This window comes from Escherichia sp. MR, assembly GCF_005280595.1.
In the GTDB taxonomy this organism is placed as follows: Bacteria; Pseudomonadota; Gammaproteobacteria; order Enterobacterales; family Enterobacteriaceae; genus Escherichia; species Escherichia ruysiae.
Genome location: NZ_SZVK01000017.1, coordinates 1 through 57671, shown reverse-complemented (window position 1 = coordinate 57671; position 57671 = coordinate 1). Strand labels below are relative to the sequence as shown.

The window sequence follows — 57671 nt, the reverse complement described above, 5'->3', positions numbered from 1 at the left end:
CATTCTTACACGCCGTGCGCGATGAACTGGTTTGCAGTCAGGAAAACGGCACCGTACAAATTAAAGGTGAAACGGTTTACAAGGTAACCGACGTTATCGACGTCACCATCGCAGAAGTACGCATGGAAACCCGTAGTATTATTGCGCGCCCGGTCGCGTAATCCCCTTTCACGGCCCGTTCATTACGGATGGGCCGTTTGCTTTTCCCCCTCCCTTCGCCTTCGTTTTATCTCAGCAGATTTTTTTTAATGACTTCCGTTTGAAAACTGGCGTTTTCCCAAAACTGGATTACAAATAAATATATAAATAAAACAATACGTTTAGCCGACATTAATTTCATGTAAGTCATGTTGAACCTTTCATTTAATGGTGAGCTTCGCCGTTAACCGTAGGGTATGCATCATGAAAACCGTTAGGGAGTCCACAACGTTGTACAACTTTCTCGGCTCGCACAACCCATACTGGCGGTTGTCGGAAAACAGTGATGTTTTGCGCTTTTCCACCACTGAAACAACAGAACCTGAACGTACTCTACAGTTATCTGCTGAACAGGCTGCTCGTATCCGGGAAATGACGGTCATCACCTCCAGCCTGATGATGAGCCTGACAGTCGATGAGAGCGACCTTTCTGTCCATCTGGTGGGACGAAAAATCAATAAGCGCGAATGGGGTGGCAACGCGTCGGCATGGCATGACACACCAGCGGTTGCTCGTGATTTATCACACGGACTTTCCTTTGCTGAACAGGTGGTTTCTGAAGCACATTCCGCAATAGTGATTCTGGATAGCCGAGGGAATATCCAGCGTTTTAATCGGTTATGCGAAGAATACACAGGGCTGAAAGAACACGATGTCATTGGGCAAAGTGTGTTTAAATTATTTATGAGTCGCCGTGAAGCCGCGATCTCCCGGCGTAACAACAGCAGTTTTTTTCGTAGTGGCAACGCCTATGAAGTCGAGCGTTGGGTACAGACGCGCAAAGGTCAGCGACTGTTTCTGTTTCGCAACAAATTTGTCCACAGCGGTAGCGGCAAAAATGAGATCTATTTAATTTGTTCCGGCACCGATATCACCGAAGAACGTCACGCCCAGGAACGATTGCGAATCCTGGCTAACACTGACAGCATCACCGGGCTACCGAATCGTAACGCAATGCAGGAATTAATCGACTACGCCATTAATGAGGCCGACGAGGGTAAAGTCGGAGTGGTTTATCTCGATTTAGACAATTTTAAAAAAGTGAACGATGCCTACGGGCATTTGTTTGGCGACCAGCTGTTACGCGAGGTTTCACTGGCTATTTTAAGCTGTCTTGAGCAGGATCAGGTGTTAGCACGTCTTGGCGGCGATGAATTTCTGGTACTCGCACCAAACACCTCGCAAAGTGCCCTGGAAGCAATGGCATCGCGGATTTTGACCCGCCTGCGCCAACCCTTTCGCATCGGTTTAATCGAAGTTTATACCGGCTGTTCAATTGGTATTTCACTTTCACCGCAACATGGCTCAGACAGCGCGGCGATTATTCGCCATGCCGATACGGCAATGTACAGTGCCAAAGAAGGCGGACGAGGACAATTTTGCGTCTTTTCGCCGGAAATGAATCAACGGGTATTCGAATATCTGTGGTTGGATACCAACCTGCGTAAAGCTCTGGAAAACGATCAGTTAGTTATTCACTACCAGCCGAAAATCACCTGGCGGGGTGAAGTACGCAGTCTGGAAGCCCTGGTACGCTGGCAGTCTCCCGAACGTGGCTTAATTCCCCCTCTGGACTTTATTTCCTATGCCGAAGAGTCCGGTCTGATTGTGCCTCTAGGCCGTTGGGTTATTCTCGACGTCGTGCGCCAGGTAGCAAAATGGAGAGATAAAGGCATTAATCTTCGGGTTGCGGTGAATGTCTCAGCACGCCAACTTGCCGATCAAACCATTTTCACTGACCTGAAACAGGTACTCCAGGAACTTAAATTTGAGTATTGCCCTATTGATGTCGAGCTGACTGAAAGCTGTCTGATTGAAAACGATCAGTTGGCGCTTTCCGTTATTCAGCAATTCAGTCAATTAGGCGCACAGGTTCATCTGGATGATTTCGGCACGGGTTACTCTTCTCTTTCCCAACTGGCACGATTCCCCATCGATGCTATAAAACTCGACCAGGTTTTTGTCCGTGATATTCACAAACAGCCAGTCTCGCAGTCGCTGGTACGTGCGATCGTCGCCGTGGCTCAGGCGCTCAATCTTCAAGTGATTGCCGAAGGTGTAGAGAGTGCAAAAGAAGATGCCTTTTTGACCAAAAATGGCATCAATGAGAGACAAGGATTTTTGTTTGCTAAACCGATGCCTGCCGTGGCTTTTGAACGCTGGTATAAACGTTATCTAAAGCGCGCATAAAGAGACGAATATATAAATGTAACAGTATATAATTCCATTACATATCGTATTAATGAATGATAATTAGCCTTTGCCGTTAAACACTTCTCTTTTAGCGGCAATTTTTGCATTATTCATTTTCACTTTTTTGCCTTGAGGATACCCTGATGTCTGAATTTGATGCCCAACGCGTTGCCGAACGTATTGATATTGTGTTAGATATCCTTGTGGCGGGCGATTACCACTCTGCGATCCATAATCTCGAGATACTTAAAGCAGAACTGTTGCGCCAGGTTGCTGCATCTACGCCAGACATCCCGAAGGCACCGTGGGAGATTTAACAATCGTGCTTTCAGGTTTCCCTATTTAAGGATGCCCGGCGCGTCAGCATTTTTTATTTAGTATTATAACGTTATAAGAATTACAGCGATGAATTCCCGACAACAAACTATTCTACAGATGGTCATTGAGCAGGGTCAGGTTAGTGTAACCGATCTGGCAAAAGCCACTGGAGTTTCCGAAGTTACCATTCGCCAGGATCTCAACACCCTCGAAAAACTTAGCTATCTACGCCGTGCACATGGCTTTGCTGTTTCGCTTGATAGTGATGACGTCGAAACCCGTATGATGAGTAATTATACGCTGAAGCGTGAACTCGCCGAGTTTGCCGCCTCACTGGTTCAACCGGGTGAAACCATCTTTATCGAGAATGGTAGCAGTAATGCCCTTCTGGCTCGCACATTAGGTGAGCAGAAGAAAAATGTCACCATCATTACGGTCAGCAGCTATATAGCGCATTTACTGAAAGACGCGCCTTGTGAAGTCATTTTACTTGGCGGCGTGTACCAGAAAAAAAGCGAAAGTATGGTTGGCCCACTGACACGTCAGTGCATCCAACAGGTGCATTTCAGTAAGGCATTTATTGGTATCGATGGCTGGCAACCTGAAACTGGATTTACAGGTCGCGACATGATGCGTACCGATGTGGTCAATGCCGTGTTGGAAAAAGAATGCGAAGTCATAGTCCTGACTGACAGTTCTAAGTTTGGTGCCATACACTCTTACTCCATCGGTCCTGTGGAGAGAATCAAGCGTGTTATAACCGATTCGAAGATTCGCGCCAGCGATACGATGCATTTAGAACACAGTAAATTAATCGTTCACGTCGTTGACATGTAATCATTTTCCTTCCCTACGGATGATTTACCCTGACGCAAATCATCCGCTCTAAGATGATTCCTGGTTGATAATTAAGACTATTTACCTGTTATTAACATCCTAAAGTTATAAACTTATTATCAGCGATATAACAGGAAGTCACTATCACCTGCGTGATATAACCCTGCGCGCGAGAGGATTTCACGGAATTATTTTAACGGATGTATTCTGAACTATTATAGTTATAGAGAGCTTACTTCCGTGAATCATAAATTCAGGAGAGAGTATTATGTTTGTAACGAGCAAAAAAATGACCGCTGCTGTTCTGGCAATTACACTGGCAATGTCTCTAAGCGCCTGTTCTAATTGGTCTAAACGAGATCGCAACACCGCAATCGGTGCGGGCGCAGGGGCTTTAGGTGGTGCAGTACTGACTGATGGCAGCACGTTGGGTACATTAGGTGGTGCAGCAGTTGGTGGTATTATCGGTCACCAGGTCGGTAAATAATCGTAAATAAATGTCGATAAGCGACTCGCAATTATAATACGCTTGACTCTGTTCATTACGAAATAACTGAATAGTACACACAGTAAAATAAACGAAAGCCACGGAATATTTCCGTGGCTTTTTTTGTTACCCGCCCGCGAGTTTTACTTTCATTCCTTTCGCTTCAAGGAGTGATTTTAATAAATCACGCTTATCTCCCTGGATTTCGATAATTCCGTCTTTTACTGCTCCGCCGCAGCCACATTTTTTCTTCAGCTCCGCCGCCAGTTTTGTCAGTTCTGCATCATCGAGATCGACTCCAGTGATCAGGCAAACGCCCTTTCCTTTACGTCCACTGGTTTGACGTTGAATGCGCACCACGCCGTCGCCTTTAGGGCGTACAGGGGCCGCTTTTGGCTCATCAATACGTCCGGTTTCCGTTGAGTAAACCAGACGGCTGTTGGAATCACTCATCATGCACTCCGTTGTAATGAGGCGTTGATCGCTTTCAGCGTTTGCGCTGGATCTGCCGATTGCGTTACCGGGCGACCAATCACCATATAATCAACTCCAGCCGCCAACGCCTGTTCTGGCGTCATAATGCGGCGCTGGTCACCAGCGTCACTCCCCTGCGGACGAATGCCCGGCGTAACCAGTTTGAACTCCTGACCGAATACCTGTTTAAAACGCACAGCTTCCTGAGCAGAACACACCACACCATCAAGGCCACATTTTTGCGTCAATGCCGCCAGACGTTCTGCATAATCCGCTGGTGACAGTGTCACGCCAAGATCGGCCAGGTCGCTGGCTTCCATGCTGGTCAATACAGTCACAGCAATTAATAGCGGTGCATCTTTACCAAACGGAACCAGCGCCTCACGTGCTGCGGTCATCATACGTGCCCCACCTGAGGCATGAACGTTCACCATCCACACGCCTAAGTCAGCCGCTGCTGCCACAGCGTGCGCTACGGTGTTGGGAATGTCGTGAAATTTCAGATCGAGGAAAATATCAAAACCGCGATGTTGCAATTCATGCACAAACTGCGGCCCAAACAGCGTAAACATCTCTTTGCCGACTTTCAGACGACAATCACGTGGGTCGATCTTGTCGACAAATGCCAGCGCGGCGTCACGATTATGGTAATCAAGGGCAACAACGACAGGAGAATTCGTAACAGCGCGGGAAGAAGATGAAGCAGTTAACGTCATGACCAGACCTTCTTGATGATGGGCACCGGAAGTGGCGCGAAACAGGTAAACGGCGAGCATTCTACCCGTGGAAATAAAAAATTAACAGTTGCGATTTCTCCCCTGTCAGGCTTTTCTACGCTGGAGTTGCCGAAGCAAAATGTGAGAGCAACAATAAGGATGTTGTAACTAAATCTGGATTTTTTTTAGAAGTTACAGTCCATCAAGGCCGCGAATGGGTTTAATGGTTGACCAGGCCCGACATGACGGACAATGCCAGTAGAGCGTATATGCGGTAAAACCACACTTCTGACAACGATAACGCGGCTTACTACGCACCTTCTCACCAACCATGTCACGCAGCACCATCAGGCTCTCTTTAGCGCGCCCTTCTTCTGCTTCATTCAGGTGGTAATCCATTAACTTGTGGAACACGCGCATGGTCGGGTGACGTTGTAGTTGGCGCGTAATATAGACCTGAGCGGCATCACTGCCCTCGCGCGCTTCGATGATGTCTGCAAGCATCAACTCAGCATCGGCACCGGTATTCTCTTCCACCGCGCGCTGCAGGAACTCTGCCCATTCGGCAGTTTTACCCAGTTGCTGATAGCAGGTTTGCAGCATTTCCAGCGTTTCGCTGACCAGTTCTCTGTCCTGGGAAATGACGCGTTGCAGGCTTTCGACCGCTTTGGCGTATTCTCCTTTCGCCATAAACACACGTCCCATCATGATGGATACGCGGGCGCTGTTTTTATCTGCCGCCGCCCCTTTTCTCAACAAGGTCATAGCGCGATCAAGATCGTCGCTGGCCATATGCTGGAGCGCCAGTTCACAGTAGAAATGGGCAATCTCGACGCGTTGCTTATCTTTGCCCAGCTTCACTAGGCGTTCTGCGACATCAATTGCTTTCTGCCATTCACTGGTAGACTGATAGATTTGTAACAGCTGTTGCAATGCGCCAACACGGAAGTCAGTTTCATCGGTCAGTTGATTAAACATATCTTCCGCGCGATCGTATAAACCCGCCGCCATGTAATCACGCCCCAGTTGTTGAATTGCCAGCAAGCGTTGCTCATAAGTCAACGAGGCACTTTCCATTAAGGTTTGATGAATACGAATCGCGCGATCGACTTCGCCACGCGAACGGAACAGATTTCCGAGCGTAAGATGGGCTTCAACGGTGCCGGTGTCCTCTTTGAGCATATCGAGGAACAGATCAACCGCTTTATCCTGTTGATTACTAAGCAGGAAGTTAACCCCTGCTACGTAATCGCGTGACAGGCGGTTGGCTTCATCTTGCTTGTTTTGTTGCGCACTTCTGCGGCCCATATACCAGCCATAGGCAGCGGCTACAGGCAAGAGCAGAAACAACAACTCCAGCATAGAAAGTTATTCCTTCGCCACTGACGAATCAGGCGCTACCGTCACGCCAGTCGCAGGTGAAAGCTGGTTTTCCAGTCGCTTTATTTTACGTTCAGCGCGCGCCAGAGAAACACGAACTCGCAGCCAGAACAGGCCACAAATCAACCAACCGATAGCAAAACCCGCAGCAAACAATACCGCCAGCAAAGTAGAGATACGATACTCCCCTTGCGCTAACAGATAATTAAATGTTACCTGTTGATCATTCTGCGCACCTAATGTGACGGAAATCACAAAAATCGCTAACACCAGTAAGAAAATGAGTAAATATTTCACATTACTTCCCGTTATGTGGTTAGAGCGAATAAATTATGGTCAACTTACCGCAATAGCCCTTTAAATTACCATTTTCACGACGTCTGCGAAATGGTAGCCACAATCATTGTTGATGATTTGAGGGTTAAATTCAGAAATTCAACCAGTATTAACTTTCTTGTTCTCGTTGCGCTATCTCACGATTTTCTTCCGGTGGTGGTGTTAATGGCCCACAAATACGTTGTGCAAGCCAGGTTGCTACCGCGACCAGCGCCCACGAAATCAACGTAGCCACCACCAGGTCGCGCGGCCAATGCATCCCAAGCAACAGGCGACTTCCCATGACTCCCGTTGCCCAAACCAGCAAGAGTGCAATGGTTACGGTTCGCCGACGCGGCCATAACAGCCCAATGGCCAGCAGAGCCCAACTGGCAGCAAACATTGTGTGACCAGAAGGAAAGGCAAAACCGGTCTCTTTCTGCCAATGAGTTCGCAAATATTGCGGGATATTTTTCTCTTCAGCCAACTGTTCTTTCACTAAATTTCCGCGCTCTGCACGCTTTAAAGTGTAGAACTCATCAACCGGAATATGATGTGTTTTTTCCAGCCAGATAACAAACGGGCGCGGTTCCTGAACTTTGTCTTTAATCCAGGATTTTACCGCTTGTCCGACCAGGATCGCCGTAGCCAGTATGGCAAACAACATAATTGCCGCTTTGATCCGAAAACGCAGGCACCAAAGGAACCAGCCGAATAAAATCAGATGCGTAATAACGCCCCAGGGCTGAGTGACAGTTTCAGTGACCCAAAAAGCCGCCTTTAACACCCCATTCTGCTCTCCTGGTTGCCAACGCCAGCCAGAAATCCATACCGCTACAGGCATGATAAGTAATAGTGCAGCTCCAACTGCGGTACGTCTGGCAATCGAACGCATGGTCTCTCCTTTCTTATAAGTCTCACAATCATAACTGAAAATGCCCTGACCTGGAAAAATTGACAGATTTGTGCCATTCAGTGAACGATCGACGCGTCGTGATTAGGTGAACGCCTTCGCGTTATGGCAAAATAAGCCAATACAGAACCAGCATTATCTGGAGAATTTCATGCAGCTTAAACGTGTGGCAGAAGCCAAACTGCCAACCCCATGGGGCGATTTCCTGATGGTGGGATTTGAAGAACTGGCAACCGGACACGATCATGTCGCGCTAGTCTATGGCGATATTTCCGGGCATACCCCGGTACTTGCGCGCGTCCATTCCGAATGTCTGACCGGTGACGCCCTGTTCAGCTTGCGCTGCGATTGTGGCTTCCAGCTGGAAGCGGCGCTGACGCAAATCGCCGAAGAAGGCCGTGGTATTTTGCTGTATCACCGCCAGGAAGGTCGTAACATTGGTCTGCTGAATAAAATTCGCGCTTACGCATTGCAGGATCAAGGTTACGACACCGTAGAGGCTAACCACCAGTTAGGCTTCGCTGCAGATGAGCGCGACTTCACTCTTTGCGCTGATATGTTCAAACTCCTTGGTGTCAATGAAGTCCGTTTGTTAACCAACAACCCGAAAAAAGTCGAAATTCTGACCGAAGCCGGGATTAATATTGTTGAACGCGTGCCGTTGATTGTTGGTCGTAACCCCAATAACGAACATTATCTCGATACCAAAGCCGAGAAAATGGGGCATTTGCTGAACAAATAACCCACTTACGTTGTAAAGTTAATTTGCTTGCCGGTTATCTGACTTCCGGCAAGCAAATACTCGTTACTTCAACATATTACGAATAACGTAATGCAAAATACCGTCGTTCTGGTAATAGGTTAATTCCGTCGCGGTGTCGATACGACAACGGCACGGCACAACTTCCTGGCTACCATCAGCACGCGTCAGCGTCACCGGAACCGTCGCGCCCGGTTGTAGATTTTGCAGATCGACAATATCAATCTTCTCTTCCCCGGTCAGCCCTAATGTTTTACGCGTCACGCCTTGCGGAAATTCCAGCGGCAGAATGCCCATGCCAATTAAATTCGAGCGGTGAATTCGTTCAAACGATTCGGCAATCACGACACGAATACCAAGCAGACGCGGACCTTTTGCCGCCCAGTCACGGCTGGAGCCAGAACCATATTCTTTACCGGCAATCACCGCCAGGGGCGTTTTCTCCTGCTTATAGCGCATCGCTGCATCATAAATAGAAACGACATCGCTGGCAGGTAAATGCCGCGTCATTCCACCTTCAACACCGGGCACCATTTCGTTACGAATGCGAATATTGGCAAATGTGCCGCGCATCATCACCTCATGGTTACCGCGCCGCGAACCGTAGGAGTTAAAGTCTTTCCGCTCAACACCTCGACCTTGTAGATATCGACCCGCCGGACTGTCGGGCTTAATACTGCCCGCCGGAGAGATATGGTCAGTGGTGACTGAATCCCCCAGCATTGCGAGGATCCGCGCACCGTGAATATCTTCCACAGGTGCTGGTGTTGCCTGCATTTCATCAAAGAACGGCGATAAGCGAATATAGGTCGAATCATCCTGCCAACCGTAGGTATCGGATCGCGCAACGTTAATTTCTTTCCACTCAGCTGTCCCTTCGAAAACTTCTGCGTACTCTTTACGGAACATCTCTGTAGAGACCTGTTCTACTGCGCGGGCAATTTCTTGTGCCGATGGCCAGATATCTTTCAGATATACCGGGTCGCCTTTACGATCGTGGCCGATAGGCTCTGAAGCCAGGTTGATATTCATATTTCCCGCTAGCGCATAGGCAACCACCAACGGCGGCGACGCCAGCCAGTTCGTTTTAACCAGCGGATGAATACGACCTTCAAAGTTACGGTTGCCGGACAGCACCGCACCGACGGTTAAATCGCCTTTTTTGATTGCAGTTTCGATAGGATCGGGCAACGGACCAGAGTTACCAATACAGGTGGTACAGCCATATCCCACAAGGTTGAAGCCAAGTTCATCGAGATACGGAGTCAGTTTGGCTTTTGCCAGATAATCAGAAACTACTTTCGAACCCGGTGCCAGCGACGCTTTGACCCACGGTTGCCGCTTCAGGCCCAGAGTTACGGCTTTTTTAGCCAGCAAGCCTGCGGCCATCAGTACACTTGGATTAGAGGTGTTGGTACATGACGTGATGGCAGCAATAACCACTGCGCCATCAGGCAACTGATACTGATGTCCGTTCATAACATAATCGACCGGTTGGCGATCTTTATGCGTGGCATTCACTTCCAGCTCGTTACTGGCGGCAAAAGCTTTTGGTACATCGGGCAGTGCAACGCGATCCTGTGGGCGTTTTGGCCCCGCCAGACTCGCTTCAACGTCATTCATATCCAGTTCTAACGTACTGGTAAAAATCGGTTCATCGCCCGGGTTACGCCACATGCCCTGCGCTTTAGCATATTTTTCGACCAGCTCGACCTGATCTTCACTGCGCCCGCTTAAACGCATGTAATCGAGGGTGACCGCATCGATTGGGAAGAAGCCGCAGGTCGCGCCATATTCTGGCGACATATTGGCAATGGTGGCGCGATCTGCCAGCGGCAGCGAATCCAGCCCATCGCCGTAAAATTCGACGAATTTCCCCACCACGCCATGTTTACGCAGCATCTGAGTGACGGTAAGAACCAGGTCTGTGGCGGTGATACCTTCACGTAATTTTCCGCTGAGTTTAAAGCCCACTACATCCGGGATAAGCATGGAAACCGGCTGACCTAACATTGCGGCTTCCGCTTCGATCCCGCCAACGCCCCACCCCAGCACGCCAAGACCGTTGATCATCGTAGTGTGTGAGTCGGTGCCGACGAGCGTATCCGGATAAGCAATCCATTCACTATCCTGCAATTCGCTCCACACTGCTTTGCCGAGATATTCGAGGTTAACCTGATGGCAAATCCCTGTACCTGGCGGCACAACGCTAAAACGGCTGAAGGCCTGCTGTCCCCATTTCAGGAATACATAACGTTCGTGGTTTCGCTCCATTTCCAGACGCACGTTTTCCTCGAATGCCTCATCATCGCCAAAACGATCGACGGTCACCGAATGGTCAATGACCAGATCAACCGGTGAGAGTGGATTCACTTTCGCGGTATCGCCGCCGAGACGTTTTACCGCTTCTCGCATCGCCGCAAGATCCACGACAGCGGGCACGCCGGTAAAGTCCTGCATTAACACTCTTGCCGGGCGGTAGGCAATTTCACGGTCAGCATGGGCATTTTTCAACCAGCCCGCCAGCGCGTGGATATCCTCTTCGATAACCGAGTTACCATCCTGCCAGCGGAGCAGGTTTTCGAGCAGAACTTTGAGTGACTTAGGCAGACGGGTGATATCGCCCAGTGATTTAGCAGCAAGTGGCAGGCTGTAGTAATGGTAAGTTTTATCTTTGGCCTGCAACGTGTCCTTACTGGCTTCTCGTAGGGTTGACGACATAGCTCCTCCTTAATAACAGGGTTGCGATGCCCTGATTCTCTTCAGGGTGAATATTAAAGATAACACAAACATTGCGTAACGATTTGATAACAACCCAAATTGATAAAAGAGGAGAAATCTTGCGGATAAGAAAAGAAAAACCTCGCCACAGCGAGGTCAGAGATTAGTGAGCAACTATCCAGATGAGTTCAACCCAGAAGAGCATCGACAGAGAAAATGCGCCCATCCAGGACCAATATTTCATATTTGTGGTGATCATAGGCTACACCCCTCACTTGTTATTACTTTCTGTTGAAATTATTCAACCTTTTATTGCTGTGGTGTATTAAAAACGGTTTAATTCACGAATATATCGGATAATAAGAATGATGATAATTATTGTTTCTGCTGCTCATCTTCAGCAAACATCTCTATAAACGCTTGCTGTTGCGACGTCAGTTTCCAGCCATCCGGAATAACGACTGAACATTCCCGTTTCGTTTCCGTTTCATTGTCACTATGCTGAGACAGTGGCAAAGCAATCTGATGCTGCTCCTGAACGACCATGCTTTACCCCCACACTTTCCAAATTAGCAGTGCGACAAGCACCCAGAAGAGCGCAGAACCAAGAAATACCGCAAGCCAGGCTTTGCGTTTCAATTCAGGGTTCCTGCGGGGTTCCTGATTTCCAGAAGGCATTGCTAACCTCATATAATCGCCATCACTTATCAGTAATACGCTAAACGATTGGTATAATTAATCAACTAATGAGACAAATCCTAATGAAACTTTAGTCAAAAATCCAGCTAATTTACGAATCGTCTCCAGTGAATAATTCAATCTTTTGACCTGAAATAGATATTTGAAGGCTGGAGTTTGCGAGGCAGGTAATTAAACACTACTTTACGTCCGATTTACCATAAAGATTTGAGGGATAATTATATTGTGAGCGGTGTACAAATAAGAAAGAACAAAGGATATATTCCGGCACCCCGAAAACATAAAAGGTGCCGGAAATAATGCAGGTAATTATTTTTCCGGCAATTTGATATCTTTAAACATGATCTCAATTTCTTCATTGGAACGCAATGCTACGGCGGCATCAACGACATCGCGGGTTAAATGCGGCGCAAAACGCTGAATGAAATCATACATATAACTGCGCAAAAACGTACTGCGACGAAAACCAATTTTGGTTGTGCTATGGCTGAAAATGTCATGCGCATCAACACGAACCAGGTCAGGGTCAGAAACCGGGTCCACCGCCATGCTGGCAATTACCCCAACACCCAGCCCTAAGCGAACGTAAGTTTTAATCACGTCAGCATCGGTAGCCGTGAAAACAATACGCGGCGTCAACCCTGCGCGGTTAAAGGCGGTATCCAGCTCGGAGCGTCCGGTAAAACCGAAGGTATACGTCACCAACGGATACTGCGCCAGTTCTTCAATGGTAATTGCTTTTTTGCCCGCCAGCGGATGGTCAGGTGTCACCACAATAGCCCGATTCCAGTGATAGCATGGCAGCATCACCAAATCTTCATACAAATGAAGTGCTTCCGTGGCGATAGCGAAATCGGCATTACCTTTAGAGACGGCATCGGCGATTTGTGTCGGCGATCCCTGATGCATATGCAAAGAAACGCGAGGATAACGCTCAATGAAACCTTTGATGACATTCGGTAATGCATAGCGCGCCTGAGTATGCGTGGTGGCGATATACAGCGAGCCTTTATCAGGCCAGGTATGCTCTCCGGCGACCGATTTAATAGCATCAACTTTCGACAGAACTTCACGAGCGATACGAATTATTTCCTGCCCGGCTGGAGTAACCTGCGTCAAATGCTTACCGCTACGGGAAAAAATTTGAATACCCAGCTCATCTTCCAGCATTCTGACTTGCTTACTGATCCCAGGTTGTGATGTGTAAAGTCCTTCAGCCGTTGATGAGACGTTCAGGTTATGATTGACGACCTCAACAATATAGCGAAGTTGTTGTAATTTCATGTTAAACCATCCAATTAGACGCCATCAGAACATCGTTTTTTCGTCACTCCTGACGGGTGACTAATACGATTTAATAATAAAAAAGGTGCTAACTATAACCACTATATCATTTATAGCTTTAGTGTATAGGTGTGGAGATAAAATAATATGCAATAAAAAAGGGTCGCTTTTGCGACCCTTTGTTTTAAAAACCAGAAAGAATTAAAGGTTATTTTTTCCCTTCAACCCATTTGCCATCAACATAAAATGCTGACCAGCCAGTTGTCTTTCCGTCTTTTTCCGAAGAGACATATTGCTGCCTGGTTTTCCGGCTAAAACGAACCATTGTCTTATTACCTTCTGGATCTTGCTGTGGCGCATCAGCCAGATAACGCAATTTTTCTGGTAAACGGTCGCGGAAGCGATAAAGCTCTTCCACCAGCGGCGCACGCGTTTCACGTGATTTCGGGAAAGTATTGGCCGCCAGGAACACGCCGGCAGCGCCGTCACGCAACACGAAATAAGCATCCGATTTTTCGCACGGTAATTCTGGCAGCGGAACCGGATCTTCTTTCGGCGGCGCGACTTCACCGTTACGTAAAATCTTACGTGTGTTTTTACACTCTTCATTGGTGCAAGCCATGTACTTACCGAAACGCCCCATTTTCAGGTGCATTTCAGAACCACATTTTTCACACTCAACGATCGGGCCGTCATAACCTTTAATACGGAATTCGCCCTCTTCGATCTCGTAACCGTCGCAGGTTGGATTATTACCACAGACATGCAACTTACGTTTTGGATCGATGAGATAGCTGTCCATCGCTGTACCGCATTTCGGGCAACGACGTTTGGCGCGCAGCGCGTTGGTTTCAGCGTCTTCGCCTTCCAGCACGTTAAGCACTTCGTTTTCCGGCACCAGGTTGATGGTGGTTTTGCAACGCTCTTTCGGCGACAGCGCATAACCGGAACAGCCCAGGAATACCCCGGTGCTGGCGGTGCGAATCCCCATTTTTCGACCACAGGTCGGACAGTCAATGCTGGTCAGAACCATCTGGTTCGGGCGCATACCGCCCTCTTCCGGATCTTTTTCCGCTTTATCTAACTGCTGGGTGAAATCAGAGAAGAAGTGATCCAGTACAGCTTTCCACTCTGCTTCGTGATTTGCCACCTGGTCGAGGCTGTTTTCCATCTGCGCGGTAAAGTCGTAATTCATTAACTCGCGGAAATTTTCTTCCAGGCGATCGGTAACGATCTCACCCATTTTTTCCGCATAGAAGCGACGGTTTTCCACACGCACATAGCCGCGATCCTGAATGGTCGAAATGATCGACGCATAGGTAGACGGACGACCGATCCCGCGTTTTTCCAGTTCTTTAACCAGTGAAGCTTCGCTAAAACGGGCTGGCGGCTTGGTAAAGTGCTGCGCAGGCGTCAGTTCAACAAGCGACAGGGAGTCACCTTTATCGACAGCCGGTAAAATACGATCTTCATCGCCTTTACGCAGCGCAGGCATTACTTTCGTCCAGCCGTCGAAACGCAGAATACGACCGCGCGCTTTCAGGCGGAAGTCACCCGCGCCAACGGTCAGCGTGGTGGAGTCATATTTCGCTGGGGTCATTTGACAGGCAACAAACTGACGCCAGATTAACTGGTACAGTTTCTGCGCATCTGCTTCCATATCTTTCAGCGATTCCGCCATCACATTGACATCTGAAGGACGAATCGCTTCGTGCGCTTCCTGTGAGTTTTCTTTGCTGGCGTATTGGTTCGGGCTTTCCGGCAGATATTTATTACCAAAATTATCGCTGATATAACCGCGAACCATGTTTACCGCGTCCTGACTCAGGTTAGTGGAGTCGGTACGCATGTAAGTGATATAGCCAGCTTCATACAGACGCTGCGCCATCATCATGGTTTTTTTCACACCAAAACCAAGACGGGTGCTGGCAGCTTGTTGCAGCGTAGAGGTAATAAAAGGAGCGCCTGGTTTACTGGTTGTCGGTTTGTCTTCACGTTCCAGCACGCTGTAGCGCGCTTTTTCAAGCAGACTTACCGCAGCCTGAGTTTGTTCTTTGTTGACCGGGCGGAACGGTTTATCGTTCTGATGAGTCACCTGCAAAGCCAACGCTTCACCAGACGGCGTAGTCGTACTGGCATCGACTTCCCAGAATTCTTCCGGCACGAACGCTTTAATTTCACGCTCACGCTCAACCACCAGGCGAACCGCTACGGATTGCACACGCCCGGCGGAAAGACCGCGAGCGATCTTTTTCCACAACAGCGGAGAAACCATATAACCCACGACGCGATCCATAAAGCGACGCGCCTGCTGGGCATTAACACGATCAATATTCAGTTCGCCGGGTTTGTTGAACGCCTGGCGGATCGCGTTTTTAGTAATTTCGTTAAACACCACTCGGCTATAGCGAGCTTCATCACCCCCAATCACTTCCCGCAGGTGCCATGCAATGGCTTCCCCTTCGCGGTCAAGGTCGGTTGCGAGATAGATGTGGTCGGCTTTTTCAGCCAGTTGTTTCAGTTCAGAGACGACCTTCTCTTTACCAGGCAACACCTCATAGTGCGCCTCCCAATTGTGCCACGGGTCAACCCCCATACGGTTGACGAGAGCGCCACGTTCATCCTTTTTAGGCTTTTTAGCCGTTTTGGTGGAGGTAGAGTCGGCACTCTTTTTAGCAGCTGAGCCACTGGTCGGCAAATCGCGGATGTGACCGACACTGGATTTCACCACGTAGTCACTACCCAGATACTTGTTGATCGTTTTGGCTTTTGCCGGGGACTCAACGATGACAAGAGCTTTACCCATATTCACCTTACCTAATTTGATTCTTCCAGGAATGCGTCGCACATTGATAAACCTTCCACTGGCAACGAGTTACCGATATGGACTCGCTCTCTGCGGATATCAACCCCTTGTCGTGACTCTGTTCACGAAAATGCCGGTGACTGAGTTAACAGGTCTTGGCCTACAGGCGCTATAGCACGACGGAATTTTGGTCGAATGTCAAGCAAATCTATTGCCAGATTGACGAAAGCGTCACACTGTACCTGATAAAATCCGTTACGCAACTTTATTAGCATGCAAAATCCAAAGTTGCCAGTAAGGCGCTCCTGACGCCAGCGTGGTATATTTGTCTGCATGCCATGCCTGGCGTAGACTAATGTCCTTGTTTAAGGAGTAAATAATGAACAAAGAGACACAACCCATCGACCGCGAAACGCTGTTGAAAGAGGCCAACAAAATCATTCGTGAGCATGAGGACACACTCGCAGGAATTGAAGCCACCGGCGTCACGCAGCGTAATGGCGTGCTGGTGTTTACTGGCGATTACTTTTTAGATGAGCAAGGGCTGCCGACAGCGAAAAGCACTGCGGTGTTTAATATGTTCAAACACCTGGCACACGTGCTCTCGGAAAAATATCATCTGGTAGATTAAAGCAAAACGCGAGGCCTGAACCTCGCGTTTGTCTTTTACATCAAAGGCTTTTGCCCACGCTGCCACCAGCGTAGCAACAATCGGTCGACGCTCTCTACCGCACTGCCGGTAAACCGATCGATTAACCGTTTACGCTGCATATAACGCACATTGACCACTTCTCGACCGTCCATCAGATTAAGAATCACTTCATCACTGGTGTTGATTTCGTCAACCAGGCCTTTCTCTACCGCCTGTTGCCCGTACCAGTGTTCACCGGTAGCCACCTCTTCAATATCCAGAGATGGACGCATACGTTTTACAAAATCTTTAAATAGCTGATGTGTTTCGTTCAGTTCTTCGCGGAATTTTTCGCGCCCTTCTTCAGTATTTTCACCCAGCAATGTCAGCGTGCGCTTATATTGCCCGGCAGTATGCAGTTCAATATCAATATCTTTACTTTTCAGGAAGCGGTTAAAGTTGGGCATTTGCGCTACCACACCGATGGAACCAACAATGGCAAACGGCGCAGAAACAATTTTGTCCGCCACACAGGCCATCATGTACCCGCCGCTGGCAGCCACTTTGTCTACCGTAACGGTTAAAGGAATGTTTTTATCGCGCAGACGCCGCAATTGTGAGGCTGCCAGGCCATAACCATGAACCATACCGCCGGGGCTTTCCAGACGCAAAACAACCTGATCCCGTGGCTTAAATGCCGCGAGTACTGCGGTTATCTCTTCACGTAATGAGTTAACTTCATGCGCGTCCATGCTGCCTTTGAAATCCAGTACCCAGACGCGGGGTTTACTGTCAGTCACCACCTCACCCAGTTTGGCTTTTGCTTTCGCTGCTTTCGCTTCTTGCTTGTGCTTTTTCTTCTGCGCTTTGTGCCACTGCTTTTGCTGATGCGGGTCCATCAGCGCTGCTGCCAGTTCTTCTTTCATCTCCTTATATTGTTCGCTGAGATTGTTAACCCGTAACTCGCCACGCTGGCGTTTATTACGTTGAGCAACATTGACAATAATGGCGGCAACAGCCGCAATCGCCACGACAACAGTGACAATTTTCGCCAAAAACAAACCATATTCAGACAACAATTCCACGAGTCCCACCTTGGTTAAACAACGCTTTGCCTCACAGTTTACAACAGGCATCTTAAGCCGTCTCGCAGAGATATTCTTGACGAGAAAGTATGACAAAGTATTCATTTTGCGGCGTTATCGCCCCAGGCCGATTGAAATGCGCCTCTGTTTAAGGCATAACCCCTCAAAGTCATAAAGTACACTGGCAGCGCGACTGATGATGTCGTTGGGGAGTAGCCATGCATTACCAACCAAAACAAGATTTACTCAATGATCGTATTATCCTGGTAACCGGCGCCAGCGACGGCATTGGTCGTGAAGCCGCTCAGACTTATGCGCGTTATGGCGCGACAGTGATTTTACTGGGTCGTAATGAAGAAAAATTACGTCAGGTCGCCCAGCGTATGTTCGAAGAGACCGGACGTCATCCACAGTGGTTTATTCTCGATTTACTGACCTGCACATCCGAAGATTGCCATCAACTGGCACAGCGCATTGCCGTTAATTATCCGCGTCTGGACGGCGTTCTGCATAATGCCGGATTGCTTGGAGAAGTTTGCCCGATGAGTGAACAAAATCCGCAGGTCTGGCAGGATGTCATGCAGGTCAACGTTAATGCCACCTTTATGCTGACCCAGGCACTGCTTCCTTTATTACTCAAATCGGACGCCGGTTCGCTGGTCTTTACCTCATCAAGCGTCGGGCGTCAGGGTCGGGCTAATTGGGGTGCATACGCTGCCTCAAAATTTGCCACCGAAGGAATGATGCAGGTACTGGCCGATGAATATCAACAGCGCCTGCGCGTGAACTGCATTAACCCAGGCGGTACGCGCACCGCCATGCGTGCCAGCGCCTTCCCGACGGAAGATCCGCAGAAACTCAAAACCCCCGCTGATATCATGCCACTTTACCTCTGGCTGATGGGCGATGATAGCCGCCGTAAAACCGGCATGACCTTTGACGCCCAACCGGGCCGTAAACCAGGAATTTCCCAATGAGTGATGAACGCTACCAACAGCGTCAGCAGCGAGTTAAAGAAAAAGTGGATGCCCGTGTGGCGCAGGCCCAGGATGAACGCGGCATTATTATCGTTTTTACTGGCAATGGAAAAGGCAAAACCACAGCGGCATTTGGTACGGCAACACGCGCAGTAGGTCACGGAAAAAAAGTGGGCGTCGTGCAATTTATTAAGGGCACCTGGCCTAATGGCGAACGAAATCTGCTGGAGCCGCACGGCGTTGAGTTTCAGGTAATGGCAACTGGCTTCACCTGGGATACGCAAAACCGTGAGTCTGATACCGCTGCCTGCCGCGAAGTCTGGCAACATGCAAAACGAATGCTGGCGGATTCCTCACTGGATATGGTTTTGCTCGATGAGCTGACGTATATGGTGGCGTATGACTATTTGCCACTGGAAGAAGTGGTGCAGGCGTTAAATAAACGTCCACATCAACAGACGGTGATTATCACGGGTCGTGGTTGTCATCGGGATATTCTTGAATTGGCGGATACGGTAAGTGAATTACGCCCCATCAAACATGCGTTTGATGCCGGTGTAAAAGCGCAGATAGGGATTGATTACTAATCTGTAAAAATGCCGGATATGACGTCCGGCATACTTTGATTAACCGTTATTATTACGTCCGCCAGAACGACGACCGCCGCTCACCTGACTGTGACGTTTCACCGCACGACGAATCTGATTCGCCTTCATGCGACGACGGTCTTTTTCTACAGCGACTTTAGAGCTGGTTTCTGGCGGTAGCTCCACCAGTTCGCGCAGATAGTTAGTCTGGGCGAGGTCCAGCTCCGTCCAGCCACCGCGTGGCAGACCTTTTGGCAGTGGGATATCACCGTAACGAACACGGATCAGGCGGCTTACCTGCACACCAACCGCTTCCCACAAACGACGAACTTCACGGTTACGGCCTTCGGTCAGAGTAACGTTGTACCACTGGTTGATCCCTTCGCCGCCGCTGAACTTAATGGTTTTAAAGGCTGCCGGACCATCTTCCAACTGCACGCCACGACTCAAATCACGCAGTTTCGCGTCGTCAACCTGACCAAATACACGCACGGCATATTCACGTTCAACTTCACGGCTTGGGTGCATTAAACGGTTTGCCAGTTCACCGTCGGTGGTGAACAGCAACAGACCACAGGTATTAACGTCGAGACGACCTACGGCAATCCAGCGTGCGCCACGCAGCTTCGGCAGACGGTCAAACACTGTTGGACGCCCTTCCGGGTCGTTACGAGTACATAACTCACCTTCCGGCTTGTAATAGGCCAGCACGCGACAAATTTGCTCAGCGGACTCACGCACCGAAATCAGGTGACCATCGATACGAATTTTCAGTCCAGGAGTAACTTCAACGCGATCGCCGAGTTTAGCAATTTTGCCATCAACACTCACACGACCGGCTTCAATAATAGATTCGATTTCACGGCGAGAACCGTGGCCGGCACGCGCCAGCACTTTCTGTAGCTTTTCGCTCATAGAGCTTCCTTTTGGTGTCGCCTTCCCAGGCGTCTGATATGCTTTGTGCAACAGTGAGTCAGAACTTACATCTGACTCACTGATAGTAAAGTCTGTTCGAACTCTTCCGGCCTTAAGTCAACGACATGACGTTTTAACTGGCCTGGCTTTGAGGCGCAACATACTACACTATCTTTAGGGTTAAAGCTTGTTTCGATTAACATCAGCTTGATTACCAGCCACCACCGCCTGCGCCACCGCCACTACTACCGGAATAACTTCGCCCCAACAAACTGGTATTAGCTCCCAGACTCAGGTGCATCTGTAATGAGAATAAAACGCCGCTACGGGCAATTTCCGGAGCGCGAACAGCCGCTGTAAGTGACGGAGTGATACGTGCTGCCCATTCTCTGCCAAGGTTTGCCGAGACCGCCCAACCTAACAAAGTGTAATCCAGTTTCCGTGTTTCCCCTTTCCGCCGCCGCCCACTGTGCGTTGCCGCCTCTTTACGCGCAAGATAGTTGACGATAGCCTCGCCGTGGGCATAACGTTGCTGCCCAGTTTGTGTAAACTGTGGCAGAAAAATATACCCCAGGGCGGTGAGATACCCCGTCAGGAAAACGGCACTAAAATAACCGGCTGGCATATACCAGTAAAAGAACACATCTCCGACATTGATGTAGAGAGAATAGAAAGCCACGCCTGAACAAATCAGTGGTAAAAACAAAGTGATGATTACACGATTAACGCAAGGCTTGTCATCATCGCGGGCAAACAAAAGCGCAAGGGAAGAAAACAAAAAAGGAAGAAGCCAGCAGGTCATGATAAACATATCAGCCACCAGACTCATACCTGCCCAGCCAACGGGACTCAGGTTTCCATAAAAAATGACTGCTAATATCGCCAGTCCGCCCCATTGCAAAAACGCATCCGGTCGGTAAAACGAAGACTTTTTACGCGGCAGATAAAATTTCTGCATCCGTAAAAATGCCCTGCGTAAGACTCTGTTGCGTCTCCCCGTAAGAACGACCTTATCGCCTTTACGAAATAACGCTTCCAGTAATAACTGCTCTGCGGGCAGTAGTACCTCATTATTTCTGGTCGCGCCTTCATTAACACGAATCAGGATTTGCTGGTTCTTGTCATACAGGTCTTCCAGATGAATTTTTCCTTTCACAATCAGATTTACGATATCGGCACAAAAACCTTTATCGTCGTAAACCAGCTTCGCATCGAGACGCAACATGCCAGGCGTGTAATCTGGGGGAATGATTTCAGTTTCACTCACATCTACCGGCGTAAATTGTGGCCTGCGCTTCCAGAGATATAACCATCCACACACCAGTAACAGACACGGTAACCAAATGATAAGAGACGATGTTGAGGGCAAAAAAAGATGGCTAAAAATATTCGTCGTGTGTTGTGCCGGGGAATTATCCAGCAAGGCATGAGGCCAACGGTAGAGTGCAGTGAAATCTTCACGGTAAAACGGATCGCGGGATTCAATTCTTCCGTCCTCAAGGATGCGGCCATTTCGATATGTGTCGCCCTCTTCTCCAGTAAAGAGATCGATTTCGCTAAATGGATTACCCGCAATATCAGGCAACTTGAGTGAAAATCGGGTCTTATAGATTTCAAACGGCCAGTTATTACCAGTTACGTTCCAGATAAGCAGGTCAGAATCACCCTCACGCAGTACAGCATTTTCAACCTGGTAATGAATTTGATAATGATAATCGCCTTGTGGCAAGAAACGCTGCTTATCGCCCACGACAATACTCATCAACCCGATATGCCAGTCAAGTTGCCAGGGTTCAGGAATACCATCACGAGTGACGCCAATAATGCGATAGTTTAGCAGCGCCGCATCACCATTAGGCTGCATCCATAATCGAGGCAAATCACGATAAAATCCATGCTTAATCTGCTGATTTCTCGCCTGAAAATGAATGTTCTCTTTAATGTCGAGCACCCCATCAGGTTGCATGGTGGCCTCAACATCAAAGAGCGAGATCCCTTCTTCATGATAAGGAATCTCCATGTTTTTCGCGTAACCCAGCGATGAGTAAAGCAGCCCAGCTATCAACAGCAAAATGCAGCGAAATGTCCCTGCCATAATCTTCCATCCGTGGAACGCAATTTTTTATAAGAAAGGCTTCACATCACCTACGCCTTCACGCACCACGACTGGCGTATCATCGGTGAGGTCGATGACCGTTGTCGGTTTCTGGCCGAGATAACCGCCGTGAATGATCAAATCCACCTGTTTTTCCAGACGGTCTTTAATTTCTTCCGGATCGGATTCGGTAAATTCGCTGCCCGGCAGCATCAACGAAGTGGAAAGCATCGGTTCACCCAGCACCTCAAGTAACGCCTGGGCGATGGGGTTTGACGGCACGCGCATCCCGATGGTTTTGCGTTTTTCCTGCAACAAACGGCGTGGCACTTCCTTCGTCCCCTTAAGGATGAAGGTATAGTTACCTGGCGTGTTGTTTTTCATCAGACGAAACGCGACGTTATCCACAAAGGAATAGGTCGAAAGTTCAGAAAGATCGCGACACATCAGGGTAAAGTTGTGACCGTCCGGCAGCTGGCGAATACGACAAATACGCTCCATGGCGTTTTTATCTTCAATTTTACAGCCGAGCGCATAGCCGGAATCGGTTGGATAGACAATCACCCCGCCTTTACGCACGATCTCCACCGCCTGATTGATCAGACGTTGCTGCGGGTTATCAGGATGAATATAAAAAAACTGACTCATAATTCCCTCTCTGTGGTGTTCTGCGGCTGTTCCCATAGCTGCCAGACGCCTTCAACGCCTGCGGGCAGCCAGAGTTTACGACCCAGTTCGATCCACGGGCATGGCTGATGAAAATCAGATCCTTGTGATGCCCATAAATGGTGCTGACGCGCAAGTGTCGCCAGTTGGGTGCGTTCATTGGGCGATTGCTGGCACTGCGCGACTTCCATCGCGTCGCCGTGGTGTTCGGCAAAATGCGCAACCAATCTTTTCAGCCATTTAGCACTAAGATTGTACCGCCCAGGATGAGCTAGTACCGCCTTACCGCCAGAATGATGAATGACATCAATAGCTTGTTCTATTGTACACCACTGTGGCGGAACGTATCCGGTTTTCCCGCGCGCCAGATACTTTTTAAAGACATCCGCCATTGAACTGGCTTTGCCGCACTCCACAAGGAAACGAGCAAAATGACCGCGCGTCACCGCGCCGCCCTGCGCCAGCCGTTGCGCGCCTTCCAGCGCACCAGGTATTTGCGCTTTTTCAAGTCTTTCGGCAATTAGCTGCGCCCGCTGATTGCGCCGTTCTGTCTGCTGCGCGAGGAACTCACACATTAGCGGATGAGTAATATCAATATTCAGCCCGACAATATGAATTTCATGATTTTCCCAGACCGTGGAAATTTCCACGCCGGGAATAAGATTCAGCGCCAGCCCCGAACGTGAAATTTCCTCTCTTGCTGGCGCGATTGCGGCTGTGGTGTCATGGTCGGTGATCGCCAGGGTGCCGACGCGCATCTCGACTGCACGGTGCACCAATGCTTCTGGCGTCAGGCAGCCATCGGAAGCTGTCGTATGGCTGTGCAGGTCGTAAATCACTGCGTAATTCGTGTCGCTCAAGGCGCACTCCCGTTCTGGATAATGTTTTTTGCGCCGACATCATAACGGTTCTGGCAAATATTCTGAAATGAGCTGTTGACAATTAATCATTGAACTAGTTAACTAGTACGCAAGTTCACGCAAAAAGGGTATCGACAATGAAAGCAATTTTCGTACTGAAAGGTTGGTGGCGCACTTCCTGAAACGGGCAGTGTATTCACCATGCGTAAAGCAATCAGATACCCAGCCCGCCTAATCAGCGGGCTTTTTTTTGAACAAAATTAGAGAATAACAATGCAAACACAAAAACCGAATCTCGAATTGCTAACCTGCGAAGGCGCTTATCGCGACAATCCCACCGCGCTTTTTCACCAGTTGTGTGGGGATCGTCCGGCAACGCTGCTGCTGGAATCCGCAGATATCGACAGCAAAGATGATTTAAAAAGCCTGCTGCTGGTAGACAGTGCGCTGCGCATTACAGCATTAGGTGACACTGTCACAATCCAGGCGCTTTCCGGCAATGGCGAAACCCTGCTGACACTACTGGATAACGCCCTGCCTGCGGGGGTGGAAAATGAACAATCACCAAACTGCCGTGTGCTGCGCTTCCCCGCTGTCAGTCCACTGCTGGATGAAGACGCCCGCTTATGCTCCCTTTCGGTTTTTGACGCTTTCCGCTTATTGCAGAATCTGTTGAATGTACCGAAGGAAGAACGGGAAGCGATGTTCTTTGGCGGCCTGTTCTCTTATGACCTGGTCGCGGGGTTTGAAGATTTACCGCAATTGTCAGCGGAAAATAACTGCCCTGATTTCTGTTTTTATCTCGCTGAAACGCTGATGGTGATTGACCATCAGAAAAAAAGCACCCGCATTCAGGCCAGCCTGTTTGCGCCGAATGAAGAAGAAAAACAGCGTCTCACTGCACGCCTGAACGAACTACGTCAGCAACTGACCGAAGCCGCGCCGCCGCTGCCAGTGGTTTCCGTACCGCATATGCGTTGTGAATGTAATCAGAGCGATGAAGAGTTCGGTGGCGTAGTGCGTTCGTTGCAAAAAGCGATTCGCGCCGGAGAAATTTTCCAGGTCGTCCCCTCTCGCCGTTTCTCACTGCCCTGCCCGTCACCGCTGGCAGCCTATTACGTGCTGAAAAAGAGTAACCCCAGCCCGTATATGTTTTTTATGCAGGATGATGATTTCACTCTGTTCGGTGCGTCGCCGGAAAGTTCGCTCAAGTATGACGCCACCAGCCGCCAGATTGAAATCTACCCGATTGCAGGAACACGCCCACGAGGTCGTCGCGCCGATGGTTCACTAGACAGAGACCTCGACAGCCGCATAGAACTGGAGATGCGTACCGACCATAAAGAGCTTTCGGAACATCTGATGCTGGTGGATCTCGCCCGTAATGATCTGGCACGCATTTGCACCCCCGGCAGCCGCTACGTTGCCGACCTCACCAAAGTTGACCGTTACTCTTACGTGATGCATCTCGTCTCCCGCGTTGTCGGTGAATTGCGCCACGATCTTGACGCCCTGCACGCTTATCGCGCCTGTATGAATATGGGCACATTAAGCGGTGCGCCGAAAGTGCGCGCCATGCAGTTAATTGCCGAAGCGGAAGGTCGTCGACGCGGCAGTTACGGCGGCGCGGTAGGTTATTTCACCGCACACGGCGATCTCGACACCTGCATTGTGATCCGCTCGGCACTGGTGGAAAACGGCATCGCCACCGTGCAGGCCGGTGCTGGCGTGGTTCTTGATTCTGTTCCGCAGTCGGAAGCCGACGAAACCCGTAATAAAGCCCGCGCTGTACTGCGCGCTATCGCCACCGCGCATCATGCACAGGAGACTTTCTGATGGCTGACATTCTGCTGCTCGATAATATCGACTCTTTTACTTACAACCTGGCAGATCAGTTGCGCAGCAATGGTCATAACGTGGTGATTTACCGCAACCATATTCCGGCGCAGACCTTAATTGAACGCCTGGCGACGATGAGCAATCCGGTGCTGATGCTTTCTCCTGGCCCCGGTGTGCCGAGCGAAGCGGGTTGCATGCCGGAACTGCTTACTCGTCTGCGCGGCAAGCTGCCGATTATTGGCATTTGCCTCGGTCATCAGGCGATTGTCGAAGCCTATGGGGGTTATGTCGGCCAGGCGGGCGAAATTCTGCACGGTAAAGCGTCGAGCATTGAACATGACGGTCAGGCGATGTTTGCCGGGTTAACAAACCCTCTGCCAGTGGCGCGTTATCACTCGCTGGTGGGCAGTAACATTCCGGCCGGTTTAACCATCAACGCCCATTTTAATGGCATGGTGATGGCGGTTCGTCATGATGCGGATCGCGTCTGTGGATTCCAGTTCCATCCGGAATCCATTCTCACCACCCAGGGCGCTCGCTTGCTGGAACAAACGCTGGCCTGGGCGCAGCAAAAGCTGGAACCCACCAACACGCTGCAACCGATTCTGGAAAAACTGTATCAGGCGCAGACCCTTAGCCAGCAGGAAAGCCACCAGCTATTTTCAGCAGTGGTACGTGGTGAACTGAAGCCGGAACAACTGGCGGCGGCGCTGGTGAGCATGAAAATTCGTGGCGAACACCCGAACGAAATCGCCGGAGCAGCAACTGCGCTTCTGGAAAACGCTGCGCCGTTCCCGCGCCCGGATTATCTGTTTGCCGATATTGTCGGCACCGGCGGTGACGGCAGCAACAGTATCAACATTTCTACCGCCAGTGCTTTTGTTGCAGCAGCCTGTGGGCTGAAAGTGGCGAAACACGGCAACCGCAGCGTCTCCAGTAAATCGGGTTCTTCGGATCTGCTGGCGGCGTTCGGTATTAATCTTGATATGAACGCCGATAAATCGCGCCAGGCGCTGGATGAGTTAGGCGTCTGTTTCCTCTTTGCACCGAAATATCACACCGGATTCCGCCACGCGATGCCGGTTCGTCAGCAACTGAAAACCCGCACTCTGTTCAACGTGCTGGGGCCATTGATTAACCCGGCGCATCCGCCGCTGGCGTTAATTGGTGTTTATAGTCCGGAGCTGGTACTGCCGATTGCCGAAACCTTGCGCGTGTTGGGGTATCAACGCGCAGCGGTTGTGCACAGCGGCGGAATGGATGAAGTTTCGTTACACGCACCAACGATTGTTGCCGAGTTGCACGATGGCGAAATTAAAAGCTATCAGTTGACCGCAGAAGATTTTGGCCTGACGCCCTACCACCAGGAACAACTGGCTGGCGGAACGCCGGAAGAAAACCGTGACATTTTAACACGTTTGTTACAAGGTAAAGGCGACGCCGCCCATGAGGCAGCCGTCGCGGCGAATGTCGCCATGTTAATGCGCCTGCATGGCCAGGAAGATCTGCAAGCCAATGCGCAAACCGTTCTTGAGGTACTGCGTAGTGGTTCCGCTTACGACAGAGTCACCGCACTGGCGGCACGAGGGTAAATGATGCAAACCGTTTTAGCGAAAATCGTCGCGGACAAGGCGATTTGGGTAGAAGCCCGTAAACAGCAGCAACCACTTGCCAGTTTTCAGAATGAAATTCAGCCGAGCACGCGACATTTTTATGATGCGCTACAGGGTGCACGTACCGCATTTATTCTGGAATGCAAGAAAGCGTCGCCATCAAAAGGCGTGATCCGTGATGATTTCGATCCGGCACGCATTGCCTCGATTTATAAGCATTACGCTTCGGCAATTTCGGTGCTGACTGATGAGAAATATTTCCAGGGAAGCTTTGATTTCCTCCCCATCGTCAGCCAAATCGCGCCACAGCCGATTTTATGTAAAGACTTTATTATCGACCCTTACCAGATCTATCTGGCGCGCTATTACCAGGCTGATGCCTGCTTATTAATGCTTTCAGTGCTGGACGACGAATCGTATCGCCAGCTTGCAGCCGTCGCCCATAGTTTGAAGATGGGTGTGCTGACCGAAGTCAGTAATGAAGAGGAACTGGAGCGCGCCATTGCATTGGGGGCAAAGGTCGTTGGCATCAACAACCGCGATCTGCGTGATTTGTCGATTGATCTCAACCGCACGCGCGAGCTTGCGCCAAAACTGGGGCACAACGTGACGGTGATCAGCGAATCCGGCATCAATACTTACGCTCAGGTGCGCGAATTAGGCCACTTCGCTAACGGCTTTTTGATTGGCTCGGCGCTGATGGCGCACGACGATCTAAACGCCGCCGTGCGCCGGATGTTGTTGGGTGAGAATAAAGTGTGTGGCCTGACGCGTGGGCAAGATGCTAAAGCAGCTTATGACGCAGGCGCGATTTACGGTGGGTTGATTTTTGTTGCGACATCACCGCGTTGCGTCAGCGTTGAACAGGCGCAGGAAGTGATGGCTGCGGCACCGTTGCAGTATGTTGGCGTGTTCCGCAATCACGATATTGCCGATGTGGCAGGCAAAGCTAAGGTGTTATCGCTGGTGGCAGTGCAACTGCATGGCAGTGAAGATCAGCAATATATCGACGCACTGCGTGATGCTCTGCCAGCAAACGTTGCCATCTGGAAAGCATTGAGCGTTGGAGAAACCCTGCCAGCGCGCGATTTTCAGCACGTTGATAAATATGTTTTCGATAACGGCCAGGGCGGAAGCGGGCAACGTTTCGACTGGTCACTGTTAAACGGTCAATCGCTTGGCAACGTTCTGCTGGCGGGTGGCTTAGGCGCAGATAACTGCGAGGAAGCGGCACAAACCGGCTGCGCCGGGCTTGATTTTAATTCTGCTGTAGAGTCGCAACCGGGCATCAAAGACGCACGTCTTTTGGCCTCGGTTTTCCAGACACTGCGCGCATATTAAGGAAAGGAACAATGACAACATTACTTAACCCGTATTTTGGTGAGTTTGGCGGCATGTACGTGCCACAAATCCTGATGCCTGCCCTGCGCCAGCTGGAAGAAGCCTTCGTCAGCGCACAAAAAGATCCAGAATTTCAGGCGCAGTTTAATGATCTGCTAAAAAACTATGCCGGACGCCCGACCGCGCTGACTAAATGCCAGAATATTACGGCCGGCACTAACACCACGTTGTACCTGAAGCGTGAAGATTTACTGCACGGCGGCGCACATAAAACAAACCAGGTGCTGGGTCAGGCCTTACTGGCGAAGCGGATGGGTAAAACCGAAATCATCGCCGAAACCGGTGCCGGTCAGCATGGTGTGGCGTCTGCCCTTGCCAGCGCCCTGCTTGGCCTGAAATGTCGAATTTATATGGGTGCCAAAGACGTCGAACGTCAGTCGCCCAACGTTTTTCGTATGCGCTTAATGGGCGCGGAAGTGATTCCGGTACATAGCGGTTCCGCGACGCTGAAAGATGCCTGTAACGAGGCGCTGCGCGACTGGTCAGGCAGTTATGAAACCGCGCACTATATGCTGGGCACCGCAGCTGGCCCGCATCCTTACCCGACCATTGTGCGTGAGTTTCAACGGATGATTGGCGAAGAAACCAAAGCACAGATTCTGGAAAGAGAAGGTCGCCTACCGGACGCCGTTATCGCCTGTGTTGGCGGCGGTTCGAATGCCATCGGGATGTTTGCTGATTTCATCAACGAAACCGACGTTGGCCTGATTGGCGTGGAGCCAGGCGGTCACGGTATCGAAACCGGCGAGCACGGTGCACCATTGAAACATGGTCGTGTGGGCATCTATTTCGGTATGAAAGCGCCGATGATGCAGACAGAAGACGGGCAGATTGAAGAATCTTACTCCATCTCAGCCGGGCTGGATTTCCCGTCTGTCGGCCCGCAACACGCGTATCTCAACAGCACTGGACGCGCTGATTATGTCTCAATTACCGATGATGAAGCACTGGACGCCTTTAAAACGCTGTGCCTGCATGAAGGGATTATTCCGGCGCTGGAATCCTCCCATGCCCTGGCTCATGCGCTGAAAATGATGCGCGAAAACCCGGAAAAAGAGCAGCTGCTGGTGGTTAACCTTTCCGGTCGCGGCGACAAAGACATCTTCACCGTTCACGATATTTTGAAAGCACGAGGGGAAATCTGATGGAACGCTACGAATCTCTGTTTGCCCGTTTGAAGGAGCGCAAAGAAGGCGCATTCGTTCCTTTCGTCACGCTCGGTGATCCGGGCATTGAGCAGTCGCTGAAAATTATCGATACGCTAATTGAAGCCGGTGCTGACGCGCTGGAGTTAGGCATCCCCTTCTCTGACCCGCTGGCAGATGGCCCGACGATTCAAAACGCCACACTGCGTGCTTTTGCGGCGGGTGTGACCCCGGCACAATGTTTTGAAATGCTGGCACTGATTCGCCAGAAACACCCGAATATTCCCATTGGCCTTCTGATGTATGCCAACCTGGTGTTTAACAAAGGTATTGATGAGTTTTATGCCCAGTGCGAGAAAGTCGGCGTCGATTCGGTGCTGGTTGCCGATGTGCCCGTGGAAGAGTCTGCGCCCTTCCGCCAGGCTGCGTTGCGCCATAACGTCGCACCTATATTTATCTGCCCGCCGAATGCCGACGATGATTTGCTGCGTCAGATAGCCTCTTATGGTCGTGGTTACACCTATTTATTGTCGCGTGCGGGCGTGACCGGCGCAGAAAACCGCGCCGCGTTACCCCTCAATCATCTGGTTGCGAAGCTGAAAGAGTACAACGCTGCACCTCCATTGCAGGGATTTGGTATTTCCGCCCCGGATCAGGTAAAAGCAGCGATTGATGCAGGAGCTGCGGGCGCGATTTCTGGTTCGGCCATTGTTAAAATCATCGAGCAACATATTAATGAGCCAGAGAAAATGTTGGTGGCATTGAAAGCTTTTATACAACCGATGAAAGCGGCAACACGCAGTTAATCCCACAGCCGTCAGTTCTGCTGGCGGCATTTTGTATTCCTTTAACGAAGCCAGAAAAATCTTAATTTTATTTATTATTTGCCTTTTTACCGTTTCGCTTAACCCTAACATACGTCAACTTACGTCATTTTTCCGCCCAACAGTAATATAATCAAACAAATTAATCCCGCAACATAACACCAGTAAAATCAATAATTTTTCCTAAGTCACTTATTCCTCAGGCAATTATTAATATATCCAGAACCTTCCTCAAAATATATTTTCCACCCTCCCTCCTTGCCACGCTTAATTTGACTAATTCTTATTAGCGACTAATTTTAATGAGTGTCGGCACACAACACTCATATTAATCAAACAATGCAACGTAACGGGAGAAATAACATGGCCGAACATCGTGGTGGTTCAGGAAATTTCGCCGAAGATCGTGAGAAGGCATCCGACGCAGGTCGTAAAGGTGGTCAGCACAGCGGCGGTAATTTTAAAAACGATCCGCAACGCGCATCCGAAGCGGGTAAAAAAGGCGGTCAACAAAGCGGTGGTAATAAATCAGGAAAATCCTGATCCACCGTTAATTATTAATATCAGCTGATAAAGATAATTGTATCTGCGGGCCGTATGGCTCGCAGTGATTTCACTGGAGAAAAATATGAATATGAAGACCATTGAAGATGTATTTATTCACCTGCTTTCAGACACCTACAGCGCAGAAAAACAATTAACCCGGGCACTGGCAAAACTCGCCAGAGCAACATCAAACGAAAAACTAAGTCAGGCTTTTCATGCGCACCTTGAGGAAACTCATGGACAGATAGAACGTATTGATCAAGTCGTAGAATCCGAATCAAATCTTAAAATTAAACGCATGAAGTGCGTAGCAATGGAAGGACTCATTGAAGAAGCTAATGAGGTCATTGAGAGCACAGAAAAAAACGAAGTGCGTGACGCCGCGCTCATTGCTGCTGCACAGAAAGTCGAGCACTATGAAATTGCCAGTTACGGGACCTTAGCGACACTGGCTGAACAATTAGGTTACCGTAAAGCAGCGAAGCTTCTGAAAGAAACTCTGGAAGAAGAAAAGGCCACAGACATCAAACTGACTGATCTGGCTCTTAATAACGTAAATAAGAAAGCCGAAAATAAAGCCTGAAATATGAACTTCAACTTTCAGTAATTTTATAAAGAGGACATTTTCATGAATCGTATTGAACATTATCATGACTGGTTACGTGACGCCCACGCAATGGAAAAGCAAGCCGAATCTATGCTTGAATCCATGGCCAGCCGCATAGATAATTATCCTGAACTACGCGCTCGTATTGAACAACATCTTAGTGAAACCAAAAACCAGATTGTTCAACTGGAAACTATTCTTGATCGTAATGACATTTCACGTTCAGTCATTAAAGATTCCATGAGTAAAATGGCTGCGCTTGGGCAGTCTATCGGTGGTATTTTTCCTTCTGATGAAATTGTCAAAGGTTCCATTAGCGGCTATGTCTTCGAGCAATTTTAAATCGCCTGCTATACCTCACTATTAGCTGCGGCAAAAAATGCCGGTGATACAGCCTCTATTCCGGTCATCGAAGCGATTTTAAATGAGGAAAAGCAAATGGCCGACTGGCTAATTCAGCATATTCCGCAAACAACTGAGAAATTTTTAATTCGTGCTGAAACTGATGGCGTAGAAGCGAAGAAATAATACCCTTTATACCATGTCCTTATTGACCCCGTAATTACGGGGTCATTTTTGCGGGGAATTAAAAACGATAGCCTGCGGAGAACATAAACACCCACGGATCGAGGCGTACACTGTCGTGTTGCTGTGCACCGCCCAGTTTATAATTTGCGGTAGTATCGATATCCATGTACCAGACTGACATGTTAACCAACCAGTCACGGTTAATCAGATAATCCACCCCAACCTGCCCGGCAGCGCCCCAGGAATCTTTCAGACTGAGATCGGAAAGCCCGGCCTCTTTGCCATGATCGTTAAATCCATTATCAAAGAACGTGGTGTAGTTAATACCGGCACCAACGTAAGGACGGAATTTGCTGCTGGCATCACCAAAATACCACTGCGCCATCAGTGTTGGCGGCAGATGATGGACTGTTGCAATATCACCGGTCGCGCGAGTACCGATTTTATGGCGGAAAGGCGTCGCTGCCAGTAATTCAACACCGATATTGTCAGTCGCCATATACGTAAACGTCAGGCCCAACTGAGTGTTATTAGTCACGCTAAATCCCCCCAGACTTCCTAACGTACCACCAGCGCCTTCTGTCGGACGCACAGTCGCAGAACCTGCACGCATAAAAAACTCGCCTGCTTCATGCGCAAAGGCTGTGCCAGAGAGAAGTGTTGTTACTGCCAAAGCCGCCACTGTTAATTTTTTCATATCCGCTCCGTCGTTATGGTTATAAAAACGTGACAAATATACCTACATTGGGGTAACAAATGATCCTACACAGATCACACTACATCCTCTAAATCACCCTTTATTGATCTGGATTAATTTAGAAGTTGCATCACAAATCCTGGTTAATGTGATTTAAATCAATTTTCGAATATTTGCGCTGCGCAAATATTAACGCGCTCGCCACTTGCTCCCGTCTGCACACATAAATGCCAACAATTACCTCCGCTTTACAAAGATATGCTTTTCCATACATGACCTGATGCTGCCACTGAGAGGCTAACCAGGGTACAATTGCCCGCTAATTAACACCTGCATAAAACTCAAGGAGAGTGCATGTCTATCACGGCGCAGTCCGTATACCGTGACACCGGAAATTTCTTCCGTAATCAATTTATGACCATTCTGTTGGTATCGTTGCTTTGTGCATTTATCACAGTGGTGTTAGGACATGTTTTCTCACCCAGTGACGCTCAACTTGCGCAGCTCAATGACGGTGTACCCGTTAGTGGCGGCGGTGGGTTGTTCGACCTGGTACAAAATATGTCCCCGGAACAACAGCAGATTTTGCTGCGTGCGTCCGCTGCTTCTACCTTTTCAGGATTAATCGGTAACGCCATTCTTGCGGGCGGCGTATTATTAATGCTCCAGCTAGTGTCCGCCGGTCAGCGGGTCAGCGCATTACGGGCAATTGGCGCGAGCGCTCCGGTATTACCGAAGCTATTCTTGCTAATCCTCCTGACAACATTGATTGTGCAAATAGGCATCATGCTGGTGGTCGTTCCTGGTATCATCATGGCCATCCTGCTGGCGTTGGCTCCCGTGATGCTGGTCCAGGATAAAATGGGCGTTTTCGCCTCCATGCGCAGCAGTATGCGGCTGACATGGGCGAATATGCGTCTGGTGGCACCTGCGGTATTGAGCTGGTTACTGGCAAAAACTCTGTTGTTGCTGTTTGCCTCTTCGTTTGCCGCATTAACCCCAGAAATTGGCGCTGTACTGGCGAACACCTTGAGCAACCTGATTTCAGCCGTATTGCTCATCTATCTGTTCCGTCTGTACATGTTGATTCGCCAATAACCCTAAGCATTTGATTACGGAATCGTAAAATGAAGCAGTTTCTTGATTTTCTACCGCTGGTTGTCTTCTTCGCGTTCTATAAGATTTATGACATCTATGCGGCAACTGCGGCGCTGATCGTCGCCACAGCGATTGTGCTTATTTATAGCTGGGTTCGCTTTCGTAAGGTTGAGAAGATGGCTCTGATCACCTTTGTTCTGGTGGTTGTCTTCGGTGGTCTGACGCTATTCTTCCACAATGATGAGTTTATTAAATGGAAGGTCACCGTAATTTACGCACTGTTTGCCGGTGCTCTGTTGGTTAGCCAATGGGTAATGAAAAAGCCGCTGATTCAACGTATGTTGGGTAAAGAGCTTACCCTGCCGCAGCCAGTATGGTCGAAGTTGAATCTGGCCTGGGCAGTCTTTTTTATCCTTTGCGGGCTGGCAAACATCTATATCGCTTTCTGGCTACCACAAAATATTTGGGTCAACTTCAAAGTGTTCGGTCTGACCGCCCTCACCTTAATCTTCACGCTGTTAAGCGGTATCTATATCTACCGCCACATGCCACAGGAAGATAAATCATAACCAGACTGCCAGTCCTTCGGGGCTGGCGCTGTATCTCCTCTGTTCTCCTCAGGAAAATCATAGTAGCATCGCGCCTGTGATTTTCCTTTTTAGTCGGTTTTACCATGTCAACAACACATAACGTCCCCCAGGGCGATCTGGTTTTACGAACTTTAGCCATGCCTGCCGATACCAATGCCAATGGTGACATCTTTGGTGGTTGGTTAATGTCGCAGATGGATATTGGTGGTGCCATTCTGGCAAAAGAAATTGCACACGGTCGCGTAGTAACCGTGCGGGTTGAAGGAATGACTTTCTTGCGGCCGGTTGCAGTCGGCGATGTAGTGTGCTGCTATGCACGCTGTGTCCAAAAAGGGACAACATCTGTCAGTATTAATATTGAAGTGTGGGTGAAAAAGGTGGCGTCTGAACCACTTGGGCAACGCTATAAAGCGACGGAAGCATTATTTAAGTATGTCGCTGTAGATCCTGAAGGAAAGCCTCGCGCCTTACCCGTTGAGTAAAAGTCAAAAGCCTCCGGTCGGAGGCTTTTGACTTTTTACTTACTGAATTTCGGTGGTGCCGTTAATTTTAAACAGAATATTTACCACAATTCCACTTCCTGGCTTACCCGGCTCGTAACGCCATCTGCGCATCGCATTTTTCACTTCGCGCTCAAACATGTTTGCGGGTTTGGCGGAAAGAATTTGTACGTTATCCACGCGACCATCCGGTGTAACGTCAAATTTAACTTTAACCTGCCCTTCAATGCGCAATGCCTGCGCACGCGCTGGATACTGCGGCTGATTGCGGCTTAATGCGCGTGGTCCTGAAGCCACACTAGTGACTGGTTTGCTGATTGCAGCCGTTGCCGTGCTGGTGGTCGGGCGCGCTGGTGCCGTATTTTCAAACGGTGATGCCGGACGCGACTCCGCTGGTTTAACATCGCGCTTTGGCTGTTCCTGCACCTTTTTCACTGGCTTCGGTTTTGGCTTAGGTTTTGGCTTCGGCTTTTCAATGACCACCGGCGCTTCTTTTGGCGGTTCAGGTATCGGCTCAGGTTCCGGCTCTGGCTCTACCACCGGCTCCGGCGGCGGCTGAACGGCTTGTGGCGGTTCGAGATCCGCTGGCGCAACCATGGTGACAGAAATCGGCTGCGCGGGCGCAGGTAGTTCAATAACCTGATGTACCGAGGTATAGAGTAGACCCGCCACGACAGCACCGTGAATGCAGACTGAAAGTAACGTCGGCCAGGGGAAGCGGCGAGGTAAATCAAGGGTCATTGAAGTCATAATCATTTCAGTAGAAAAACCAGGCCTCAATTTTAAATGCAAATAGCAATCATATTCAATAACACAAAACGATCAGGATCAGTGAAAACGCAATTTTTGGCGTAATTGACCTGACTTTATCCAGACTCTTAACAAAGACATCATCTTTCCGTTGCAGATCTTCGCCCTTTCAAATAACGTACTTTACAACTTTTCCGAACAAGGAGTTGTGCCCGTGTTGTATGTAATTTACGCTCAAGACAAAGCCGATAGTCTCGAAAAACGTCTTTCCGTTCGTCCGGCACATTTAGCGCGTTTGCAGTTACTGCATGATGAAGGTCGTTTGCTGACTGCGGGACCAATGCCAGCAGTTGATAGCAATGATCCTGGTGCCGCAGGTTTTACAGGTTCGACGGTGATTGCTGAATTTGAATCTCTGGAAGCAGCGCAAGCATGGGCTGATGCCGATCCTTACGTGGCGGCTGGAGTGTATGAACACGTTTCAGTAAAGCCCTTTAAGAAAGTGTTCTGAATAGAGGCTCAACATCTTAGAACACGGTTTTAGCAACCGTGTTCTTGTTTGGCCTTTCCTTGTAGGTATGCCATCGCAGCCGCTATAACAAACAGATAATAACTTTATCTGTATTTCTTTATACGATGTCAGCATATTCAGGAAAAATGCCCCTCCCTGACAAGGTATTGCTCAATCAAATCCTTTGATTACTGCGGATAAAGTCATCTACTATTGTTTAACATATTCACGCGTCGCATGTATGCTCACATTATGTACGCGTAGAGATAATTAAACAAAATTGTGGTTACAGAGGTATCAGTGAGTCACTGGGCTACATTCAAGCAAACAGCAGTAAATTTATGGGTGACCCTGCGGCACGATATTATCGCGCTAGCCGTCTTTTTAAATGGATTGCTTATTTTTAAAACAATCTATGGTATGTCGGTCAATCTGCTCGATATTTTCCATATCCAGGCATTTTCGGAACTTGATCTCTCCTTGCTGGCCAATGCGCCGCTGTTTATGCTCGGCGTCTTTCTTGTTCTGAATTCGATCGGCTTGTTATTTCGAGCAAAACTGGCATGGGCAATCAGTATTATTTTGTTGTTGATTACGCTGATCTACACCTTGCATTTTTATCCCTGGCTGAAATTTAGTATTGGTTTTTGCATCTTTACGCTGGTGATTCTGCTGGTGCTGCGCAAAGACTTCTCACACAGTAGTGCCGCCGCCGGGACAATTTTTGCTTTTATTAGTTTTACGACGTTACTGTTTTACTCCACCTACGGCGCGCTGTATTTAAGTGAGGGTTTCAATCCGCGAATAGAGAGCCTGATGACTGCTTTCTATTTTTCGATAGAAACTATGTCAACCGTGGGCTATGGCGATATCGTTCCCGTGTCTGAATCGGCACGCCTGTTTACTATTTCAGTCATTATTTCCGGCATTACCGTTTTCGCCACCTCCATGACCTCTATTTTTGGTCCTCTTATCCGAGGAGGATTCAATAAACTTGTGAAAGGAAACAAGCATACGATGAATCGTAAAGATCACTTTATTGTTTGCGGTCACTCCATTCTGGCAATCAACACGATTCTGCAACTGAATCAACGCGGACAAAACGTGACTGTTATCAGCAATTTGCCAGAAGATGACATCAAACAACTTGAGCAACGATTAGGCGACAATGCTGATGTTATTCCCGGTGACAGCAATGACAGTTCGGTATTAAAAAAAGCGGGAATCGATCACTGTCGGGCTATTCTGGCGCTCAGTGATAACGATGCAGATAACGCTTTTGTCGTCCTGTCAGCCAAAGATATGAGCAAAGATGTCAAAACGGTGCTGGCCGTCAGCGATAGCAAAAACCTGAATAAAATTAAAATGGTACATCCGGACATCATTCTTTCGCCGCAGCTTTTTGGCAGCGAAATTCTGGCGCGGGTTTTAAATGGTGAAGAGATTAATAATGATATGCTCGTCTCAATGTTGCTGAACTCCGGGCATGGTATTTTCAGCGATGACGATGAAACGAAAACTGACAGTAATGAATCGGCGCAAAAATAGATTTAAAAGGCTGAAGGTAAACTTGCTGGGCACCGCAATGGTGCCCGGAACATTCAGATATTGTAGATCGCAAACAATAACGAGTTACGCTGTTTGTTTAGAATGCACTTCCTGATGCTGTGGATACGCATATTTCGGCGAGACTGCCCCTCAAGCCAACGCGATTTACGCCGGCTAGCCTGACGCTGCATACGCCAGCGTCCCACTTCCGTTCTACTCCGCTTCATGTTAACTACTCTATGCAATAACAGAATGGTCATTATACCCTCGCCCCCGACGCTGACTAGTGCTTTTCCCGCGTTTTTATTTGCCAGATGAATCCATATGCGTAAACTCATAACAATGCGCTTTCAAAAGGATTTCTAATCTATGACAACCGTTTATACGTTGGTGAGTTGGTTGGCCATTCTGGGATACTGGTTGCTCATTGCAGGCGTAACATTACGCATTCTAATGAAACGACGTGCAGTTCCCTCCGCCATGGCCTGGCTGTTAATCATTTATATTCTGCCTCTGGTCGGAATTATTGCCTATCTTGCAGTCGGCGAACTCCACTTAGGTAAACGCCGTGCCGAACGCGCCAGAGCGATGTGGCCTTCTACCGCTAAATGGCTTAACGATCTTAAAGCCTGTAAACATATCTTCGCAGAAGAAAACAGCAGTGTCGCCGGCCCGTTATTCAAGCTTTGCGAGCGTCGTCAGGGGATCGCCGGGGTCAAAGGAAATCAGCTACAACTGATGACCGAGTCTGATGATGTGATGCAGGCGTTAATCCGCGACATCCAGCTTGCCCGGCATAATATTGAGATGGTGTTTTATATCTGGCAACCCGGCGGTATGGCGGATCAGGTGGCTGAGTCACTGATGGCTGCAGCCCGACGCGGTATTCATTGCCGACTGATGCTCGATTCCGCCGGTAGCGTCGCGTTCTTCCGCAGTCCGTGGCCAGAACTGATGCGTAATGCCGGTATCGAAGTGGTCGAGTCCCTAAAAGTTAATCTGATGCGCGTATTTTTACGCCGTATGGATCTGCGCCAGCACCGCAAGATGATCATGATCGATAACTACATTGCCTATACCGGCAGTATGAATATGGTCGATCCGCGCTTCTTCAAACAGGATGCAGGTGTAGGACAATGGATTGACCTGATGGCGCGTATGGAAGGCCCCATCGCCACCGCGATGGGGATTATTTATTCCTGCGACTGGGAGATTGAAACCGGGAAACGTATTCTGCCGCCGCCACCAGATGTCAATATTATGCCGTTTGAGCAGGCCAGCGGTCATACGATCCATACCATTGCTTCTGGCCCCGGCTTCCCGGAAGACCTGATTCACCAGGCATTACTGACTGCGGCTTATTCGGCGCGTGAATATTTGATCATGACGACGCCCTACTTCGTGCCCAGCGATGATTTGCTTCACGCTATTTGCACGGCAGCGCAACGTGGTGTTGATGTCAGTATTATCCTGCCACGTAAAAATGACTCAATGCTGGTTGGCTGGGCCAGCCGCGCGTTCTTTACTGAGCTGCTGGCCGCTGGGGTTAAAATTTATCAGTTTGAAGGCGGATTGCTGCATACCAAGAGCGTGCTGGTCGATGGCGAGTTAAGTCTGGTGGGCACCGTTAACCTCGATATGCGTAGTCTTTGGCTGAACTTTGAAATCACGCTGGCGATCGACGATAAAGGTTTTGGTGCTGACCTGGCCGCCGTTCAGGACGATTATATTTCGCGCTCACGTTTACTTGATGCGCGGTTGTGGGCGAAACGACCACTCTGGCAACGCGTTGCCGAGCGACTGTTTTACTTCTTCAGCCCGTTGCTGTAAAACGTGGCCAACAGATGTTAAACGGGTAGTGACTATGGATATGGATTTAAACAATCGCCTGACCGAAGATGAAACACTTGAACAGGCCTATGATATTTTTCTCGAACTGGCCGCAGATAATCTCGATCCGGCTGATGTTCTGCTGTTCAATCTTCAGTTTGAAGAGCGCGGCGGTGCGGAGTTATTCGACCCGGCAGAAGACTGGCAAGAGCATGTTGATTTCGATTTAAACCCGGACTTTTTTGCCGAAGTGGTGATTGGCCTGGCGGACAGTGAAGATGGCGAAATTAACGATATTTTCGCCCGCATTCTGTTATGTCGCGAAAAAGATCACAAACTTTGCCATATTATCTGGCGAGAATAAATAATCGCTTTTGGCGTGATAAAGGGCTGACAGCTGTCAGCCCTTTTTGTTTTAAAGCGGATCGACTTTCAGGCAAGAAACGGCATGTCTGAAACTCCCCTCCAGCACAGGTCGCGTTTTGGCACACTCAGGACCGGCAATCGGGCAACGGGTACGGAAAACACAACCAGAAGGCGGGTTGATCGGCGACGGTAATTCCCCTTCCAGTAACTGAATAGATTTGTTCTTTTCCAGATCCGGGTCAGGAATGGGCACTGCCGACATCAATGCTTTGGTATAAGGATGCAGCGGATTATGGTAGACCTCATCATACGTCCCCAGTTCTACCGCATGTCCGAGATACATCACCAGCACGCGATCGGAAATGTGTTTTACCACGGCCAGATCGTGGGCGATAAAGATTAATGACAATCCCATCTCACGTTGCAACTGCTGGAGCAGGTTGACTACCTGGGCCTGAATTGACACATCCAGCGCCGACACCGGCTCATCGCAGATAATCAGCTTCGGTTCAAGAATAAGTGCACGAGCAATCCCGATACGCTGACACTGCCCGCCGGAGAACTCATGCGGATAACGGTTAATCAGATTGGGTAGCAAGCCGACTTTCATCATCATCGCCTTCACGCGCTCACGAACTTCCTGGCGTGACATTTTCGGATGGTAGGTGCGCAGCGGTTCAGCGATGATCTCACCGATGGTCATACGCGGGTTCAGCGATGCCAGCGGATCCTGAAAAATCATCTGGATATCACTACGAACGGCACGCCATTCATCGGGCTTCATTCCCAACAACTCTTTGCCTAACCAGGCAACACGACCGTCAGTAGCCTTGACCAAACCGATGATGGCACGAGCAAAGGTGGACTTACCGCATCCCGATTCTCCTACCACACCCAATGTTTCCCCTTCATACAAGCGAAGCGTGACACCATCAACCGCTTTCAGTGTTTTTGCGGGTTGCCAGAACCACTGTTTGCCATCTTTGATTTCAAAGTGCACTTTCAGGTCAGCGATTTCGAGGAGGACTTTTCTTCCTTCAGTTACAGCATTCATAACAGTTCCTCCACCGGTTTAAAGCATGCACGCAGACGGCCAGGGGTAAACTCTTCCAGCGGCGGTGCGCTACTACAAATTTCCATCGCATGTGGACAACGTGGCTGGAACGGGCAACCTTTTGGTAATCGCAGCAGGTTTGGCGGATTACCGGGAATGGTCAACATGGTTTCACCTTCCGCATCGAGACGCGGCACCGCATTGAGCAAACCGATAGAATAAGGATGAACGGGTTGATAAAAGACATCGCGCGCATTGCCATATTCCATCGTGCGCCCGGCGTACATCACCAGAACTTTGTCACAGATCCCCGCCACCACACCCAGATCGTGGGTGATCATAATGATGGCGGTATTAAATTCCCGCTTCAGTTCATTCAATAGCGTCATGATTTGCGCCTGTACGGTCACGTCCAGCGCAGTTGTCGGCTCATCGGCAATCAGCAGTTTAGGCCGACACAGCAACGCCATCGCAATCATGACGCGCTGACGCATCCCACCAGAAAATTCATGCGGGAACATCTTCATGCGTTTACGCGCTTCCGGCATTTTTACCGCATCGAGCATCCGCACTGACTCTTCAAACGCCTCAGCCTTGCTCATGCTTTTATGCAGCATCAGCACTTCCATCAACTGCTCACCAACGCGCATATAAGGGTTTAACGAGGTCATCGGATCCTGAAAAATCATCGAGATTTGTTCAGCGCGCAGTTTATTGAGTTCTCGCTCTGGAAGATTGAGGATTTCTCGCCCATTGAAGGTTGCCGATCCGCCAATACGTCCGTTGGCAGCCAGAAGCCCCATTAAGGCAAACGCGGTTTGCGATTTACCCGAACCAGATTCACCAACGATACCCAGCGTTTCCCCGGCACGCAGGGAAAAATTCAAATCGTTAACCGCCGTGACGTCGCCATCCGGGGTACTAAAGGTGACACGCAAATCTTTCACGTTCAGTAGTGCGTCAGCCTGTTGTTGTGCGAGCGGCACAGTTGCAGTTTCAATTACGCTCATGGCTGCACTCCTTAACGATCTTTCGGGTCGAGGGCATCACGCAAGCCATCGCCGATAAAGTTGAAACAAAACAGCGTCACCACGAGGAATCCCGCAGGGAACAGCAGTAACCACGGAGAGACTTCCATCGAGTTCGCGCCATCGCTCAGCAATGCGCCCCAGCTGCTTAACGGCTCTTGTGTACCCAGCCCCAGGAAGCTTAAAAAGGATTCAAAGAGGATCATGCTGGGCACCAGTAGCGATGCATAGACCACTACAACACCAAGCACATTCGGCACAATGTGGCGAATAACAATACCGGGCGTAGATACACCGCCAACTTGTGCCGCCTCAATAAACTCTTTGCGCTTCAGACTCAGGGTTTGTCCACGCACAATACGCGCCATATCCAGCCAGGAAACCATGCCAATCGCTACAAAAATCAGCAGAATGTTTTGACCGAAAAAGGTCACCAGCAAAATGACGAAGAACATGAATGGGAAGGAGTTGAGGATTTCCAGCAGACGCATCATTACCGAATCCACTTTGCCGCCAAGATAACCAGAAAGCGAACCATAAAGTGTCCCCACAACCACTGCGACCAGTGCCGCAGCAACCCCGACCATGAGTGAGATACGTCCACCAATAGCAACGCGTACCAGCAAGTCGCGGCCAGATGAGTCAGTACCAAAGTAGTGACCGGATTCCATATCCGGGGCGCTGGACATCATCGCCCAGTCGGTATCGTCATAGGCAAACTGCGAAAGCATTGGTGCCAGGATAACAAATAACGCGATCAGTACCAGCACTATCAGACTGGCGACCGCCGCACGGTTATGCATAAAACGTCGACGTGCGTCCTGCCACAAGCTGCGCCCTTCGACCTCCAGCTTCTCACTGAAATTTTCCAGCGTCTCGCTGTTTTTCTTACTTAACATCATCGCGAGCTCCAGTATCAGTAACGGATTTTCGGATCGATAACCGCATATAGCACATCGACAATGGCATTAAACAAAATGGTTAATGCACCAACCAGAATGGTCAGGCTTAACACCAATGAATAGTCACGGTTCAATGCGCCATTAACGAACAATTGCCCGATCCCCGGCAAACCATAAATGGTTTCGATGACCATAGAACCGGTAATAATGCCGACAAATGCGGGTCCCATATAGGAGAGCACGGGTAGCAGAGCTGGTTTTAATGCGTGGCGAAGGATGATCCTGCGCATAGGTAAACCTTTCGCGCGGGCAGTACGAATAAAGTTGGAATGCAAAACTTCAATCATCGAACCACGGGTAATACGCGCAATACTGGCGATATAGGCGAGAGACAATGCCACCATCGGCAATATCATGAATTTCAGCGCCCCGCCATTCCAGCCACCGCCTGGTAGCCAATGCAAAATGATCGCAAATATCATGACTAATAATGGCGCAACCACAAAACTGGGGATAACCACCCCGGTCATTGCCAGCCCCATCACGGTATAGTCCCATTTGGTGTTTTGTTTTAATGCGGCAATAACGCCAGCACTAACACCCAGCACTACCGCAAGTATAAACGCGGCTGCCCCCAATTTTGCAGAAACAGGAAAACTGGATGCTACCAGGTCATTGACCGAATAATCTTTATATTTAAAAGACGGACCGAAATCGCCATGCGCCAGTTGTTTCAGGTAGCTGAAATACTGTGTCATGATCGGATCATTAAGATGATATTTCGCTTCGATATTGGCCATCACTTCTGGCGGTAACGTCCGTTCACCAGTGAACGGACTTCCTGGCGCCAGACGCATCATAAAGAACGAAATAGTAATCAGAATAAATAGCGTCGGAATCGCTTCCAGACAGCGACGTAGAATAAATTTTAACATTGCCGTACCTTCTGGCCAGTGCCTTCTATAATGCGATAAAAATCAGACACCGTGGAGCAAGTTCCCCTGCCCCACGTATTGCCATTAGTGCTTCACAATGTACATATTTCTGGTGTAGGTATTATCCAGCGGATCTTTGCCGGTATACCCCCCAACCCACGGTTTCACCAGACGCGCGTTCACATAGTAATAAACCGGAACAATGGCCGAATCTTTATCCAGCTGCTGTTCTGCTTTGGTGTACAGCGCAGTGCGTTGCGCCTCGTCAGTCGCTTTCAGCGTTTCCGCCATAATGCTGTCAAAGGCCGGACTCTTATAATGCGCGGTATTCATCGAACTGTTCGACAGCATGGTGTTCAGGAAGGATGATGGTTCGTTATAGTCAGCACACCAGCCTGCACGAGCCACATCAAAAGCTCCCTGGTGACGGGTATCGAGGAAGGTTTTCCACTCCTGGTTAACCAGTTTGACGTTTACACCAATATTTTTCTTCCACAGTGAAGAGGCGGCAATCGCCAGCTTTTTATGCAGATCGGACGTGTTATATAGCAGGTTAATGGTCAACGGTTTGTCTGCGGTATAGCCCGCTTCAGCCAGCAGCTTTTTCGCTTCTTCGTTACGTTTTTCCTGACTCCAGCCAAACCATTCCGGTTGAGTTAATTTTGCACCATCTGTGTAAGGAGGAGTGTAACCATAGGCGGGCATATCGCCCTGTGCTTTCACTTTATTAACGATGATATCGCGATCCATACCCAGTTTCAGTGCGGTACGCACACGCACGTCGTTGAATGGCGGTTTCTGATTGTTAATTTCGTAATAGTAGGTGCACAAATACGGATCGACGTGAACCTCGTCCGGGATCTCTTTTTTAAGCTTCTGGAACAGCTCGATCGGCATGTTGTTATAGGTCATATCGATTTCGCCGCTGCGATAGCGGTTAACATCGGTGACTTCAGAAGCAATCGGCAAATAGGTGACTTGGTTAATGACGGTTTTCTCGTTGTTCCAGTAGGTCGGGCTGCGCTCAAGAACGATACGTTCGTTAACGACCCAATCTTTTAAGGTATAGGCACCGTTGGTGACAATATTTCCTGGCTGGGTCCATTTCTCGCCGAATTTCTCAATAGCGGCTTTTGGCACCGGAGAAGTCGATGGGTGAACCAGTAATTTATAGAAATACGGAACAGGCTCACTTAATGTGACTTCTAAAGTGTGGTCATCGACGGCTTTCACGCCGAGATCGGTAATCGGTTTTTTCCCTTCGAGAATTTCATCAATACCGGCGATATGCCCATATTGTAGATAACTGGCATAGGGAGAAGCGGTGTTCGGATCAACAGAACGTTGCCAACTGTATACAAAGTCCTGCGCAGTGACTGGCGTGCCGTCGGACCATTTCGCATCTTTACGCAGATGGAATGTCCAGACTTTGGCATCTTTATTATCCCAGGACTCCGCGACGCCAGGCGCCGGGTGACCATCGAGATCGCTGACCAGCAAGCCTTCAAACAGGTCGCGACTGATATTAGACTCCGGAACCCCTTCAATTTTGTGCGGATCTAATGACTGAACTTCAGAACCATTGTTACGCACCAGCGTTTGTTTTTCTGCGAGCTGAACACCAGCGGGTACATCAGCCGCCAGCGCAACATTCCCTGCCATAAGCGCAGCCAGAACGCCTGCTGCTACTAAACTTCTCTTGGTGATGTTGGTCATTGTTTTTGGACTCCCTCATTATAATTACTGGCTTTAACCAGCATGTGTAATCCCGGGTTGGGACCCTGGACAGATTCGGAGACTTTCTGCTGCCAGGTTGATATATCGTTACGCTTTGCTATCACCGACTTTATTTATTCTGGCGATTCGAACGACCACCTTACGTCGGTTCCTACTGTATCTCCCCTGTCGAGACACATTTACTATTTAATGCAGCAATTTTTATTGTTAATTATTCTCATTACCAAAAAAATCGCCTGACGGTTGGCCGGAAAGTATCAAATGCGCTTCTTGCCCGCCAATACATTTTGCAAAATTGTTAAGCAATTCTCTTTTACTGACCGCGCCAATATCTAAAGACTTCATCAGATTGCCAATAAAACCATTTAAAAACAATAAAATAAAACCTCGTAAAGCAAGTCTGTTTTTTCTGGTTGCTGTCACGATAGAGAAATATACAATAACTTAACAAAATGTCATTATTTAGCACATTCCTCTGCCAAATGCAGTGGAATTACTAATATCATTTCAATTATTCTTCAGCAAGACCCAGGATTATGATGTCGCGAAAATAACATGATGAGGAGGATGGCGGGGTAAGGATATTCTTATAACTGGCTGTAATATGAGGAAAAATATTTATCTATTTCGTTTGCTTTTGATAACTGTGCTGGGCAAAAGTAAAAATAATGACGAAAAAACGGAGCACCATGGCTCCGTTTCGTATGAAAGAAATTAATTGAGCAGACCAGGGAAAATCCCTTTGATTCCATTAACAATAAATTCAATCCCTAATGCCATCAGCAGCAGCCCCATAATACGAGTAATCACGTTTATACCGGTCTGGCGCAGAACTCGCACCAGCCAGGGTGCCATGCGGAATAAGCCCCAGCAACATAAAGCAAACAATGCAATTGCCACAAAAAAGCCGAACAGATAACCAATGCTGTGATAACGCGTTCCCCAAACGATAGTTGAACTGATCGCCCCTGGCCCTGCCATCAAAGGCAATGCGAGCGGTACAACGCCGATGCTTTCTCGAATTGCGGTTTCTGATTTCTCTTGTTTGTTCTGTTTATCCTCACCAAGCTTACCGCTGATCATCGACATCGCAATTGTAACCACCAGTATGCCGCCCGCGATGCGGAACGAATCAATCGATATTCCAAAAAGTTGCAGAATCGTGTCGCCGAGAAAAAGCGAGATCCACAAGATAATCGCTACCGACAGGTTGGCAGTCAGATTTGTTTTGTTTCTCGCTGCCGCAGTCTGATAGCTGGTCATACTGATGAACACGGGGATAATCCCAACCGGGTTAACCAGCGCAAATAACCCGATGAAAAATTTAAAGTAAACGGGAAAATCAAAGAGTGTCTGAATCACGGTTAGCTCCGAAGCAAAAGCCGGATAATGTTAGCCATAAGCAAAGGTAAAAAAATACGCGCTGACAATACGCCTTTTGGCAGCATTTTTCACCTCCTAACCGCTTAAAATTACTATCATTCATTATTGTTATCTAGTCGTGCAAAACATGCTAATGTAGCCAACAATAAATACTACAATTTATTAACTATTAGCTTTTATAGCTAAAAGCGGAGCTGAAAGGTGTCAGCTTTGCGGAATTTTGATCTAGATCACGTAATCAGTACCCAGAAGTGAGTAATCTTGCTTACGCCACCTGGAAGTGACGCATTAGAGATTAGTCTCTCTAATGTTTAAACTCTTTTAGTAAATCACAGTGAGTGTGAGCGCGAGTAAGCTTTTGATTTTCATAGGTTAAGCAAATCATCACCACACTGACTATACTCTCGTATTCGAGCAGATGATTTACTAAAAAAGTTTAACATTATCAGGAGAGCATTATGGCTGTTACTAATGTCGCTGAACTTAACGCACTCGTAGAGCGTGTAAAAAAAGCCCAGCGTGAATATGCCAGTTTCACTCAAGAGCAAGTTGATAAAATCTTCCGCGCCGCCGCTCTGGCTGCCGCAGATGCTCGAATCCCACTCGCGAAAATGGCCGTTGCCGAATCCGGCATGGGTATCGTCGAAGATAAAGTAATTAAAAACCACTTTGCTTCTGAATATATCTACAACGCCTATAAAGATGAAAAAACCTGTGGTGTTCTGTCTGAAGACGACACTTTCGGTACTATCACTATCGCTGAACCAATCGGTATTATCTGCGGTATCGTTCCAACGACTAACCCGACTTCAACTGCAATCTTCAAATCGCTGATCAGCCTGAAGACCCGTAACGCTATTATCTTCTCTCCGCACCCGCGTGCAAAAGATGCAACCAACAAAGCTGCTGATATCGTTCTGCAGGCTGCTATCGCTGCCGGTGCACCGAAAGATCTGATTGGCTGGATCGATCAACCTTCTGTTGAACTGTCCAACGCGCTGATGCACCACCCTGACATTAACCTGATCCTCGCGACTGGTGGTCCGGGCATGGTTAAAGCAGCATACAGCTCCGGTAAACCGGCAATCGGTGTAGGTGCTGGTAACACTCCGGTTGTTATCGATGAAACCGCAGATATCAAACGTGCAGTTGCATCCGTATTGATGTCCAAAACCTTCGACAACGGCGTAATCTGTGCTTCTGAACAGTCTGTTGTTGTTGTTGACTCTGTTTATGACGCTGTACGTGAACGTTTCGCTACCCACGGCGGTTACATGCTGCAGGGTAAAGAGCTGAAAGCCGTTCAGGACGTTATCCTGAAAAACGGCGCACTGAACGCAGCTATCGTTGGTCAACCGGCTTATAAAATTGCTGAACTGGCGGGCTTCTCTGTACCAGAAAACACTAAGATTCTGATTGGTGAAGTGACCGTTGTTGATGAAAGCGAACCGTTCGCACATGAAAAACTGTCCCCGACGCTGGCAATGTACCGTGCAAAAGATTTCGAAGACGCGGTAGAGAAAGCAGAGAAACTGGTTGCCATGGGCGGTATCGGTCATACCTCTTGCCTGTACACCGACCAGGATAACCAACCGGCACGCGTTGCCTACTTCGGTCAGAAAATGAAAACTGCCCGTATCCTGATCAACACCCCGGCTTCTCAGGGTGGTATCGGTGACCTGTATAACTTCAAACTCGCACCTTCCCTGACTCTGGGTTGTGGTTCCTGGGGTGGTAACTCCATCTCTGAAAACGTTGGTCCGAAACACTTGATCAACAAGAAAACCGTTGCTAAGCGAGCTGAAAACATGTTGTGGCACAAACTTCCGAAATCTATCTACTTCCGCCGTGGCTCACTGCCAATCGCGCTGGATGAAGTGATTACTGATGGCTACAAACGTGCGCTCATCGTGACTGACCGCTTCCTGTTCAACAACGGTTATGCCGACCAGATTACTTCTGTACTGAAAGCTGCCGGCGTTGAAACAGAAGTCTTCTTTGAAGTTGAAGCTGACCCGACACTGAGCATCGTTCGTAAAGGTGCAGAACTGGCAAACTCCTTCAAGCCAGACGTGATCATCGCGCTGGGTGGTGGTTCCCCGATGGACGCCGCGAAAATCATGTGGGTTATGTACGAGCATCCGGAAACCCACTTTGAAGAACTGGCGCTGCGCTTTATGGATATCCGTAAACGTATCTACAAGTTCCCGAAAATGGGCGTGAAAGCGAAAATGATCGCCGTCACCACCACTTCCGGTACGGGTTCTGAAGTGACTCCGTTTGCGGTTGTAACCGACGATGCAACAGGTCAGAAATATCCGCTGGCAGACTATGCACTGACCCCGGATATGGCGATTGTTGACGCCAACCTGGTTATGGATATGCCGAAGTCCCTGTGTGCTTTCGGTGGTCTGGACGCAGTCACTCACGCCATGGAAGCTTATGTTTCTGTACTGGCATCTGAGTTCTCTGATGGTCAGGCTCTGCAGGCGCTGAAACTGCTCAAAGAATATCTGCCAGCGTCTTACCACGAAGGGGCTAAAAACCCGGTAGCGCGTGAACGTGTTCACAGTGCAGCTACTATCGCCGGTATCGCGTTTGCGAACGCCTTCCTGGGTGTATGTCACTCAATGGCGCACAAACTGGGCTCCCAGTTCCATATTCCGCACGGTCTGGCCAACGCCCTGCTGATTTGTAACGTTATCCGCTACAACGCGAATGACAACCCGACCAAGCAGACTGCATTCAGCCAGTACGATCGTCCACAGGCTCGTCGTCGTTATGCTGAAATCGCAGACCATCTGGGTCTGAGCGCACCGGGTGACCGTACTGCTGCGAAGATCGAGAAACTGCTGGCATGGCTGGAAACGCTGAAAGCAGAACTGGGTATTCCGAAATCTATCCGTGAGGCTGGCGTTCAGGAAGCTGACTTCCTGGCGAACGTAGATAAACTGTCTGAAGATGCATTCGATGACCAGTGCACCGGCGCTAACCCGCGTTACCCGCTGATCTCCGAGCTGAAACAGATTCTGCTGGATACCTACTATGGTCGTGATTACGTAGAAGGAGCACCAGCAGCAAAGGAAGCAGCTCCAGCTAAAGCAGAGAAAAAAGCGAAGAAATCCGCTTAATCAGTAACTCTGTACATCCTCATAAACGGTCCCTTTTGGGGCCGTTTTTTTGTTTTCGCTACACGCTATACAAAGCCAAATAACCCAACTGCATTAGTATGCTCATATATACTGTTATCTAATGCGCACTAACCGCGATAACCTGAAAATGACTCAACATCGTAGATGACGAAGCACTAAATCGTTCTGTTACGTTTTAGCGATGGTTAGGAGCAGAGAAAGAATTATGGTTCGGAAGAAGTTAGTAAAACGAACTGACAGGATAAAGGCCTCGATTCATCCTGTCAGTAAAGAAAATCTTATTAATCGTGTTGATGTCTTTCTTGAATAGCCGTCAAAGAACCGACTTCTAACGCTTCTTTATAGTGTTTACGGCAAACCGAGACGTAACGCTCATTACCACCAATAACCACCTGTTCGCCTTCGTTATAAGGCCTACCCGCTTGATCAAGACGTAGCACCATGCTTGCTTTACGACCACAAAAGCAAATAGTTTTTAATTCGACCAGTTTGTCTGACCATGCCAGTAAGTATTGACTGCCGGTAAATAATTCACCGCGAAAATCTGTACGTAAGCCATAACAAAGTACGGGTATATCGAGTTGATCGACAACCTCCGATAATTCATATACTTGTTGTCTGGTTAAAAACTGGCATTCATCAACCAGTACACAATGAATTGCCTGTTGTTCATGTTCCGCACGAATCTCATCAAATAATGATGAATTTTGGTTAAATAATTTTGCCGGAGATGACAAACCTATACGCGAGCTGACTTTCCCTGCCCCGAAACGATCGTCAATTTCCGCCGTATATACGACAGTCCGCATACCGCGTTCCTGGTAATTGTATGAAGATTGCAGCAATGCCGTAGACTTACCCGCGTTCATTGCGGAATAGTAGAAATATAGCTGTGCCATCAGCCACAGGCCCTCAATGATATGAAATAAAGTTGGCTGAAGTTTATCATAATTCGCCAGTTTTACAGCGCAACAGTACACGCAGAAGAGCGTATATACATCATTCCTTAAGAAGGATGACATAATCCTTCAGAGCTATCATTGTGTCTGTATTGCTTGTTATAACCGCGTAAATGACTCCTGGTAACTATTCACAATCTTTAACTTGTTGCACAAGTAATAACCCTCTGTTGACCTCCAGGATACGGCAATACGAAGTCCCTGCACTTATTGCGACTGTTCTTCTTTTCATCATTCTCTTAATAGCGGATTTTTTGTAAACATGACTAATACCGAAGAGTAAAAGACGTCAGCGCGTGTTAATCCCTACATAAAATGTGACATGAATCAGGAAGTTTTAACCTTAGATGATGCGAAATCATCGGTACAAATAGGGCTATATGCCGCATCTTTTCTGGCTAATTTTATGAAAAGATATTTATTGGCGGCACAAAATAAAGAACAATTTTGAATTCCTTACATTCCTGGCTATTGCACAACTGAATTTAAGGCTCTATTATTACCTCAACAAACCACCCCAATATAAGTTTGAGATTACTACAATGAGCGAAGCACTTAAAATTCTGAACAACATCCGTACTCTTCGTGCGCAAGCAAGAGAATGTACACTTGAAACGCTGGAAGAAATGCTGGAAAAATTAGAAGTAGTTGTTAACGAGCGTCGCGAAGAAGAAAGTGCGGCTGCTGCTGAAGTTGAAGAACGCACTCGTAAACTGCAACAATATCGTGAAATGCTGATCGCTGACGGTATCGACCCGAACGAACTGCTGAATAGCATGGCTGCTGTTAAATCTGGCACCAAAGCTAAACGCGCACAGCGTCCAGCTAAATATAGCTACGTTGACGAGAACGGCGAAACCAAAACCTGGACTGGTCAGGGTCGTACTCCGGCTGTAATCAAAAAAGCAATGGATGAGCAAGGTAAATCCCTCGACGATTTCCTGATCAAGTAATAATCTTTTTTAGATTACGCTCGCTTAAAATCCCGCCATTGGCGGGATTTTTTATTGTCCGTTTTAAGACTATCCAATAAGAATAAGCTATAAAAAAACGGCATTGATAACTCAATGCCGTTTCGTAGAAAACACCGCTATTGGTGTTACTTCTTAATGCCCATCTCTTCTTCAAGCCAGGCTTTAAATTCAGCACCCAGCGAGTTGTGACGAATACCGTATTCAACGAAAGCCTGCATGTAACCTAATTTATTACCGCAGTCATGGCTCTTCCCTTTCATGTGATAGGCTTCAACCGTTTCTTTTTCGATCAGCATATCAATAGCATCGGTAAGTTGAATTTCATCGCCTGCTCCCGGAGGAGTTTTTGCCAGCAGCGGCCAAATATCGGCGCTAAGTACGTAACGACCAACAATAGCGAGATTAGACGGTGCAACATCTGCTTTCGGTTTTTCTACTACACCGACCATCGGTACACTTTCACCAGGCGCTAAATCCACACCTTTGCAATCCACAACACCGTATGCAGTCACATCAGCAACAGGCTCAACCATGATCTGACTATGGCCAGTTTCATCAAAGCGGCGGATCATCTCTGCGAGGTTATCCTGCGACAAATCGGATTCATATTCATCCAGAATAACGTCAGGCAAAATAACAGCCACAGGTTCATCACCAACTACCGGGTGAGCACACAATACTGCGTGCCCTAAACCTTTCGCCAGCCCCTGACGAACTTGCATAATAGTCACGTGCGGCGGGCAAATAGACTGCACTTCATCAAGCAGCTGACGTTTTACACGTTTTTCCAGCATTGCTTCCAGTTCAAAACTGGTATCAAAGTGGTTTTCAATAGAGTTTTTCGATGAGTGAGTCACCAGCACAATTTCAGTAATACCCGCCGCAATACATTCATTCACGACGTATTGAATTAATGGCTTATCGACAAGCGGTAGCATCTCTTTCGGGATAGCTTTCGTCGCCGGCAACATCCTGGTTCCTAATCCCGCTACGGGGATAACGGCTTTTTTGACTTTCGTGTTAATGGCAGCCATTTAAATTCTCCTGGACTGTTCGTGTATTGAACGTGTTCATATTTCTGTATCACATCCCAGTATATCAGTACCCTGGCGACGCCTGGTTCCGAAAAGGAAGCGAGTTAACATAATTAAGACAATTACTTATACGAATGGCGACGATAGTACCACCAGCAGACATTAGCAGGTAATGCAATTTTATCCCAAATTATCGTTTGCTCAATTCGCAGACAGCATCAAACGTAGCCTTCCACCAGCGCCCCAAATTTGGCATTGCCAGGCATCACATCTCTGACTCAATTGATTCAAATAAGTGTTGCCTAATGTTCCTAACGGAACGCCATTACTGATTTGAATCTGGTGTTCACCCGCATTCAACGTCGCATTCAAGCCTGCGGATACCAGAATGAGATTTTTTAATTCACGATGATAATAGCCGACTAATAGAGGAAATTGACCGGGCAGATTGGCCTGGCGTAGTAAATGGTTTACCTGCTTCAATAACGCGCCTAACTCAGGCAAAGGTTGATTCTGGTGCGCAAGCTGTTCCTGTAATAAGCCATTAAACAACGCACGTAATAACAAGGCTGCAAGGACGCCATTATGTCCAGCACGGGTTACATCAAGGCAATAAAAAGCCAGATCGTTTTCCGAAAGTGCAGCAATATCAAGTACCAGACCAGGTTTATCAACAGCAACGAGTTGGCGATAATTAACCCGACAATGGGAAATCTCCTGCTGAACCGGTGGTTGTAATTCTTGCAATAATTTCGCGGCGGCTGTCGGATTATCGACCATTGCATCCCAATCGCGAAAAAGCCTTTCTTCTTCCTCAACCCTGGAGTTAAACATGCTGGGATACAGGCAAGCAAAAACCATCTCACGCAAGCGATTAAGATCTTTAACTGGTTTCAGCAAAACATCTTCCACACCCAGCCGTAATGCTTTCGCAATATCTGCCATATTTTCCGTAGCAGAAATCACCAGAACCGGGGTTTGGTCTCCCCGGTTGCGTATATGTTCCAGCAGTTTTAAGCCGTTCATTCTTGGCATTGCAATATCACATATCATCAGATCGGGTGTAAAACCTCCCAGTAGCTCAAGGGCATCCACCCCATCAGCCGCCAGTACTGTTGTTGCTCCCAATGAGGAAAACCATGAATCCAGAAGCGAGCGAAAGACTGGCTCATCTTCAACTATGAGAATCTGTTTTCCGACCAATGGCTGCGTCATGTTCTCTCCCCTGACTGGCTTTATTCAATAGTGACATGCTATTGCCATCAGTGCCTGTCAGAATTAACTTAAGTGTAGATAAAAAATCAGGTCAAAACGTTGGTTCGAACCAGCGGTAAAAGTTCATCCATTTTCTTCTCTACCGCTAATTGTCCTGCCGCAATGGCAGCATTTGCACGATGAAAATCCAGAGTGGATATCTGCGGGCATAAAGGTTGAATCAGAATATCAGGCGGATCCCCAGCCATACGGTTTCGTTTAAGACGGTTTTCCAGCACCTGGATAGACGTGGTCATAATCTCTGTTGCGGTTGGCGCAGTCACTGCCCGACGTGCCGTTATACTGCCTAATCGTTCTTTCAGACGCGCATGCCACGGGAGAGGATCGTCGTTCTCGCCATTATCTTCACTGACATTAAATGAAAGGAGATCTTGTTGCATTAAATGAGCATCGTGCTGCAGATCGACCGCAATCACAATATCAGCGCCCATCGCACGCGTGAGGGAAATAGGAATCGGATTAACAACTGCGCCATCAACCAGCCAATAGCCGTTATGAGCGACCGGCGCCATCAGGCCGGGGATGCTGCATGATGCACGAATAGCAAGATGGAGGTCGCCTTCGGTAAACCAGAGTTCTCGCCCCGTGCTTAAATTAGTGGCAACCGCAGCGAAACGGCGTGAACAATTTTCGATCTCTGTTTCCGGCATTATTTCGCGGTACTGGTTGAACACACGCTCACCGCGCAACAATCCACCACGCTGCCAGGAAAGATCCATCAGCCGTAAAACATCCCAATAGCTAAAAGAGGTAACCCACTGTTCAAGCGCGGTCAGGCGATCGCATGCAAAAGCAGCGCCCACCAGCGAACCGATTGAACATCCAGCGACGATATCTATTTCAATGCCCATTTTTTTAAGCGCGTTAATGACGCCAATATGCGACCATCCTCGCGCCGCGCCAGATCCTAGCGCCAGCCCTATTTTTATCTTTCTCATTGTTCCTGAAGGCTTCCCCTGGAATGCAGCCGTAGCCACATCGCTACTGCTCGGTTAACATAGTGCTACGCAGGCGATTAATACGCCGTTATTGTTTCCAGGGAGATTATTTGTGTCTGAGCTTTGTCCCTGTGGTAGTGCTGTCGAGTATAGCCTATGTTGCCACCGTTATGTGTCTGGTGAAAAGGTCGCACCTGATCCAGAACATCTCATGCGTTCGCGTTACTGCGCTTTTGTGATGCAGGACGCAGATTATTTAATGAAGACCTGGCATCCGTCCTGTGGCGCAGCGGCGTTACGTGCCGAATTGATTGCCGGATTTGCGCATACCGAATGGTTAGGGCTGACCGTATTTGAGCGTTCATATCACGAAGGAGATAACGTAGGTTTTGTTAGCTTCGTTGCTCGATTTGCCGAACAGGGTAAAACAGGAGCGATAATTGAACGTTCGCGATTTTTGAAAGAAAACGGTCAGTGGTACTATATTGACGGTACACGTCCACAGTTTGGCCGCAACGATCCCTGCCCTTGTGGTTCAGGTAAAAAATTTAAAAAGTGCTGCGGCCAATAATGGTTGACGGTACGGTTTAGCAAACACTCTCAACAAGGTTTTTCCAGCAATGCACTCACTCCAACGAAAAGTTCTGCGTACTATTTGTCCGGATCAAAAAGGTCTGATCGCGCGCATTACGAATATTTGCTACAAGCACGAGTTAAATATCGTGCAGAACAATGAATTTGTTGATCATCGTACCGGACGCTTTTTTATGCGCACGGAACTGGAAGGCATTTTTAATGATTCGACCCTGCTGGCGGATCTCGATAGCGCATTGCCGGAAGGCTCTGTGCGCGAACTAAATCCCGCCGGTCGTCGCCGGATAGTCATTCTGGTCACTAAAGAAGCGCATTGCCTTGGCGATCTGCTGATGAAAGCCAATTACGGTGGACTGGATGTGGAAATCGCGGCAGTCATCGGCAACCACGATACCTTGCGCTCGCTGGTTGAACGTTTTGATATTCCATTTGAACTGGTCAGCCATGAAGGATTAAGTCGCAACGAGCACGATCAAAAGATGGCGGATGCCATTGATGCTTATCAGCCTGATTACGTTGTGCTGGCGAAGTATATGCGCGTATTAACGCCGGAATTTGTGGCGCGCTTCCCGAATAAAATTATCAATATTCACCACTCATTCCTGCCAGCGTTTATTGGGGCACGTCCGTATCATCAGGCCTATGAACGCGGCGTGAAGATAATTGGCGCAACGGCACACTATGTAAATGACAATCTGGATGAAGGTCCAATCATTATGCAGGACGTTATTCATGTGGATCACACTTATACAGCCGAAGATATGATGCGGGCAGGTCGTGACGTCGAGAAAAACGTATTAAGCCGCGCCCTTTACCAGGTTTTGGCGCAACGTGTGTTTGTTTACGGTAACCGGACGATTATTCTTTAATCGCCAGCAAAAAGAACTGGTTGCCTTTAATCCGTTACGGATGAAAATTACGCAACCAGTTCTTTTTTCTCAACGTAACGCTTTACAGCAGCGTGTCATTTGGTATGATGCGCCCCGCCTCCCAATGAGGGAGCAGGCCAGTAAAAAGTATTGCCCCGTGGTGGGGTTCCCGAGCGGCCAAAGGGAGCAGACTGTAAATCTGCCGTCATCGACTTCGAAGGTTCGAATCCTTCCCCCACCACCATTATTCACCACAGCGATGTGGTAACTTCGGTGAGATTGTTAATCTTTGCACTCATCGAGGAAGGGTGAGAACCTTCGATTAAGGTTCGACTCGAGCGAAAGCGAGAGAACGTTGCCGCAGGCAACGACCCAAAGGGTGAGGAGCGAAGCGACGAATAATCCTTCCCCCACACCATCTTCAGCATTACCTACAATTTGATTTTCCCCTGGTGGGGTTCCCGAGCGGCCAAAGGGAGCAGACTGTAAATCTGCCGTCATCGACTTCGAAGGTTCGAATCCTTCCC

General features: G+C 48.6%; 59 protein-coding genes, 1 tRNA gene, 1 other RNA gene, 1 pseudogene and 1 other annotated feature (1 of these 63 running past the window's edge). Of the genes and pseudogenes, 31 read left to right on the top strand and 31 right to left on the bottom strand.

From position 1 onward, the window contains the following. Nucleotides 1-161 carry the 3' portion of an exoribonuclease II gene (locus tag FC814_RS10055; RefSeq protein WP_137325883.1) on the top strand. It extends 1774 nt beyond the left edge of the window, so the window shows 161 of its 1935 coding nt (coding positions 1775-1935); its start codon lies off the left edge, out of view; the stop codon is at nt 159-161. 65 nt (nt 162-226) lie between these two features. Here FC814_RS10055 and FC814_RS10050 read toward each other — a convergent pair whose 3' ends face one another. Continuing rightward, nucleotides 227-349: a hypothetical protein gene (locus FC814_RS10050; RefSeq protein WP_000221851.1), complete on the bottom strand. Its 123-nt coding sequence runs from the start codon at nt 347-349 to the stop codon at nt 227-229. A 53-nt stretch (nt 350-402) separates the two neighbouring features. On the opposite strand from FC814_RS10050, the gene pdeR reads away from it, so the two are divergent. From pdeR to osmB, 4 genes are all read left to right on the top strand, one after another. After that, the gene (gene pdeR, locus FC814_RS10045) at nt 403-2388 is read left to right on the top strand and encodes a cyclic di-GMP phosphodiesterase (protein ID WP_000859925.1); all 1986 of its coding nucleotides are present in this window, start codon (nt 403-405) and stop codon (nt 2386-2388) included. Nucleotides 2389-2534: 146 nt separating this feature from the next. Further along, the gene (gene yciZ / locus FC814_RS10040; protein ID WP_001288366.1) at nt 2535-2708 is read left to right on the top strand and encodes a protein YciZ; all 174 of its coding nucleotides are present in this window, start codon (nt 2535-2537) and stop codon (nt 2706-2708) included. A gap of 88 nt (nt 2709-2796) precedes the next feature. After that, nucleotides 2797-3546, top strand: coding sequence for a DNA-binding transcriptional regulator YciT (locus tag FC814_RS10035; RefSeq protein ID WP_001088636.1), 750 nt, complete (start codon nt 2797-2799; stop codon nt 3544-3546). Nucleotides 3547-3814: 268 nt separating this feature from the next. Beyond that, the gene (gene osmB, locus FC814_RS10030) at nt 3815-4033 is read left to right on the top strand and encodes an osmotically-inducible lipoprotein OsmB (protein WP_000498252.1); all 219 of its coding nucleotides are present in this window, start codon (nt 3815-3817) and stop codon (nt 4031-4033) included. A 126-nt stretch (nt 4034-4159) separates the two neighbouring features. On the opposite strand, the gene yciH is transcribed toward osmB, so the two are convergent. From yciH to pgpB, 5 genes are all read right to left on the bottom strand, one after another. After that, nucleotides 4160-4486: a stress response translation initiation inhibitor YciH gene (yciH, locus tag FC814_RS10025; RefSeq protein WP_001353236.1), complete on the bottom strand. Its 327-nt coding sequence runs from the start codon at nt 4484-4486 to the stop codon at nt 4160-4162. After that, nucleotides 4486-5223 carry an orotidine-5'-phosphate decarboxylase gene (gene pyrF / locus FC814_RS10020; RefSeq protein ID WP_000176261.1) on the bottom strand — a complete coding sequence of 246 codons (738 nt, stop codon included), beginning with the start codon at nt 5221-5223 and terminating at the stop codon, nt 4486-4488. The genes yciH and pyrF overlap by 1 nt, the downstream gene beginning before the upstream one ends. A gap of 192 nt (nt 5224-5415) precedes the next feature. Continuing rightward, entirely contained in the window at nt 5416-6585 is a 1170-nt protein-coding gene (gene lapB / locus FC814_RS10015; RefSeq protein WP_000891366.1) for a lipopolysaccharide assembly protein LapB, read from the bottom strand. A 6-nt stretch (nt 6586-6591) separates the two neighbouring features. After that, nucleotides 6592-6900 (bottom strand): lipopolysaccharide assembly protein LapA, encoded by a 309-nt coding sequence (gene lapA, locus FC814_RS10010; protein WP_000876289.1) that lies wholly within the window; start codon nt 6898-6900, stop codon nt 6592-6594. A 148-nt stretch (nt 6901-7048) separates the two neighbouring features. Further along, nucleotides 7049-7813 carry a phosphatidylglycerophosphatase B gene (gene pgpB / locus FC814_RS10005; RefSeq protein ID WP_085460777.1) on the bottom strand — a complete coding sequence of 255 codons (765 nt, stop codon included), beginning with the start codon at nt 7811-7813 and terminating at the stop codon, nt 7049-7051. A gap of 169 nt (nt 7814-7982) precedes the next feature. Between pgpB and ribA the strand changes: the two genes are divergently transcribed. Next, on the top strand, nt 7983-8573 hold the full coding sequence (gene ribA / locus FC814_RS10000; protein ID WP_001176295.1) for a GTP cyclohydrolase II: 591 nt from the start codon (nt 7983-7985) through the stop codon (nt 8571-8573). A gap of 63 nt (nt 8574-8636) precedes the next feature. Here the strand turns inward: ribA and acnA are convergent, their stop codons facing one another. From acnA to topA, 6 genes are all read right to left on the bottom strand, one after another. Further along, the gene (acnA, locus tag FC814_RS09995) at nt 8637-11312 is read right to left on the bottom strand and encodes an aconitate hydratase AcnA (protein ID WP_137325882.1); all 2676 of its coding nucleotides are present in this window, start codon (nt 11310-11312) and stop codon (nt 8637-8639) included. A gap of 163 nt (nt 11313-11475) precedes the next feature. After that, nucleotides 11476-11571, bottom strand: a complete 96-nt coding sequence (gene ymiC / locus FC814_RS09990; RefSeq protein WP_016158389.1) for a small membrane protein YmiC — start codon at nt 11569-11571, stop codon at nt 11476-11478. A gap of 116 nt (nt 11572-11687) precedes the next feature. Beyond that, nucleotides 11688-11858 carry a hypothetical protein gene (locus FC814_RS09985; protein WP_000261429.1) on the bottom strand — a complete coding sequence of 57 codons (171 nt, stop codon included), beginning with the start codon at nt 11856-11858 and terminating at the stop codon, nt 11688-11690. Between the two features lie 3 nt (nt 11859-11861). Beyond that, a complete protein-coding gene (locus tag FC814_RS09980) occupies nt 11862-12002 on the bottom strand; it encodes a YmiA family putative membrane protein (RefSeq protein WP_301546362.1) in 141 nt (46 codons plus the stop codon). 318 nt (nt 12003-12320) lie between these two features. Further along, nucleotides 12321-13295, bottom strand: coding sequence for an HTH-type transcriptional regulator CysB (gene cysB / locus FC814_RS09975; RefSeq protein WP_000776255.1), 975 nt, complete (start codon nt 13293-13295; stop codon nt 12321-12323). Between the two features lie 208 nt (nt 13296-13503). After that, on the bottom strand, nt 13504-16101 hold the full coding sequence (gene topA, locus FC814_RS09970) for a type I DNA topoisomerase (protein ID WP_137325881.1): 2598 nt from the start codon (nt 16099-16101) through the stop codon (nt 13504-13506). 379 nt (nt 16102-16480) lie between these two features. Here topA and FC814_RS09965 point away from each other — a divergent pair, with 379 nt between their 5' ends. Further along, nucleotides 16481-16732 (top strand): YciN family protein, encoded by a 252-nt coding sequence (locus FC814_RS09965; protein WP_001031530.1) that lies wholly within the window; start codon nt 16481-16483, stop codon nt 16730-16732. Nucleotides 16733-16767: 35 nt separating this feature from the next. Here the strand turns inward: FC814_RS09965 and sohB are convergent, their stop codons facing one another. Beyond that, entirely contained in the window at nt 16768-17817 is a 1050-nt protein-coding gene (gene sohB, locus FC814_RS09960; protein WP_137325880.1) for a protease SohB, read from the bottom strand. A 218-nt stretch (nt 17818-18035) separates the two neighbouring features. On the opposite strand from sohB, the gene FC814_RS09955 reads away from it, so the two are divergent. Next, nucleotides 18036-18794, top strand: coding sequence for a YciK family oxidoreductase (locus FC814_RS09955; protein ID WP_105280530.1), 759 nt, complete (start codon nt 18036-18038; stop codon nt 18792-18794). Further along, nucleotides 18791-19381, top strand: coding sequence for a cob(I)yrinic acid a,c-diamide adenosyltransferase (cobO, locus tag FC814_RS09950; RefSeq protein WP_105280531.1), 591 nt, complete (start codon nt 18791-18793; stop codon nt 19379-19381). The genes FC814_RS09955 and cobO overlap by 4 nt, the downstream gene beginning before the upstream one ends. 39 nt (nt 19382-19420) lie before the next feature. Here the strand turns inward: cobO and rluB are convergent, their stop codons facing one another. From rluB to rnm, 4 genes are all read right to left on the bottom strand, one after another. Beyond that, complete coding sequence (gene rluB / locus FC814_RS09945; RefSeq protein ID WP_001291217.1) at nt 19421-20296, bottom strand: 23S rRNA pseudouridine(2605) synthase RluB; 876 nt, start codon at nt 20294-20296, stop codon at nt 19421-19423. Between the two features lie 211 nt (nt 20297-20507). Further along, nucleotides 20508-22391, bottom strand: a complete 1884-nt coding sequence (locus FC814_RS09940) for a DUF2207 domain-containing protein (RefSeq protein ID WP_137325879.1) — start codon at nt 22389-22391, stop codon at nt 20508-20510. A gap of 27 nt (nt 22392-22418) precedes the next feature. After that, nucleotides 22419-23039 carry an L-threonylcarbamoyladenylate synthase gene (locus tag FC814_RS09935; RefSeq protein ID WP_001516499.1) on the bottom strand — a complete coding sequence of 207 codons (621 nt, stop codon included), beginning with the start codon at nt 23037-23039 and terminating at the stop codon, nt 22419-22421. After that, entirely contained in the window at nt 23036-23917 is an 882-nt protein-coding gene (gene rnm, locus FC814_RS09930) for an RNase AM (protein ID WP_001285663.1), read from the bottom strand. The genes FC814_RS09935 and rnm overlap by 4 nt, the downstream gene beginning before the upstream one ends. Before the next feature lie 137 nt (nt 23918-24054). On the opposite strand from rnm, the gene trpL reads away from it, so the two are divergent. From trpL to FC814_RS09885, 9 genes and pseudogenes are all read left to right on the top strand, one after another. Further along, nucleotides 24055-24099 carry a trp operon leader peptide gene (trpL, locus tag FC814_RS09925; RefSeq protein ID WP_001700591.1) on the top strand — a complete coding sequence of 15 codons (45 nt, stop codon included), beginning with the start codon at nt 24055-24057 and terminating at the stop codon, nt 24097-24099. Further along, nucleotides 24076-24169 (top strand) — a sequence feature (Trp leader region). Its footprint overlaps the gene before it by 24 nt. Before the next feature lie 21 nt (nt 24170-24190). Next, nucleotides 24191-25753 (top strand): anthranilate synthase component I, encoded by a 1563-nt coding sequence (trpE, locus tag FC814_RS09920; RefSeq protein ID WP_001194556.1) that lies wholly within the window; start codon nt 24191-24193, stop codon nt 25751-25753. Further along, complete coding sequence (trpD, locus tag FC814_RS09915) at nt 25753-27348, top strand: bifunctional anthranilate synthase glutamate amidotransferase component TrpG/anthranilate phosphoribosyltransferase TrpD (protein WP_016158394.1); 1596 nt, start codon at nt 25753-25755, stop codon at nt 27346-27348. The genes trpE and trpD overlap by 1 nt, the downstream gene beginning before the upstream one ends. Continuing rightward, nucleotides 27349-28710, top strand: coding sequence for a bifunctional indole-3-glycerol-phosphate synthase TrpC/phosphoribosylanthranilate isomerase TrpF (trpCF, locus tag FC814_RS09910; protein ID WP_170967945.1), 1362 nt, complete (start codon nt 27349-27351; stop codon nt 28708-28710). It begins immediately after the preceding gene. Between the two features lie 11 nt (nt 28711-28721). Then, nucleotides 28722-29915 (top strand): tryptophan synthase subunit beta, encoded by a 1194-nt coding sequence (trpB, locus tag FC814_RS09905; RefSeq protein WP_000209511.1) that lies wholly within the window; start codon nt 28722-28724, stop codon nt 29913-29915. Beyond that, on the top strand, nt 29915-30721 hold the full coding sequence (gene trpA / locus FC814_RS09900; protein WP_105279368.1) for a tryptophan synthase subunit alpha: 807 nt from the start codon (nt 29915-29917) through the stop codon (nt 30719-30721). The genes trpB and trpA overlap by 1 nt, the downstream gene beginning before the upstream one ends. A 381-nt stretch (nt 30722-31102) precedes the next feature. Beyond that, nucleotides 31103-31282 carry a general stress protein gene (locus FC814_RS09895; protein WP_000807651.1) on the top strand — a complete coding sequence of 60 codons (180 nt, stop codon included), beginning with the start codon at nt 31103-31105 and terminating at the stop codon, nt 31280-31282. 85 nt (nt 31283-31367) lie between these two features. After that, nucleotides 31368-31868 carry a ferritin-like domain-containing protein gene (locus FC814_RS09890; RefSeq protein WP_001056491.1) on the top strand — a complete coding sequence of 167 codons (501 nt, stop codon included), beginning with the start codon at nt 31368-31370 and terminating at the stop codon, nt 31866-31868. A gap of 45 nt (nt 31869-31913) precedes the next feature. Further along, nucleotides 31914-32420: pseudogene (locus FC814_RS09885) on the top strand (ferritin-like domain-containing protein). A gap of 58 nt (nt 32421-32478) precedes the next feature. Here the strand turns inward: FC814_RS09885 and ompW are convergent. Next, complete coding sequence (gene ompW, locus FC814_RS09880; RefSeq protein WP_000737249.1) at nt 32479-33117, bottom strand: outer membrane protein OmpW; 639 nt, start codon at nt 33115-33117, stop codon at nt 32479-32481. 354 nt (nt 33118-33471) lie between these two features. Here ompW and FC814_RS09875 point away from each other — a divergent pair, with 354 nt between their 5' ends. The 3 genes from FC814_RS09875 to yciA all read left to right on the top strand — a co-directional run bounded on the left by FC814_RS09875 (nt 33472) and on the right by yciA (nt 35287). Further along, nucleotides 33472-34215: a YciC family protein gene (locus tag FC814_RS09875; RefSeq protein ID WP_137325878.1), complete on the top strand. Its 744-nt coding sequence runs from the start codon at nt 33472-33474 to the stop codon at nt 34213-34215. A gap of 29 nt (nt 34216-34244) precedes the next feature. Continuing rightward, nucleotides 34245-34784 carry a septation protein A gene (locus FC814_RS09870; protein WP_000808667.1) on the top strand — a complete coding sequence of 180 codons (540 nt, stop codon included), beginning with the start codon at nt 34245-34247 and terminating at the stop codon, nt 34782-34784. Between the two features lie 104 nt (nt 34785-34888). After that, a complete protein-coding gene (yciA, locus tag FC814_RS09865; protein ID WP_000108165.1) occupies nt 34889-35287 on the top strand; it encodes an acyl-CoA thioester hydrolase YciA in 399 nt (132 codons plus the stop codon). 39 nt (nt 35288-35326) lie between these two features. Here yciA and tonB read toward each other — a convergent pair whose 3' ends face one another. Beyond that, nucleotides 35327-36046: a TonB system transport protein TonB gene (tonB, locus tag FC814_RS09860; protein WP_137325890.1), complete on the bottom strand. Its 720-nt coding sequence runs from the start codon at nt 36044-36046 to the stop codon at nt 35327-35329. A 223-nt stretch (nt 36047-36269) separates the two neighbouring features. On the opposite strand from tonB, the gene FC814_RS09855 reads away from it, so the two are divergent. Together FC814_RS09855 and kch are read left to right on the top strand one after the other, a co-directional pair. Continuing rightward, nucleotides 36270-36566 carry a YciI family protein gene (locus tag FC814_RS09855; protein ID WP_000967595.1) on the top strand — a complete coding sequence of 99 codons (297 nt, stop codon included), beginning with the start codon at nt 36270-36272 and terminating at the stop codon, nt 36564-36566. A 300-nt stretch (nt 36567-36866) separates the two neighbouring features. Further along, entirely contained in the window at nt 36867-38114 is a 1248-nt protein-coding gene (gene kch / locus FC814_RS09850; RefSeq protein WP_024212520.1) for a voltage-gated potassium channel protein, read from the top strand. Nucleotides 38115-38167: 53 nt separating this feature from the next. Here the strand turns inward: kch and FC814_RS09845 are convergent, their stop codons facing one another. Further along, the gene (locus FC814_RS09845; protein WP_001309467.1) at nt 38168-38341 is read right to left on the bottom strand and encodes a YciY family protein; all 174 of its coding nucleotides are present in this window, start codon (nt 38339-38341) and stop codon (nt 38168-38170) included. A 142-nt stretch (nt 38342-38483) separates the two neighbouring features. Between FC814_RS09845 and cls the strand changes: the two genes are divergently transcribed. Both cls and FC814_RS09835 read left to right on the top strand, forming a co-directional pair. Then, on the top strand, nt 38484-39944 hold the full coding sequence (gene cls, locus FC814_RS09840) for a cardiolipin synthase (RefSeq protein WP_000214525.1): 1461 nt from the start codon (nt 38484-38486) through the stop codon (nt 39942-39944). Between the two features lie 34 nt (nt 39945-39978). Then, nucleotides 39979-40308 (top strand): HI1450 family dsDNA-mimic protein, encoded by a 330-nt coding sequence (locus FC814_RS09835; protein WP_000366958.1) that lies wholly within the window; start codon nt 39979-39981, stop codon nt 40306-40308. A gap of 51 nt (nt 40309-40359) precedes the next feature. Here FC814_RS09835 and oppF read toward each other — a convergent pair whose 3' ends face one another. From oppF to ychE, 7 genes are all read right to left on the bottom strand, one after another. Then, on the bottom strand, nt 40360-41364 hold the full coding sequence (gene oppF, locus FC814_RS09830; protein ID WP_000994883.1) for a murein tripeptide/oligopeptide ABC transporter ATP-binding protein OppF: 1005 nt from the start codon (nt 41362-41364) through the stop codon (nt 40360-40362). Next, complete coding sequence (oppD, locus tag FC814_RS09825) at nt 41361-42374, bottom strand: murein tripeptide/oligopeptide ABC transporter ATP-binding protein OppD (protein ID WP_000110959.1); 1014 nt, start codon at nt 42372-42374, stop codon at nt 41361-41363. The genes oppF and oppD overlap by 4 nt, the downstream gene beginning before the upstream one ends. Before the next feature lie 11 nt (nt 42375-42385). Then, nucleotides 42386-43294, bottom strand: a complete 909-nt coding sequence (gene oppC / locus FC814_RS09820; RefSeq protein WP_000979659.1) for an oligopeptide ABC transporter permease OppC — start codon at nt 43292-43294, stop codon at nt 42386-42388. A gap of 14 nt (nt 43295-43308) precedes the next feature. Then, the gene (gene oppB / locus FC814_RS09815; protein ID WP_000911117.1) at nt 43309-44229 is read right to left on the bottom strand and encodes an oligopeptide ABC transporter permease OppB; all 921 of its coding nucleotides are present in this window, start codon (nt 44227-44229) and stop codon (nt 43309-43311) included. An 84-nt stretch (nt 44230-44313) separates the two neighbouring features. After that, on the bottom strand, nt 44314-45945 hold the full coding sequence (oppA, locus tag FC814_RS09810; RefSeq protein ID WP_137325877.1) for an oligopeptide ABC transporter substrate-binding protein OppA: 1632 nt from the start codon (nt 45943-45945) through the stop codon (nt 44314-44316). 228 nt (nt 45946-46173) lie between these two features. Then, nucleotides 46174-46389 carry a hypothetical protein gene (locus FC814_RS09805; protein WP_137325876.1) on the bottom strand — a complete coding sequence of 72 codons (216 nt, stop codon included), beginning with the start codon at nt 46387-46389 and terminating at the stop codon, nt 46174-46176. A gap of 291 nt (nt 46390-46680) precedes the next feature. Further along, the gene (gene ychE, locus FC814_RS09795; protein WP_000616769.1) at nt 46681-47328 is read right to left on the bottom strand and encodes an NAAT family transporter YchE; all 648 of its coding nucleotides are present in this window, start codon (nt 47326-47328) and stop codon (nt 46681-46683) included. Between the two features lie 479 nt (nt 47329-47807). On the opposite strand from ychE, the gene adhE reads away from it, so the two are divergent. Then, nucleotides 47808-50480, top strand: coding sequence for a bifunctional acetaldehyde-CoA/alcohol dehydrogenase (gene adhE / locus FC814_RS09790; RefSeq protein ID WP_137325875.1), 2673 nt, complete (start codon nt 47808-47810; stop codon nt 50478-50480). A 302-nt stretch (nt 50481-50782) separates the two neighbouring features. On the opposite strand, the gene tdk is transcribed toward adhE, so the two are convergent. Beyond that, nucleotides 50783-51400: a thymidine kinase gene (tdk, locus tag FC814_RS09785; protein WP_024165082.1), complete on the bottom strand. Its 618-nt coding sequence runs from the start codon at nt 51398-51400 to the stop codon at nt 50783-50785. Nucleotides 51401-52002: 602 nt separating this feature from the next. On the opposite strand from tdk, the gene hns reads away from it, so the two are divergent. Beyond that, nucleotides 52003-52413 carry a histone-like nucleoid-structuring protein H-NS gene (gene hns / locus FC814_RS09780; protein ID WP_001287384.1) on the top strand — a complete coding sequence of 137 codons (411 nt, stop codon included), beginning with the start codon at nt 52003-52005 and terminating at the stop codon, nt 52411-52413. Nucleotides 52414-52559: 146 nt separating this feature from the next. Here hns and galU read toward each other — a convergent pair whose 3' ends face one another. The 3 genes from galU to rssA all read right to left on the bottom strand — a co-directional run bounded on the left by galU (nt 52560) and on the right by rssA (nt 55681). Then, entirely contained in the window at nt 52560-53468 is a 909-nt protein-coding gene (gene galU / locus FC814_RS09775; protein ID WP_000718987.1) for a UTP--glucose-1-phosphate uridylyltransferase GalU, read from the bottom strand. Between the two features lie 201 nt (nt 53469-53669). Beyond that, nucleotides 53670-54683, bottom strand: coding sequence for a two-component system response regulator RssB (gene rssB / locus FC814_RS09770; RefSeq protein ID WP_000193438.1), 1014 nt, complete (start codon nt 54681-54683; stop codon nt 53670-53672). Nucleotides 54684-54769: 86 nt separating this feature from the next. Beyond that, nucleotides 54770-55681, bottom strand: coding sequence for a patatin-like phospholipase RssA (gene rssA / locus FC814_RS09765; protein WP_010344798.1), 912 nt, complete (start codon nt 55679-55681; stop codon nt 54770-54772). 112 nt (nt 55682-55793) lie between these two features. Here rssA and FC814_RS09760 point away from each other — a divergent pair, with 112 nt between their 5' ends. The 4 genes from FC814_RS09760 (at nt 55794) to FC814_RS09745 (ending at nt 57562) form a co-directional block, all read left to right on the top strand. Then, complete coding sequence (locus FC814_RS09760) at nt 55794-56252, top strand: YchJ family protein (protein WP_137325874.1); 459 nt, start codon at nt 55794-55796, stop codon at nt 56250-56252. A gap of 49 nt (nt 56253-56301) precedes the next feature. Then, nucleotides 56302-57144, top strand: a complete 843-nt coding sequence (purU, locus tag FC814_RS09755; protein ID WP_000555850.1) for a formyltetrahydrofolate deformylase — start codon at nt 56302-56304, stop codon at nt 57142-57144. A gap of 159 nt (nt 57145-57303) precedes the next feature. Then, a tRNA-Tyr gene (locus tag FC814_RS09750) sits at nt 57304-57388 on the top strand. A gap of 44 nt (nt 57389-57432) precedes the next feature. Then, a non-coding RNA gene (locus FC814_RS09745) (RtT sRNA) lies at nt 57433-57562 on the top strand. The last annotated feature ends 109 nt before the right edge of the window (nt 57563-57671 follow it).

Coding starts and splice junctions, on each gene's coding strand:
- cysB (WP_000776255.1), bottom strand. CDS start 13,295: ATGAAATTACAACAACTTCGCTATATTGTTGAGGTCGTCAATCATAAC.
- rssA (WP_010344798.1), bottom strand. CDS start 55,681: ATGAGAAAGATAAAAATAGGGCTGGCGCTAGGATCTGGCGCGGCGCGA.
- FC814_RS09955 (WP_105280530.1), top strand. CDS start 18,036: ATGCATTACCAACCAAAACAAGATTTACTCAATGATCGTATTATCCTG.
- oppF (WP_000994883.1), bottom strand. CDS start 41,364: ATGAATGCTGTAACTGAAGGAAGAAAAGTCCTCCTCGAAATCGCTGAC.
- FC814_RS09980 (WP_301546362.1), bottom strand. CDS start 12,002: ATGAGGTTAGCAATGCCTTCTGGAAATCAGGAACCCCGCAGGAACCCT.
- ymiC (WP_016158389.1), bottom strand. CDS start 11,571: ATGATCACCACAAATATGAAATATTGGTCCTGGATGGGCGCATTTTCT.
- rluB (WP_001291217.1), bottom strand. CDS start 20,296: ATGAGCGAAAAGCTACAGAAAGTGCTGGCGCGTGCCGGCCACGGTTCT.
- oppB (WP_000911117.1), bottom strand. CDS start 44,229: ATGTTAAAATTTATTCTACGTCGCTGTCTGGAAGCGATTCCGACGCTA.
- FC814_RS09835 (WP_000366958.1), top strand. CDS start 39,979: ATGGATATGGATTTAAACAATCGCCTGACCGAAGATGAAACACTTGAA.
- trpA (WP_105279368.1), top strand. CDS start 29,915: ATGGAACGCTACGAATCTCTGTTTGCCCGTTTGAAGGAGCGCAAAGAA.
- ribA (WP_001176295.1), top strand. CDS start 7,983: ATGCAGCTTAAACGTGTGGCAGAAGCCAAACTGCCAACCCCATGGGGC.
- yciA (WP_000108165.1), top strand. CDS start 34,889: ATGTCAACAACACATAACGTCCCCCAGGGCGATCTGGTTTTACGAACT.
- yciH (WP_001353236.1), bottom strand. CDS start 4,486: ATGAGTGATTCCAACAGCCGTCTGGTTTACTCAACGGAAACCGGACGT.
- FC814_RS10035 (WP_001088636.1), top strand. CDS start 2,797: ATGAATTCCCGACAACAAACTATTCTACAGATGGTCATTGAGCAGGGT.
- adhE (WP_137325875.1), top strand. CDS start 47,808: ATGGCTGTTACTAATGTCGCTGAACTTAACGCACTCGTAGAGCGTGTA.
- hns (WP_001287384.1), top strand. CDS start 52,003: ATGAGCGAAGCACTTAAAATTCTGAACAACATCCGTACTCTTCGTGCG.
- tonB (WP_137325890.1), bottom strand. CDS start 36,046: ATGACCCTTGATTTACCTCGCCGCTTCCCCTGGCCGACGTTACTTTCA.
- osmB (WP_000498252.1), top strand. CDS start 3,815: ATGTTTGTAACGAGCAAAAAAATGACCGCTGCTGTTCTGGCAATTACA.
- FC814_RS09875 (WP_137325878.1), top strand. CDS start 33,472: ATGTCTATCACGGCGCAGTCCGTATACCGTGACACCGGAAATTTCTTC.
- trpD (WP_016158394.1), top strand. CDS start 25,753: ATGGCTGACATTCTGCTGCTCGATAATATCGACTCTTTTACTTACAAC.
- FC814_RS09845 (WP_001309467.1), bottom strand. CDS start 38,341: ATGAAGCGGAGTAGAACGGAAGTGGGACGCTGGCGTATGCAGCGTCAG.
- trpE (WP_001194556.1), top strand. CDS start 24,191: ATGCAAACACAAAAACCGAATCTCGAATTGCTAACCTGCGAAGGCGCT.
- galU (WP_000718987.1), bottom strand. CDS start 53,468: ATGGCTGCCATTAACACGAAAGTCAAAAAAGCCGTTATCCCCGTAGCG.
- FC814_RS09940 (WP_137325879.1), bottom strand. CDS start 22,391: ATGGCAGGGACATTTCGCTGCATTTTGCTGTTGATAGCTGGGCTGCTT.
- FC814_RS09895 (WP_000807651.1), top strand. CDS start 31,103: ATGGCCGAACATCGTGGTGGTTCAGGAAATTTCGCCGAAGATCGTGAG.
- ompW (WP_000737249.1), bottom strand. CDS start 33,117: ATGAAAAAATTAACAGTGGCGGCTTTGGCAGTAACAACACTTCTCTCT.
- FC814_RS09935 (WP_001516499.1), bottom strand. CDS start 23,039: ATGAGTCAGTTTTTTTATATTCATCCTGATAACCCGCAGCAACGTCTG.
- FC814_RS09890 (WP_001056491.1), top strand. CDS start 31,368: ATGAATATGAAGACCATTGAAGATGTATTTATTCACCTGCTTTCAGAC.
- trpB (WP_000209511.1), top strand. CDS start 28,722: ATGACAACATTACTTAACCCGTATTTTGGTGAGTTTGGCGGCATGTAC.
- FC814_RS09965 (WP_001031530.1), top strand. CDS start 16,481: ATGAACAAAGAGACACAACCCATCGACCGCGAAACGCTGTTGAAAGAG.
- oppC (WP_000979659.1), bottom strand. CDS start 43,294: ATGATGTTAAGTAAGAAAAACAGCGAGACGCTGGAAAATTTCAGTGAG.
- rssB (WP_000193438.1), bottom strand. CDS start 54,683: ATGACGCAGCCATTGGTCGGAAAACAGATTCTCATAGTTGAAGATGAG.
- tdk (WP_024165082.1), bottom strand. CDS start 51,400: ATGGCACAGCTATATTTCTACTATTCCGCAATGAACGCGGGTAAGTCT.
- cobO (WP_105280531.1), top strand. CDS start 18,791: ATGAGTGATGAACGCTACCAACAGCGTCAGCAGCGAGTTAAAGAAAAA.
- oppD (WP_000110959.1), bottom strand. CDS start 42,374: ATGAGCGTAATTGAAACTGCAACTGTGCCGCTCGCACAACAACAGGCT.
- FC814_RS09870 (WP_000808667.1), top strand. CDS start 34,245: ATGAAGCAGTTTCTTGATTTTCTACCGCTGGTTGTCTTCTTCGCGTTC.
- pyrF (WP_000176261.1), bottom strand. CDS start 5,223: ATGACGTTAACTGCTTCATCTTCTTCCCGCGCTGTTACGAATTCTCCT.
- pgpB (WP_085460777.1), bottom strand. CDS start 7,813: ATGCGTTCGATTGCCAGACGTACCGCAGTTGGAGCTGCACTATTACTT.
- trpCF (WP_170967945.1), top strand. CDS start 27,349: ATGATGCAAACCGTTTTAGCGAAAATCGTCGCGGACAAGGCGATTTGG.
- lapB (WP_000891366.1), bottom strand. CDS start 6,585: ATGCTGGAGTTGTTGTTTCTGCTCTTGCCTGTAGCCGCTGCCTATGGC.
- FC814_RS10050 (WP_000221851.1), bottom strand. CDS start 349: ATGACTTACATGAAATTAATGTCGGCTAAACGTATTGTTTTATTTATA.
- FC814_RS09985 (WP_000261429.1), bottom strand. CDS start 11,858: ATGGTCGTTCAGGAGCAGCATCAGATTGCTTTGCCACTGTCTCAGCAT.
- purU (WP_000555850.1), top strand. CDS start 56,302: ATGCACTCACTCCAACGAAAAGTTCTGCGTACTATTTGTCCGGATCAA.
- pdeR (WP_000859925.1), top strand. CDS start 403: ATGAAAACCGTTAGGGAGTCCACAACGTTGTACAACTTTCTCGGCTCG.
- acnA (WP_137325882.1), bottom strand. CDS start 11,312: ATGTCGTCAACCCTACGAGAAGCCAGTAAGGACACGTTGCAGGCCAAA.
- yciZ (WP_001288366.1), top strand. CDS start 2,535: ATGTCTGAATTTGATGCCCAACGCGTTGCCGAACGTATTGATATTGTG.
- oppA (WP_137325877.1), bottom strand. CDS start 45,945: ATGACCAACATCACCAAGAGAAGTTTAGTAGCAGCAGGCGTTCTGGCT.
- topA (WP_137325881.1), bottom strand. CDS start 16,101: ATGGGTAAAGCTCTTGTCATCGTTGAGTCCCCGGCAAAAGCCAAAACG.
- cls (WP_000214525.1), top strand. CDS start 38,484: ATGACAACCGTTTATACGTTGGTGAGTTGGTTGGCCATTCTGGGATAC.